We start from the raw sequence: 56,810 nt of genomic DNA, 5'->3' as shown, positions 1-56,810 counted from the left end.
CCGCCGTCACCCATCGTGTTCATCGTCGACGACGATGTGTCGATGCGCGAGGCGCTCACCGATCTTTTCCGCTCCATGAAGTTCGATGCCGAGGCTTTCGACAGCGCCGGCGCCTTTCTTGAAAAAGCCAATCTGAACCGGCCTGGCTGCCTGCTGCTTGATGTGCGGCTTCCGGGCATAAGCGGCCTGGATTTCCAGATGCAGCTGGAACGCGTCGGCAACCGGATGCCGATCATTTTCATGACCGGCTTCGGCGATATTCCGATGAGCGTGCGGGCGATGAAGGCGGGCGCCGTGGATTTTCTGACCAAGCCCTTCAAGGAACAGGACATTCTCGACGCCGTCGCGGCCGCGATGGAGCGGGATGCGTCACGACGCCGCGAAAGCGCCCAGAACGACGCCGTGACCTCCCTTGCCGAACAGCTGACGCCAAGAGAACGCGAGGTCATGGGCGCGGTTGTCCGCGGCCTGATGAACAAGCAGATCGCCTACGAGCTCGGCATAAGCGAGGTCACCGTGAAGCTGCATCGGGGCAACGTCATGCGCAAGATGGAGGCGAGATCCCTCGCCGATCTCGTGCGCAAAGCGGAGCTGATCGGCGAGAAGCTGCGGCCACCTGTATCTTAGTATGGTATCTTTGATAGCGGCATGGGCGCATAGAAGAAGAAAGAAAAACAGAAAAGGTCGCTTTCATTGCCCCCCGTTCCCGTCATTGCTGTCGTCGACGACGATCCCGCCATTCGCGAAGCCATGGATGATCTGATCATATCCTTTGGTTACGAATGCCGCCTGTTTGCTTCTGCCGAAGAATTCCTGGAATCGAAGCAGCAGGCGGGCATCGACTGCATCGTCGTGGACGTGAAAATGCCCGGTCTTTCCGGCATCGAGTTGCAGAGCGAGCTGAACCGGCGCGGCGACCATCCGCCCATGATCTTCGTCACCTCCTATCAGGATGAGCGCACCCGGAACGCGGCTTTGAACGGCGGCGCATTGGCCTTTCTCGGCAAGCCAGTCAATATCGTCAGTCTGATCGGATGCCTGCAATCCGTGCTCAACGCGCAATCCTGACGACAATCTTTCCCGAGTGAAATCCATCGCTATTTCATGCTCCGACGCGTGCGTCCGGGCATGCGTTGTCGTTGGGCGAGCGCCATTTCCTGGATTGTTTCGCCGCCAAGACGTTCCGCTATACGAACTAGACCTCTGTATAGATGCCGGCCCCGCCTCTCCGCCGTAACCTTTGCTCCAGTCAAGCGCCTCCCTTCCGGACGCTCCCGACGACACCACCACCCATTTCAGGAGCAGGGCATGACCTCCATCAGCAAGAATGCCGACGCGCAAAGACGGCGTCACCTCAAAGTCGCAGCAATGTTGGTTCTGGGTGCGGTCGCCTTGTTCGGAGGAAATGTACTCCTGATCAGGGATAGCGAGCCGGCGCTCGCGGCCTCCGAAGACGTCGCATCAGCCAGCGCCTTCCGCATCCTCACACCGCAGACGATCGACAGGCCTTACGGACATTCCGCGCCTGTCGCGTCTGCCGGCGATGCAACCGAAGGCAAAGAGACTGTAGCGGCCACCGACGACACATCCTGCGTCGCCATGCGCGCCGCCCGAAAAACGGACCTGCACGACACACTGGATCCAAAAGCCTTCTGTCAGCTCCAACACCGCCTCTTCAATGCCGAGCTGATCGACCGCATCGCCTTGCTCCAACTCGCATCACAGACCCACACAATCGACACCTCGTCCCAACTCGCTATGAACAAGGAGTTCTGAAATGGAAACGTTGACCAGACGCGCAGTCCTCGCAATCGGCGCCGTCGGCGGCACCGCCCTTGCCGCCAGCGCGGCCGGAGCAGCATCTTTCGGCAATCCCGATCAGCCCGCCGAGGGAGCAATTAATGCCAATGCCGCCGGCCTCAGCGATCCCGGCCCGAAGAACCCTGCGATCAACAACCAGTTTCCGTCTTTCCAGAGCCCACCGGCGACCGATGTCGGCGACATGCAGCTTTTCTGGGGTTCGTTCAACAACGCCGCCAAACGTATCCAGAATGGCGGCTGGGCACGTCAGGTGACCAAGTCGGACTTCGCGATTTCGGATGCCGTGTCCGGCGTCAACATGCGGCTCGGACCGGGCGGCATTCGTGAGATGCACTGGCACCGCGCCGCAGAATGGGCGATCATGACCAATGGCCATTGCCGCATCACCGTGCTCGATACGCAGGGCCGCGCTTATGTGCAGGATGTGGAGGCCGGTGATCTCTGGTATTTTCCGGCCGGTTACCCCCATTCGCTGCAGGGACTTGGTCCCGACGGTTGCGAATTCGTCATCGTGTTCGACGAAGGCGACCAGTCCGAATATGGCACCCTGCTTCTCACCGACTGGTTGGCGCATACCTCTCCCGAGCTGCTGGCCAAGAATTTCGGCATCGCGCCGGACGTGTTCCGGAACATTCCACTGCAGAACCTCTGGATATTCCAGGGCAAGGAGCCGGGACCGCTCTCCCGGGATCAGGAAGCCGTTGCCGGCGCGGGGCTTCCCCCGTTTCCGTTCACCTATAAGCTCGCGGCATCAAAGCCACTGAAGGAAAACGCTGCCGGCGTCATTCGCCTCGCCGACAGCAGCGCCTTTACGGTGTCCAAAACCATCGCCGCCGCCATCGAAACGATCAAGCCCGGCGGGGTGCGCGAAATGCACTGGCACCCCAACGCGGACGAATGGCAATACTGGATCAAGGGTGAAGGCCGGATGACCGTGTTCGACGCGGGTCCACGCAGCCAGACCGCGGATTTCCGTGCTGGCGACATTGGCTACGTGAAGAGGAGCCAGGGCCACATCATCGAAAATACCGGCAAGACCGACCTGCAATTCGTCGCGGTCTTCAAGACCGCCGAATACCAGGAGGTCAGCCTGTCGTCCTGGCTGACCCACACCCCGCCGGCGCTCGTAGCCCAGCACCTCAACGTCAGCATCGAGGATGTGGCGAAGTTTCCCGCAAACCAGCCGGCGATCATGCCGGGCTGAACATCCTGCCCAGCCTTTGACCGGTGTTTCGGCATACCCGATCCGCAGGTCTTCCAAGACAGGACGCAACGCATAACCAGTATCGAAAGTCAGGAACAGCCATGAAACCATTGACGATCCGGATCGCCGGCGGCTCGCTTGCCGGTCTCTTCACGGCGATATTGCTTCAGCAGGACGGGCACGATGTGAAAGTCTACGAACGCTCTGCATCCGGCCTCGCAGGGCGTGGTGCAGGATTGGTGCCGCAGCAGGAATTATTCGAGGTTCTGGGCCAGATCGGCTGCGAAGACGTCTCCCATGTCGGTGTGGTTGCGAAGGAGCGCATCTACCTCGACGCCGGCGGCCACGTCGCCCAGCGCCAGAAGACGCCGCAGATGCAGATTTCATGGGACTATCTCTTCGAGCGCGTATCCTCCCGCCTCCTTGCCGATACCTATCGTCTCGGACACCATATCAACGCGGTTCGGGAAGGCCCTGATGGAGTGACACTATCCTTCACCGACGGCACGGAAGACCGCGCCGATCTGGTGATCGGCGCGGATGGCCTGGGTTCGGTCATCCGCAAGGCGGTTAATCGCCATTCAGAAAACGCCTTTGCGGGTTACGTCGCCTGGCGCGGACTGATCCGGGAAACCAAATTGCCGGCCGATGCATCCCTGCTGCTCGACCGCTTCGCTTTTTATATCGCACCCGGCATTCATGTTTTGGGTTACCTCGTGCCGGGCCCAAAGGGTGAGACACAACAGGGACAGCGCCGTTACAACTGGGTATGGTATCGCCCCACACCGGCTGACGAGCTGCCCCGCACCTTCGCCGGCCGCGACGGCAGGCATTTCGAGCATTCGCTCCCCCGAGGTGAGCTGGCCGAACAGCGCCGCGAGCAACTGCGCAGGGACGCGTTTTCCCTTTTGCCGCCGCAACTGGCTCTTGCGGTGGAAGCCGAGGAAACCCCATCGATCCAGGGCATTTTTGACTATGAGGCTGAACAGATGGTGTCGCCACATATGGCGCTGGTCGGGGATTCCGCCTTTGTGGTTCGCCCTCACACCGCAATGGGCGTTTCCAAGGCCGCGGGCGACGCAATGGCACTGCGCGACGCCCTGCGACAGACGGACGATCTGCCTGCAGCCCTTTCACGATATCAGAAAACCCGCCTGCCGGTGGGCAAGTCAATCGCCGCCTATGGCCGGAGGCTTGCCGAGACCGCGATCTGACGACGGGTCAAAATCAGGTCCGCCCGGCGTCATTGTTGTCCGCGACTTGTGCCTACGGCTAAGCGCAGGGGGTCATCCGGATTTTGCGATCAGCGAGCGAAATCGCTCGCTCATTTCAGGGTTGGCGGGATTATAGACCATCATGTTGAGATCCGAGCGTCCCTCCACCGCAAAGCATGAAAACTCCAGTTCGATTGTTCCCAGAACCGGATGGTGTAGGCGCTTGAGGCCCTCGTGCATGCTTGTGACCTCGTTGTCATCCCACATGGCCTTGAATTCGGAGCTGGCGGCCGAGAGCTCATCGACAAGTTGCTGGATGCCGGCGCCAGCGCCGGCGCGCGCGGCATCTGCCCGGAACGCGCCGACCACGTAGCGGGCGACATTGCGCCAGTCCTCCTGGGCAGTGCGCACCCGTTCATCGGAGAAAATCAGACGCAGAATGTTGCGGTTCTCCCTCGCCAGTTTGCTGTAATCCGTGAGGATGACGGCGGCGGCCCGGTTCCATGCCAGGACGTCCCATGTCGCCGTTCTGATGATCGCGGGGCTGAAGGGCAACGCGTCAAGCACGCCCTGAAGACGGGGCGTTATCGTCTCGGGCTGGCGATAACGCTGCTCGGGCGGATGTCCGAAGGCCAATATATGCAGGTGGTCGCGCTCGGGATCGGTCAGCATCAGTCCTTTGGCGATACGATCCAGCACATCCGCCGAGGGCGAACCGCCGCGACCCTGCTCCAGCCACGTATACCAGGTCGGACTTATGTTGGCACGCTGGGCGACCTCCTCCCGCCGCAGACCCGGTGTGCGGCGGCGGCCGATGGGAAAACCAAACGTTGCAGGATCAAGCCGCAGGCGGCGATCGCGCAGGAAGGTGCTGAGTGCATTCTCCGTCATTACATTTCTCGCCGCAGCCTGTTGAGAATTATACCATGATAAAGTCACTACTTTAACAGGACAATTCTTCATGAGATCACCCTCCCCGTCAACGCGGGAGATTTTGTATGCGTGTTTTTCTGACAGGTGCCACCGGGTTCATCGGCTCCCGGATTCTTCGTGAACTGCTCATCGACGGCCATGAGGTAATCGGCCTCACCCGCTCGGAGGCCGGCGCAAAAGCGCTGCAGGCCGCTGGAGCTTCCGCCCACATCGCAACGCTGGAAGATGCGGCCAGACTCGCCGGGGGTGCAGAGACTGCCGATGCCGTCATCCATACGGCTTTCGACCATGATTTCGCGAATTTCGCCGCCAATTGCGAAAAGGACCGCCGGGTGATCGCGGCGCTCGGTGCCGTATTGGCTGGTTCCGACAGGCCGATGCTCATCACCTCAGGGGTCGGCATGGGTGATCCCGGCAATGGCAAACCCGCCCGGGAGGATGTGTTCGATACGCATCATTTCAATCCGCGCATCGCCTCGGAACTCGCGGGCCAGGAGCAATTGCAGGCGGGCGTCAATCTCGGCGTCGTCCGGCTCCCGCAGGTGCATGACACGGTAAAACAGGGCCTCATCTCGCCCTATATCGAGATGTCGCGCGAAAAAGGCATTGTCGCTTATGTCGAGGACGGCGGCAATCGCTGGTCAGCCGGGCATGTGGACGATGTGGCGAAGCTCTACGTGATGGCGCTCCTTCGGGCCGAGCGGGGTGCTCGCTATAATGCCGTGGCGGAAGAAGGCGTTATGGTGCGCGATATTGCCGGGATAGTTGCCGAGAGGCTTGGGCTGCCGCTCGTTTCCATAGGCAAAGAGGACGCCGCCGGCCATTTCGGCTGGTTTGCCCTGTTCGCCGCCATGGATCTTACGGCCTCCAGCGCGCTCACCCGGGAGAAACTCGGCTGGATACCCACTGGACCGGGCCTGCTCGACGATCTCATAGCCATGGACTACGCGACGATCGAATAACCGGCAGGCAGGCGTCCGCCTCACGCCTGTCGTCAGGATCAGATGCGGCGAAGATGGCAACACGGCAGCACCGGGAAAACCGATGCTGCTTCCAAACATGGTGGATGTTCAGGTGGCAGGCATCACTTGCCCGACGCCCGTCTGCCAAGGCCCAGCAGGTGGTAAAAGGCAATCGCTCCGATTGTTGCCGTGCCGATGCCATCGAGCGTGAAGCCCGCGACATTGAGCTTGAAGTTGCCGGCGCCCAGCACCAGCGCGATACCCACGGTGATGAGGTTGCGCGGCTCGGAAAAATCGACCCTGTTTTCAACCCAGATCCGCCCAGCTGTCGCCGCGATGAGGCCGAAGACCACGACGGAAAGGCCGCCGATGACCGGTCCGGGAATGGTCTGAATGAGCGCACCGAATTTCGGCGAAAAGCCGAGAATGATGGCCACCAGTGCAGCTACGACGAAGACGAGCGTCGAAAAAATGCGGGTTATCGCCATGACACCCATGTTTTCGGCATAGGTCGTCATGCCGGTTCCACCGAAGGCGCCTGAGAACATCGTCGCAATGCCGTCACCGATAAAGGCGCGACCGAGATAACGATCGAGGTTCTGCCCGGTCATCGCGCCTATCGCCTTGATATGCCCGAGATTTTCCGCCACGAGAATGACGACGACCGGAGCAATCAGCGCAATCGCGGAGCCGGCAAATACCGGCGCGGTGAATGTCGGCAGACCGAACCACGATGCGGCCGCAACGCCTGCAAAATCGACCGGTTTGCCGAGACCGAGGCCGTTCGCCACCACGAGATAAGCGATATAGGCAATCGCGCCGCCGAGAAGAATGGGCAAGCGGCGCGCCATGCCGGGCGCATAGACAGCAATCGCGCCGACCGATGTGACAGTCAGGATCGCAATCCAGCGCGACAGCTGGTCGCCGTCGGGATTGCCCGGGCCGGAGCCGGAAGCGCTTGCAATGGCAATGGGTGCGAGGACGAGACCGATTGCCGCTACAATCGCGCCGGTCAGAACCGGCGGCATCAGCTTTTCGATCCAGTCATGGCCGGCGATCATGACGATGACGCCGATCAGCGCATAAAGCACACCGGCGGCGATGATGCCGCCGAGCGCCAGCGCGATATCAGGACTCGCCGCGCCCGCGGCCGCCCCCGTTGCCACGAGCACCGGTCCGATGAACGCAAAGGAAGAGCCAAGATAGCTCGGGACACGTCCCCCAACGGCGATGAAGAAGATCAGTGTCGAGATGCCCGAAAACAGGATAGAGACGTTCGGATCAAACCCCATGATCAATGGTGCAAGAACCGTCGACCCGAACATCGCCACGACATGCTGAAGACCGAGCACCGCGGTCTGCCCCGCAGGCAGACGCTCATCGGGCAGGATGCGCCCTTCGGTTTTCAGTCGCCAGCGCGGAAAATAACCACCGGTATCACTCATGTCGTCCCCCCAGGAAACAGCCGGCACGCGCTTCCCGGATTTTCCGGTTTCAGTTCGTCGCCGTGCAAAAGATTTGCTTTTTATGATTTGCGCCTGCCTCCGGAGATCGAATCGGCAGCCGATGCATCTTTTCTCCGTTAGCGCGATCGGCTGCACCTGTCATCGGCAACGGACCGTTTCCCACTGTTACGCATTCCGGCGCGGAACAATCAGCTCCCGCGCCGGTAAAAAGATACCAGATCGACGGTATTAGCGCGCTTTTTCAAGCGCCGTCAGAATCTCATAGGCCGCCGAAACCCGCTCCTCGTTGGGGTAGTTTTTATTGGCCAGAATGACGATGCCCAATTTCTGCTTTGGTATGAACGCCACATAAGCGCCAAAACCATTGGTGGAGCCGGTCTTGTTGATGAAGACATCCTGGCGCGGCTTCATGGGCGGCGAGATTTCGGAAACCGGAACAGTCTTGAGCAGGGCACCGGAATTCAGCTCTCGCAATGTCTTCAGCGGTGCGGGATGGGCATATTGCTCCCAGACCATGTCCTGCGTCATGGCGCCGACGCTGAAATATCCCGTATGGGTGTTGGTGAGCGCCTGCTGGATTTTTCCGTCCAGCTTTTCCAGTCCCATATTCGCATTGACGAAACGGATCATATCCTCCGCTGTCGATTTGACGCCGTAGGCTTCCGAAGAGAGAACGGCGGGTGTCACGCGGACGGGCTCGCCCGTTCGCTTATAGCCCTGCGCGTAATCGGCCATCTTTGCCTCAGGCACCACGGTAAAGGTGTTCTTCAAGCCCAGAGCGGGAAAGAGCGTATCTTTCATGGCGTCATCGAAGCTTTGGCCCATGGCCTTTGCGGTGATGTATCCGAGCATTCCAATGCTGGGATTGGCATAAGTTCTGTGTGTTCCGGGCTTGTATGAGGGTTTCCAGGCCTTGAGATAGGCCAGCAACTGCTGCTCCGACTTGACGTTATCCGGCACCTGCAACGGAAAGCCGCCGGCGGTGTGGGTGCCGAGTTGCATCAGCGTGACATCACCAAAGGGCTTGCCCTTCATGGAGGGAAGATAATTTTCCACCTTGCCCGAGAGCGAAAGCCGGCCATTCATTTCGGCATAGGTGCTGAGGGTGACCGTGAAAGTCTTGGAGATGGAGCCGAGTTCGAAAAGCGTCTGCGCCGTCACCGGCTGGCCCGAGCTTTTGGACATGACGCCATAGGTGAAGATGTGGCTTTCGCCATCGACACTGATACCAACGGCAAGGCCCGGAATGCCGTTTTTCTCCATGACCGGTTTGATCGCTGCATCCGTTATCGCTTTCAGCTTCGCATCATCGGCGGCGAGCGCCTGCGTGAGCAGGCCCGTCGAAAGCAAAGTGGCCAGTGCGATATGTCTGCGATTAAGTTTCATCTTTCGCGTTCTCCAAAACCTAGGGTGGATTTTCAGCCCGTGGGCCGTTCCCAGCGAAAGACGTTTAACCGGCCTACATTGCACGAACAAATCATGATATCTCGGAGAAGACACAAGAAAATCTAGGTCTCGAATGGTTCGGCAATTTCTTCCACTGAACGGCTTACGGGCTTTTGAGGCATCGGCGCGGCACCTGAGCTTCACCCGCGCGGCCATCGAATTATGTGTGACGCAGGCGGCTGTGAGCCAGCAGGTGAAAGGACTGGAAAAGCGGCTTGGCGTTTCGCTTTTTCAGCGGCTTCCGCGCGGCCTGAAGATTACCGCCGAAGGCGAGGCCCTGCTGCCGACGGTGACGAGTTCCTTCGACCAGATGGCGACGACGCTCGACCGGATCGAGGCCGGTCAGGTGCGCGAACTGCTGTTTCTGGGTGTTGTGGGAACCTTTGCCGTGGGCTGGCTGCTGCCCCGGCTGAAGGCGTTTCAGAAGCAGCATCCCTTCATCGATGTCAGGGTTTCCACCAATAATAACCGGGTGGATATGGCGGCTGAAGGGCTGGATTTCGCCATTCGTTTCGGCCAGGGTTCCTGGCATGGCACGGATGCCTTTCGGTTATTCGAGGCGCCTCTCTCCCCGCTCTGCACGCCGAAACTGGCAGAGACGCTGAAAACGCCCGCTGATCTGATGGAAGCGACGCTGCTGCGCAGCTACAGGGCCGATGAATGGAGCAACTGGTTTGCCGCGGCCGGCGTGACGCCCGCCGCGCAGGTGAATGCCGGCATTGTTTTCGATACGTCTCTGGGCATGATGGAGGCCGCCCTGCAGGGGCTGGGCGTGGCGCTGGCGCCGCCATCGATGTTTTCGCGGCATCTCGCCTCCGGCGCGATCATCCAGCCTTTTCCGGTTACCATTTCGCTCGGAAGCTATTGGCTGACCCGGCTGCAATCGAAACCGCCGACACCCGCCATGCAGGCCTTTTCCGACTGGATGTTCAATAGCATAGGCGCTGCGGAATAAGGCCTATGCCAGGGCGAGCAGAACGCCGCCGGCCGCGCAGAGGACCACCACGGCCCATGGCGGGGTTTTCCAGATCGTCAACAGGATGAAGCCAGTGAGCGCCAGGGTGAAATCCTTCGGGGTGAAGATGGCGCTTGTCCAGACCGGATCATAAAGCGCTGCGCCCAGAATGCCGACGACAGCGGCATTTGCGCCGCGCATGGCAGCCTGCGCCAAAAGGTGCTTGCGGAACCCTTCCCAGAAGGGCAGCGCGCCGACGAGTAGCAACATGCCGGGCAGGAAGATCGCGACAAGGGCGATAGCCGCACCTGCAACGCCGTTGGGCTGTGGCCCTGCCACCGCACCGAGATAGGCGGCGAAGGTGAAGAGCGGGCCGGGCACGGCCTGGGTTGCGCCATATCCGGCGATGAAGGCATCTTCCGTAACCCAGCCCGTGGCGACGACTTCCGATTGCAGCAGCGGGAGCACCACGTGCCCGCCACCGAAAACCAACGCGCCGGCGCGATAAAAGGCATCGAACAAGGAGAGGCCCTGTGACGCCGCGACCGCCGCAAGCAGCGGCAGGAGGCCAAGAAGCAGGGCAAAGGTGGCGAGCGCAATGTATCCCGCACTTTTTGGCACCCGGAAGGCGAGATGGGTGGCCTGCCGCGCGGCATCGGCGCGACAGAAGGCAAGCCCGGCGAGCGCGCCGACGGCAAGCGCCAGGATCTGCCCGAAGGCGCCGGCGACAAACACGACGCAGACGATGCCGGCAAGCGCGATGCTGGCCCGCTCACGATCCGGCGCAAGACTTTTTGCCATGCCCCAGACCGCCTGCGCCACGACGGCGACGGCGACGATTTTCAGCCCATGCAGGAGGCCGGTGCCGACTGGTCCTTCGATGGAGGCGGCGACCATGGCGAAGAAAAAGAGGAGAATGGCGGATGGCAGGGTAAAAGCCGTCCAGGCCGCCAGCGCACCGAGCGGGCCTGCCCGCAGCAGCCCGAGCGCAAACCCCACCTGGCTGGAGGCCGGGCCAGGAAGAAACTGGCACAGCGCCACAAGATCGGCATAACCGGCCTCGTCGATCCATTTGCGCCGCACGACCAGCTCATCGCGAAAATAACCGAGATGGGCAATGGGGCCGCCGAAGGAGGTGACGCCGAGCTTCAGGAAGGCCGCGAAGACCTCGCCGGGCGTGCCGTGTCTCTGGCCCTGCACTTCGGCCTCCATGCTTCGCGTTGACGATTTCACCAAAGAACTCCCTGCGTGCAACGGCTAGTCGTCAACACATATCAGCCTCAAGACGGTTTCGGTATCAGATACCATTATGACAGGCATATGAAGGGACTGACGGCGTTGACGCCGGAACGTTGCGATAACGTTCCGGCGTCGTTTGGCGATTATCCGGCGAAGGGCCTATCGCTCGGTGGGCAACAATGCGGTGAAGTGCGAAATCCAGCCATTTTCATCGGTGCCGCCGGAAAAGCCCGTCGCATCCCAGATGATGTGATGCCGGTTGCTGCCGTTGTGGATCGTCACCGCGGCGGCGATGGGGGTTGGGGATCGCCATGAGAAGTTTTGGTTGGCGCCCGGCGCGAGGTGGCTGAGGGATTCAAGCTGGACATCGTCGAGGAACAGGACAGTGCTCATCTGGGTCTCATAGAGATATTCCCATCGCGCCTGCGCCAGCCCATTCGCGGCGGCAACGAGAAGGCTGCTCTGCCCCATGGGATCGGCCAGGGCCGCAAGACGCCAGGCGGCGAAGATACTGGCGATATCCCCGCCGCTGAGCCCGAGACTTGAGAGGAACTTGATGGTTTGATCATTGCCGAAAGCATTATAGCCTGCTTCACCGAAGGGCCGGATATGCTTGACGACGAAATTGCCAAGAAGTGGCATGTGTATCTCCTTTTGGACATGGACCACCTGTTCCCGGACGTTGGCGTGCAGGATAGCATGGTGGGATCTGTGGTTGATTGGGCGCCGGATAAATCCGGCAATCGATGGAAATGCGGCCGGTGTTCGGTCTATCGGCTTAGCCGAAGGTGATGGAGACGCGGGCCGGCATGGCCAAAAACGCCTGCAGGCCGAGCCGCGTTCTGGCACCGCCCTGCCCGGCCGGCCATGGATCGAGGATATGAAGTTCCAGATCCTTGCCATTCACGGTGTAGCCATAGACGAGGTAATAGTGGTACTCCGTTCCGATCACGAAGACGCGGTTGTTATCGATCTCGTGTCTGACGATATCGGCCGTCAGGCCATTGACGAAGTGGCCGCCGGTCGTTTCGTGATCGAAGGCGTTCCACTGGCTGGAAACCAGCTGGACGATATTGCTGTTCTGATTGGCGCCGGCCTGTTCATTGATGCCGCCGGTTTGATCCAGAACCTCCGCCAGTTCCCAGCGCTCTCGAACCGCGGGATCGACGGTGGCGAGTGCTGCGGTGTTGCGCCTTGCAATGACGTATTGCGTCGCCGCGGGAAGTCCATAATAGGCCCGCACCATCTGTTCGACGGCGGCAAAGCACCAGGCGGGGGTTAGCTGGGGCACCAGGGCGGGAGGGTTGTTGACTGTTGGCATGGTCTTCTCCTTGTTGAAAATGACGGGGTACGGGTTACAGCCGGGTGCCCGTCGTTGATTACATCTGCCGGGTGTTGAGGTCTGGGTGGTGTTGGCCGTCCTGCCGGCATCTGCGCCGGCAGGACATTGCCCATGATCCCATGCCCGAGGGGACGTGTTCGGCCGGGATCATGGAGACGCTTCCTGTCGGGCCGGGACAGGAGCGGCAGGCTCTTAAGGGATCAGGCGGTTTTGCTGAGGTCCTGACGATAGGCCTGCAACGACGCGATTTTTGCGTCCGCGGCAGCCTCACGTTCGGCGACGATGGCCGAGAGCTTCTCCGCGACACCCGCCAGATAGGCCGGCAGATTGGCACTGTCGATATATCCACCCTGCAACTTGTTGAGCTTCGACCATCCTTCGGCAAAGCTGCGGTTGAAGCGGTCGGAGACGATCACCACCGCGTGCCACTGGGCGGTTTGCCTGACGAAGAACTCGTCGACGGAGCGGATGAGCTGCGCGAAGCGGTTCTTTCGCAGCGTCTCCTGCCCGGCGACATTTTCGATGCCGGTGATCTGACGCTGGGCATCATCTGCAACCGCCTGCATGAAATCGGCGAAGCCTTTGAAAAAGAAGGCGATTTCTTCAACGATTTCCTTCATGCGTTTCAGCGCCGAAATGCTGACGTTGAGCGATTGCACCGCAAGCTTGATCTTGTCATCCTCGGCCTGCTTTCCCTTCAGCAAGGCGTTGATCCTGATGAGCTCGGCCGCCTGGGTACGGCGTTCCTTCTCATAGGCCTCCGCCTTGTCGATCATCTGCATCTGGATTTCGCGCAGGCTGGCCGCCTGTTGCTGCTGCTCTTCGGAGAGCTTGCCCAGCCCCTTGTCCAAAGCATCGAGCGAAGCCTGCAGGCTGGAAATAACCGTTTGCTGAGCGGCGATCTTTTCTTCCTGCGCCTTGAGTTCCGCGGCACGTGCTGCCAGACGCTTGTCGAGTTCGGCAAGCTCGATGGCCTTGCTCGATTTGGGGTCCGCGCTCTCCGCGTCCTGCGCAAGCTTCGCCTTGGCGTCCTCGAGCGACTTGACATCCCCCTTCAGAGCGTCGCGTTTTTCCTCGCTCTTGCGAAGCTCGGCTTTCTTTTCGGAAAGCTCGCTCTGCTTGGCGGCCGCATCGGCCTTGCTTCCGCCGCCTGACGGGGTGCGGGAGCCGCCGCCCTGCCCCTGCCCGTCTGCATCGTGCCCGGCCTTGGACTGTCCCGAAAGCGCGCCGCCAACCGACGAGGCCAGCATGGAGGCAGGACCGCCCGCCACCATGGCGATGGCGGGAATTGCGCTTGAAATCATCTGCGCGCCGACGCGGACGATCAACATGACAAAAGCACGCTGCTCGGCCGTATTGGCCCGCTGCTCATATTCCCGGGCCTTCTTTTCGAATGCCGCAACCTGTTCCTTGAGATCGTTGACAAGCGATTCAAGCTGTTCCCGCCGTGCGTCCGCCTCGCGGATTTCCCGTTCCATCACCGCTTTATCGGCGAGGCGTTTGCTCAAGGCCGTTTCGCTCATATCCGTGGTTTGCGCCGTGTCCCTGATGATGGCGTCATAGGTCGCAGCAAGGGCAAGAAGCTCGTCTCGAACGCTGAGAGCCCTATCCCGGATATTCGTTGCGAGCTTTATCAGATCGTTGGAGACAAATGCCTTGATTCCGGCCTGATCGTTTTCTTCCCTGACATCGAGCCAGTCCGGGAAAAGATCGCCGATGGACAGGCCGATGCGGGTGGCCGCCTCCATCGCGTTCTTCATGACTATTTCGCTTTTCTGCTGCGACGTGATCAGCCTGTTCATGATTGCGCTGATGCGGACGCGAATATCGCCGTTTTCCTGCGGCGTGGTGTTATAGGCGATGTAAAGCAGATCGATCGCATTGTCGGTGTCGCGCTTGGCGCGCTCGACATCATAGGTCCCCTGGATCTTATCGACATAAGACCGGACAAGCGCCGTATCCGACTTGGGAAGGCTGAAATTCGGTTGCGAAACGATAGCGTCGACGCCGGCGTCGATTGCGCTGTTGATCTGGGCGGTCCGGCTTTCGAAAGTCACGACATTATTCATTTTCATGCTCCTGTTGATGGGTGGTTACGGAGAGTCATTTTTTTTGGGGGGGGTGATCGTTCACGATCCGCACTGCTTCTTCGCGTCGTCCGGCAGTCCGGCCTCGGTGGAGGAAATGAACTGCGGCACGTCTTTGGTCAGGCCGTCGATCTCGGCGGACAGCCGCGTAACCTGACGTATTTTCGCGTCGTCAGGATTGACCTCGCTCGCTTCCTTCAGAGCGCTGGTGAAGTTGCCGACCTGAATGTTGAAGTCCTGAACCTTGACGTTGATGGTGGAGATCGCCGCTTTGAGCTTGGTGATCTGCTCCTCCAGAGTTTTCACCGCCTTCTGGTTTTCCGCGTGGCTCTGCTGTGCCGCCGCAAGCTGGCGGCGATTGTTTTCGAGCTGGTTGCGAACGCCTTCAAGAGCCGCCCGGGCATTGTCCAGCCGTGGCTGCGCGGTCCGGTATTCCCGCTCCGCATCATTCATCCAGCCCAGCGCCTTCACCGCGGCGTCACCGGCCTGGCAAATTCCCGGCAGGAAGAAGAGGACGCCGCTGCATATTTTTACTCGCTTGGCCTGCTCGTCCCTTTCCTTCCGGGCTTTTTCGAAGGTGGCCTGGCGCGCCTTAACGTTCTCGTTTTCGGACTGAACCAGCTCCTCATAGCCCTTCACGCTGGTTTCGGACTGCACCACCTGCCGCTCCAGCTCGATCTGCAGGTACATGGCCTCCCCCAGCGCCTTCTCGCGGTCGGCGCTGAGCTGCTGTTGCGCCGTCAGATGGTCCATCAGGCACACGGATCGGCGGCCGAGCAGCTCGCGGCTCGCTTCCGCCTGTTCCAGTTTCGACTTGAAAGCCGCCGTCTGCTCGACGGTGAGGGTGGCCGCGTTCGCAATGGCCGGCTGGCCCATGGACGGGATATCGAATTGCATTGCGAAGGCCGCAAGGCCGGCAAAAACAACGTGTTTAAGTTGCATCATTTTAACCTCCTCTGGAGAATTGGGGATGAATAAAAGGCATGACGGGCTCCATGCGCCGCCCGGCATCGCTGCCGACCGTGCCGGAGACATGGCAGTAACATTCGGATATCAGGCGCTTTCGGACGCATCGTCTGCAACGTCGTCAAGACCTAAAAAGCAACCATCAAAGATTGCATTCCGGGAAAATGGACGAAAGATTCCACATCCGATGCTTCATTAAATTATGCAATAAAAACAGCATATAACGCTATTGTCAGCGTTACTCCCGCAAACCGTTTCAAAAGGGAACACATTTTTACGCGCCCCTTAACATTCAATTTATGAGAGTATTTTTTAATACCGCTCAACAGGGCCTCGGGGGAGTGCAACAAAATGCACGCATCTTACGGAGGGGAACCTTCCGGCTGTCACGACTGCCCTGCACGGCCGTTGTCAGCGAACAGAACTCACGTTTTCGAATTCGCCATAAAGTAGCGATGCGCAAAAAACCACGGGAGAAAGGTATCCGGAAAAGCAGGCGCCCCAGCTTCAAAGACGCACCCGAGGAGGGACTTCGCCCGGCCTCGGCCGGACATGCTTCGAGAGAGGCTGGACCTACTTGCGAACCGAATCCTGAACGACGATGCCTTCGGTGATGCTGTCACCTATCTTTGCACCCACCTATCGAACGCCTTCAAACAGGAGCAGCGCCTCGTCCGTGCGCTCGGAGACTTCGGCGCATTCGCCACCGTCATGTGCGCCGTGGGTATCGCATCGGTCCATGGCGGGCAATTTACGCTGGCGGCGGTTCAGGCAGTCGTCGTTCCACCCGGCTGGGCATCCAGCCGCAGGACACGCGCCTTGATCGACTGGCTGGAACTGGAAAATACCGCGCAGCGTCACCCGCCCGGCGGCGATAACCGTGAGCGGCCATGGTCGCTAAATGGCTGGATTATTTCGGCAATCGAGAGGCTTGCCAGCACCTATTGCGTCGCGGCCTCGCCATGGCAAACCCTCCCGGCAACGGAGACGCCTGCGGAGGAAGCCATCGGAACGGGCGCGCTGATCGACGGTGTGAGCTGGTTTCTGCGGCACGCGCAGGATTTGCCTTTTCTCTCAGAGGGAATGCGGATGTTCCTTGGGCATGCGCCTGGTTTCCTGATCCTGTTGGACCTGCTGTCCGCCGCGAAGACAGACGCGTGCGATGCGACGGGTTGCGTGTTCTCCCGCAAGGCGACGGCGCGCGCCTATGGGGTCAGTCGCGCTCATGTCACGGCCATACTCGCCAAGGCCGAGCGTTTGAACATCTTGCAAAGAAACGGATCCAGAATAGTTCTGAGCGATCTTGCATTGCAGAACGTCCAGCGCGATCTGGCCTATCAGCTCGCCTTCGTCGTTTTATGGGCGGAAGCGGTGAGAACGTCTCCGCTGTCTGCCGATGCCCCGGAGAGCCTGTCCGGCCGGAATGGCTCCAGCAATCCGCGATAGGGCTTGGCAAGCGGCGTGGCATAGGCGCCGCGCTTGGCGGTGGACAACCCCATGGACACCAGCGATTCCGCCTGCTTGACGGCCGCCGCGACGCCATCGACAACCGGCACGCCGAACTCATCGCGCAGTTCGGCGGCAAGATCCGCCATACCGGCGCAACCGAGCACGATCGCCTCCGCCCTGTCCTCTTTCAGGGCCAGTGAGATTTCCGCGCGCAGCCTTTCACGAGCGTTCGAGGCGGGATCTTCCAGCGACAGCACCGGAATATCGGCGGCGCGCACATTGCAGCGGGCGGACATGCCATAACGATGGACGAGATGTTCCAGCGGCAGCCGCGAGCGTTCCATCGTCGTGACGATGGTGAATTTCTGGGCGATGAAGGCGGTGGCGGAGACCGCCGCCTCGCAGATGCCGATAACGGGAATATCGGCGAGAGTCCGGGCGGCATCGAGCCCGGTATCGTCGAAACAGGCGATGATCGCCGCGTCGGCTCCAAGCGCCGGCGCCTTTGCCAGCTCCAGCAGCAGGCCGGGAACGGCGAAAACCTCGTCGTAATAACCTTCGATGGAGACGGGGCCCATGGACGAGGTAACGGCCATTATGTCCGTATCGCGGCCAGCTATTCGCGTCGCGGCGTCGGCGATGGTCGCGGTCATGGATTGCGTTGTGTTGGGATTGATGACGAGAATGCGCATTTTACGTTTCTTTATCCGCGTGAATGGCGGCGATTGAGCGTGACGATCAGGCCGAGCGTGGCCGCGATCACCAGGAAGGAAAACAGGGTTGTAACAGCACCGAGCGCATAAAGCACCGGCGTCGTGACATTGGTGGTCATGCCGTAGATTTCCAGCGGCAGCGTGTTGTAGGTGCCTGACGTCATCAATGTGCGGGCGAACTCGTCATAAGAAAGCGTGAAGCCGAACAGGCCGACGCCGATCAGGCTCGGCGCGATCATCGGCAGCACCACATGGGCGAAGGTCTGCCAGGAGGATGCGCCGAGATCGCGGGCCGCTTCCTCATAGGACGGCGAAAAGCGGTTGAAGACGGCCAGCATGATGAGCACGCCGAAAGGCAGCGTCCAGGTGAGATGCGCGCCGAAGGCCGATGTATACCATGACGGCTCCAGCCCGAGCTGCTGGAACAGAACTCCGATGCCGAGCGAAATGATGATCGACGGCACCACGAGGCTTGCGACCGACAGATAGAACAACGGCGTCGCCCCGATGAATTTGCGCCGGAAGGCAAGGCCCGCCAGCAGCGAGACAAGCACGGTAACGGCCATGACCATCAGCCCGAGACCGAAGGAACGGCGGAAAGAGCCGCCGAAATCGCCGACGGCCTGCTGTTCGAAGAGATTGCCGAACCAGTGCAGCGAAACGCCGTTCAGCGGGAAAGTCAGCCCGCCATTGGGCCCCTGAAAGGCGAGGATGAGGATGGCCGACAGCGGGCCGTAAAGAAACAGCACGAAGAGGGCGAAAAAGAAGGCGAGGACATAGAATTCGCGGCCGCGTTTTTCCTGATGCATGGGATCAAAGCTCCTTGCGGATATCGACGATGCGCAGGATGCCCGCGACCATCAGAAGAACGAGGATGAGCAGGATGACGGCGTTCGCAGCGGCGGCCGGATATTGCAGCAGCGACATCTGGTTCTTCATCATCAGCGCCACCGAGGCGCTCTGACCGCCGGACATCACCTGAACGGTGGAGAAATCGGCCATGACCAGCGTGACGACGAAGATGCTACCAATCGCCATGCCGGGTTTGGCAAGTGGAATGATGACGTTGGTGAGCGTCTGCCAGCCCGTCGCGCCGGCGTCACGCGCAGCCTCGATCAGCGATTTATCGATACGCATCAGCGTGTTGAAGATCGGCGTGACCATGAACAGCGTATAAAGATGCACCATGGCCAGCACCACGGCGAAATCCGAATAAAGCAGCCATTCGATCGGTTCGGGAATGATGCCGGTACCGACCAGGGCGCTGTTGACGAGGCCATTTCGCCCAAGCACCGGAATCCAGGAAATCATGCGGATGATGTTCGACGTCAGGAAGGGCACGGTGCAGACGAGAAACAGCACCATCTGCATGGTGGTGGTGCGGATGTGGAAGGCAAGAAAATAGGCGAGCCAGAAACCACAGAACAAGGTGATGGCCCAGACCATGACAGCATATTTCAGGGTGTTGAGATAGGTCTGCCAGGTGACCCACGAGCCGAGCGTTTCCAGATAGTTGAACGTCACGAAATCCGGATACATCTGGGCGAAATCGTAATCCCAGAAGCTGACGACGGCGATCATGAGGATCGGCAGAGCCAGGAAAAAGCCGAGGATCAGCAAAAGCGGAGCGGCCTGAACATAGGACACGAACTTTTGCGGCAGCGCGAAGCTGCGGGGCGGCCTGTTCTTTTTATCGCTGACGCCGATGAGTCTGACCGTCACCATATCCGAGCCTTTCCCTGAATTTGCGTATGCACCGACGCCATGCCGCCAGCGATCTTGTTGACAAGTCCTCCACACTCCCGACGTCATCTCGGGCTTGACCCGAGGATCTAACCACGTCCGATGTGGCGGTTCGTTAGATCCTCGGGTCAAGCCCGAGGATGACGAATGAGAGGTGGGATGCCTGTCGCTGCAATTGACCGGCGGCGCGCTTGCCGCCGGTGTCGTCCTAAAGGCATCAGGCCGCGATGAATTCGTTCCAGCGGCGGACCATGTACCGGTCCTCGTCCATGACGGAGTTCCAGCACGCGACCTTGCCCATGCGTTCCTCGAAGGAGCCGCCATCGCGCACGGCGCCGGCCTTTTCCATGACCTTGCCGTCGGGCGCGATGATATCACCCTGCGCCGGCTTGCCTTCGACCCAGTAACCCCACTCGTCGGCGCTCATGTGTTCCTTGGCCGTTTCCATGGCGGCGGAATAATAACCCTGACGGTTGAGGTAAGCGCCGACCCAGCCGGAAGTGTACCAGTTGATATATTCATAGGCCGCATCGAGTTTCGCGCCCGAGAGGTGCTTCGCAAGCCCGAGACCGCCGCCCCAGGAGCGATAGCCTTCCTTCAGCGGCTGGTATTTGCAGGCGATGCCCTTGGAACGGACCGCGGCGACTGCGGGCGACCACATGGACTGGATGATGACTTCGCCCGACGCCATGAGGTTGACGCTTTCGTCGAAGCTCTTCCAGAAGGCGCGGAACTGGCCGTCCTTCTTCGCCTTGATGAGGAAGTCGATGGTCTTGTCGATCTCCTCCTTGGTCATGTTGCCCTTGTCGGCATATTTGATGTTGCCCATGGCTTCCATGATCATCGCCGCATCCATGATGCCGATGGAGGGAATGTTGAGGATCGAGGTCTTGCCCTTGAACTTCGGGTCCATGATATCGGCCCAGCTGGAGATATCGCGGCCGACGAGATCGGGGCGGATGCCGAGCGTATCGGCGTTGTAGATGGTCGGAACCATGGTGAAATAATCGGTCTCGCCCTTGGCGAACTTCTTGTCGCCGGGCTTTTCGACGAAACCGACGGTGTGCGGGGCCGTGCCCTGCGCCACGACGCTGTCCGGCTTCAGCTTGCCGTTTTTGAACAGCGGCACGATCTTGTCGTAATATTTCAGCTTCTTGATTTCCATCGGCTGGATAACGCCGGCCGGATAGACCTTCTTCAGGATCCAGTATTCGATATCGGCGATATCGTAGGAATTCGGCTGGGTGACGGCGCGCTGGGCGGCGGCATCCGAATCCGTCGCCGTCATTTCAAGCGTGATGCCGAGATCGGCCTTGCACTTTTCGGCAATGGCGTTGAGGTTCGACACACCCGTGCCGAACTGGCGGATGGTGATGGGGTTCTGCGCCCAGATGGTCGGGAAGCCGGTGATGAGGCCGGAGCCGATCGCCGCACCCGTGGCGGCAGCGCCCGCCTTCAGGAGGCCGCGGCGGGACAGGCCCTTTTTGCTGTTGGTGGTATCGGTCATTTCAAAGTTCTCCTCTGGTTATTTTTGGGGTCACTTCTCTACCCGGCCGAGCACGATGGCATCGGCCGCATTCCATGAAAGCGGTAGGGCGTCGCCGGTCCTGACCGGGTTTTCGAAGAAGGCGGCATCGCTGAGGATGACGTTGAAATCCTCGATGCCCGCGCCGGTTACGGCGATCTTCACGCTTGCGCCGCGATATTCGACATTCGAGACGATGCCGGTGAAACCGAGGCCCGGCTGCTGCGCCTCCCCGACGCGGACGCGGTCGGTGCGCACGGCGATATCGATCGCGCCGTCATCCGGGGCGACGCCGCTTGCCGTGAAAGTGCCGCCGCCCGCCACTTCGAGCGTGACGAGATCATCCGTTTTTTCCCGGTAACGCCCGGAAATGACATTGTGGTCGCCCATGAAGCGGGCAACGAAGGCAGTGGCGGGACGCTCGAACACCTCGCGCGGGGTGGCCGCCTGTTCGATGCGGCCGTCATTCATGACGACGATGATATCGGCCAGCGCCATGGCCTCTTCCTGGCTGTGGGTGACGTGAACGAAGGTGATGCCGAGCGAGGTCTGAAGCTTCTTCAGCTCGGCGCGCATGCGGATCTTGAGAAACGGATCGAGCGCCGAAAGCGGCTCGTCCAGCAGCAGCGCCTCGGGATCGGTAATCAGCGCACGCGCCAGCGCCACGCGCTGTTGCTGGCCGCCGGAAAGCTGGGCCGGCCGGCGGCTGGCATAGGGTTCGAGCTGCATCAGCCGCAGCATTTCGAGCGCCTTCGCCCGGCGGGTTTCCTTGTCCACGCCCTTCATCTTGAGGCTGAAAGCGACATTGTCGACGAGATCGAGATGCGGAAACAGCGCATAGGACTGGAACATCATCGCCGTGCCGCGCCGGGCGGGCGGCAGATCGGTGACGACTGTATTGCCGAGCCGGACATCGCCGCTGGAGATGCTTTCGTGGCCGGCAATCATCCGCAATGTCGAGGTCTTGCCGCAGCCCGACGGGCCAAGCAGGCAGCAATAGCTCCCGGCGGGAATCTTGAGGCTTATCGCATGCACGGCAGTAGTGTTGCCGTAAATCTTGGATACGGACGCGATGTCGATTGCTGCGGCTTTGCTCATAAACACTCTCCTGCGACGTCTTTGTCATGCAGGAGGCGTGCCAATCGGCTTAGCCATTGATGTAAAATGATATTTTTTTGCGCTTCGGAGACCCGTGCGCGGACCTGCCCAATTTTACAGCGATTGTTCTCGATTCATTGCAGAAATTGTATGCAATCTGAAAGCCCAAAATGCCCCGCGCTTCACCCGGCCCTGAACCGGTCGAAAGCGGTGAGATATTTGACCGTCGGATCGGCGTCCCAGCGGTAGATTTCGGTCCGCAGGAAATGCAGCTCCTCTTCGAGCTTTTCCTCCGGCAGCTCCACCCACCAGGATTTCGGCCGGCCATCGGAGCCGTCCGACCAGCGATAGCCGCGCTTTTTCAGATGATCCTTCATGTCGAACGGGCTGTTTTCCGCGTAGAGGCGCACCCTTGAGCGCCGGCTCGCGTCATGGAGTTCGGCAAAGGGCGTGCTGCTCTGGCCGGGGCGCGTCTGCTCCAGCACTTCCAGCAGCGCGAAACAATCGTCCACCGCGCGATGGCCATCATGGAAATAGCCGGATTGGCCGATCAGATAACCGAGCTTGTTGCCCTCGAAACCACGCGTGCGCCAGTCTATTTCCGAAACGGAGCAGGCCCATGCCTTGTCGCGGAAGATCGGCGAGAAGGCCTCGCAAAAGGGACGGTCGAAACCGGCATTGTGGGCGATGATCAGATCGGCATGGGCAACGAGGGAGGTCAGCCGGTCCATGTCTATCGACTGTCCCGCGACCATCTCATCGGTGATCCCGGTCAGGCGGGTGATTTCTTCGGGAATGGCGATACCTGGCTGCCGCAACCCGCCATAAATGCCGGTGACATCGCCGATTGTGCCGTTATCGTCGAATGTGAAGGTGATGACGCCGATTTCGATGATCTCATCGGTGCGATGGTCGAGACCCGTCGTTTCCGTATCGAGGATCACACCCTGACGGGCAAATTCCGGCCTTGGCCGATCGACGACCGCGCGCGGTTGCAGCCGGCGCAGGACACGATAATTGCCGGTGGATTGAAGATATGCGGCAAGGGCCTCATCGTCCGTACCGGTCTTTTGGGCCGTTTCGCGACCACCCGCTTTTCGCCCTCGTTCACCCTGCGGAAGCCGCGCTGCCGCGGGTGCGAAAAAATCCAACTGGGAGGTCATTATGCGCCTGTCCGCCTTGCCCGGAAATCAAGATTGAGTATTCCAGCATATGCGCACAGGCTCACAGTAACAACAGCGGTCGCTCTCATCCACAGAAACGGCATATCTCACGGGGTACAGTTAAGGGTTGCGGCTTCAATTTACGATGGTAAAAAAAGCGCACCGTTCCCGTGTTCAGGAGAGAAGAAGAATGCCGCTTCCATCGCCTTCCAACCCGAAAACGCTCGCTGATCAGAGCCGGCTGAAGCTGTTTCCGCTGCAGAGCGGGCCGCATTTCGCCAATGCAGGCCTCACCAACGGGGCGAGCGGCATTGTCTTTACGGGCTATACGCGCGATGCGAGCCTCGACAATGAAGCATTCTCCTGCTGCGGCAGCTACACCCTGCGCAATTCCGTCCACGCCGCGATTGCCGGCACGACCAGCGACAATTGCACGGTCTTTGCCCTGAAGAGCATCATCAACCAGCGCCCGTGCCTGGCGGTCGGGAAGTTCGACCCGGATGGCAAGCCGCTGGCATTGTCGAAGTCGGAATTCGAAGAGGTCACCAAACCCCTGTTCCAGTTCGCGGACAAGGTATCGCCGATTCTCGGCAGCGAGCCGGCGCCGGGCATCCAGATCCGCAGCGGCGACGCCTCCTATAATTATCAGGTGGACGCACGCAGCGGCCGCTTCCGCTTCACCTATAAGGACGCCATGAACGGCGGTCGTTTCGGACCTTCGGCCGACGGCAATTTTTCCCTGGAACATGACGGCCATCGGCTCGCCAGAATAAGCGCCGGCGGCAGCTATAGCAGTTCGGACAATTCGATTGCCGCCTCGGCCTATCGCGACATCGAATCCCGCGGCTTCGAAACGACAGTGCGCAGCGGCCAGGCTTCCGCCATGTTTGGAAGAACCTACACGGAAAACGCCATTACCCGCAAAATCGGCGTCGGTTACGGCGACACCTCGTTCCGGCGCGAGGATACGCCGGGAGGAACGATCAAGGAAACCCTTGGGCACAAGCTGGACAAGGTCACGCTTGAAGTCTCCCGCACGCGTGACCGGGCGAAGGGCACCGAATATATGCTGACCATCAAAATGGAGCTTTGAGGCTCCGGCAACCGGATCGAGCGCGACAGCAGTTCGTCAGGAAGCCTGCCTGTCGAGAAGGTTTTCGCAATTGGCCGGATTGCCGATGATCTCGCTCGTCCTGATGATGGAGCCGGCATCCGCGGTTATCTTGATGATGCAGTCGCGGCGATGTTCCTTGATCTTCATGCCCTCGGTTTCCGAGACCTGCGCCTGCCCGTCGACGGTTTTGACTTCGCGCCTGTTGCTGAGGCCGGCATAGGGCTCCCTATCGACTTTCAGCCAGTAGGATTCGGTTTCGCCGTTTTCGATGATGACCTTGTTCGGGCGGCCGAGTCGGGCTATTGCGGCCTCACGCGGTTGCCCCACGAAACCTGCGACAGTGCGGGAAACCTCCGTCTCGCCGGCGCTGGTGCACGCCGCAACGACGACCAGCACAGCCGCCAGACATCCTCTTTCAAGCCATCTCATTTCCAGATCATTCCCTACAAAACGTCGCTGGCCCCGGTTGTCGGCCAGCGTCCGGGGGCAAATCTAGGCACGATCATTTTGCACGGAAAGATGGAACGGCCGCAAAGCCGATCAACTTCTTATGATCAGCCCTGTCGCGGGGAGACGATTTACCGGTCCGGCGCGCTCCGTTTTTACCTGTTGCGGAACACGGTGCAGGGAACGCCCGCCCGTCGGATATCGCCACAAAGCGCATTGGCCTCGGCTCTGGTCTCCCGGCCGATGCGGGCGGCATAACGCGGCCGCGAACCGAAATTTCCGCCCCGCTGGCGCACGATCAAAGCCCGCTCGGCATTCAGCGGCTCCGAAAGCTGCAGGATCGCCCGGGTGAAAAGCCGGTTCGCCACGGACGGATTATAATGCGCCGCAAGCTGCACGCCCCATGGCGCCCAGTCGGCCGATGCAATGAGAACGGGATCGTTCATGGTGCGGGTGTCGGCGAGACGCACGCAGGCATCGAGGAAGGAACGGTTGTCATCCAGCGCCGGCGCCGCCTTTTCTGGCGGATTGTCCTTCCATGTCTCCACCGGATAACCGGTGATCGCAAACACATAATCGCGGGTTTCGGTGGGCAGGCGGCCGTTGGCGATGAAGTTCCGCAAGCCCGCCTCCCCCGCATTGTAAGCTGCGGCGGCAAGGCCGAAATTGCCGAACTGCACGTTCAATTCGGAGAGATATCGGGAAGACGCCTCAAGCGCGGCGATGATGTTGAAACTGTCTTCGAGACCGCGCAACCGGGCCGTTCCCGGCATGAACTGGGCGATGCCCTCCGCCCCCTTCGGACTGACCGCATTGGGCCGGAACAGGCTTTCCCGCCAGATCAGCCGGGCGAAATAATCCGGCGGAACGGCATGGCGGGCGGCGAGCACCTCAATGGCATGGCAAAGATCATTATTGTAACTGCCTGCATTGATGCACAGGTCCGGCGCGACATCATGGCTATAGGCGCAGGCGGCTTTTTTCCCGGCGGGCTCTTCGGCTTGCGCCGCGCCGAAGGCTGCGGTCAGCAGACACAGGGCAAGAGCCATGCGGCTTGTCGATATCCCTGCCAAGCGAAAGCCCCCGAAAACTCCAGACACGATGTGCCGATTATCGGCCAATCCGGAAGATATGCCCAGCTTTCCGGCTTGTCATCACGTATCGAACATCGAATGGACTGGCGTGATCGGATGGGGCGCGGACGGCGGGCAACCCCTTTCAAGTCAATAATGGAGGGTCAACTTTTCTCTCGACGTCATCCTCGGCCCTGTGCCGAGGATCTGATCATGTCGAATAAAATCAATACGTTGCAGATCCTCGGGACAAGCCCGAGGATGACGTTGGCGTGATTGGCTCGGCTTGCTGAGGCCTCACCCTAAAAGTCCTGCCACTCCTCAAGCTTGACGGCAACCGCGGCGGAACCGCGCGCCGCAAGCGGGCGGGGTGCGCTGCGATGCGAGCTCACCGGCGCGGATTGCTGCTCGAAGCCGCCGCGCGCAGAGGCGGAGGATCGGGCCATGTCCTCGAACCGGAATTGCCCGAGAAGTTCGAACAGGGCCGCCGCTTCCCGCGCAAGGCTGTGGCTTGCGGCGGTCTGTTCCTCCACCATGGCGGCGTTCTGCTGGGTGCCCTGATCGACGGTGTTGACCGCCTGATTGATTTCCGCGAGCGCCGTGGACTGTTCGCGCGCGGCATCGACAATCGCCACGACATTGGTGTTGATATCCCGCACCTGCTCGGCGATTTCCTGCAGGGCCGAACCCGCCCGGGTGACGAGGCCAACGCCGTTTTCCACCTGCGCGCCGGAGGCATTGATCAGGCTCTTGATTTCCTTGGCGGCCGTTGCGGAACGCTGCGCGAGTTCGCGAACCTCCTGCGCAACCACGGCAAAACCTTTGCCCGCCTCACCCGCGCGCGCGGCTTCCACGCCTGCATTCAATGCCAGAAGATTGGTCTGGAAGGCGATTTCGTCGATCACGCCGATAATGTTGGAAATCTCGCGTGATGATTTTTCGATCTGGTCCATGGCGCCGATCGCATCGCGCACCACCTGGCCCGAATGTTCCGCATGGTCACGGGCACGGGCGACGATCTTGCCGGCCTCTTCGGCGCGGAGGCTCGAATCGTTGACGGCGGTGGTGATTTCTTCGAGCGCGGCTGCCGTTTCCTCGATGGAGGCGGCCTGCTGCTCCGTGCGTCTGGCGAGATCGTCGGCAGCGGACCTGATCTCGTTGGAGCCGGAAGAAATGGCGCCGGCATTTTCAGACACCAGCGTCATGGCCCTTTTCAGCTTTTCCGAAGCCGCGTTGAAATCCGTGCGCAATCTTTCAAGCGAGGGGATGAAGGGTTTGTCGATGCTCTGGGCAAGATCGCCCTCGGCCAGATCGGTGAGACATTGCGCCAGCTTTTCGACGTTTTCGACGCGGCCGGTCACGTCGGTCGCGAATTTGACGACCTTGAACACCTTGCCGTTGAGATCGAAGATCGGGTTATAGGACGCCTGAATGAAGACCTTGCGGCCGCCCTTGCCAAGCCGCATGAACTCATCCGCCACGAGATCGCCGCCGGCCAGCCTTTCCCAGAACTGCTTATATTGCGACGACTGCGTATAGGCCGGTTCGCAGAACATGGAATGGTGCCTGCCCTGCACTTCCGCCAGCGAATAACCGAGCGCGGCCAGAAAATTCTCGTTTGCGGTCAAAACCTCGCCATTCGGGGAGAATTCGATGATGGCCTGCGCCCGTGACAGGGCGTCGATCTTGCCGGCATCTTCCGCCGCCTTCAGCTTGCGGTCGGTAATATCGGTGGCGATCTTGACCACTTTCACCGGCTTGCCGCGACGAAACACCGGATTGTAGGACGCCTCGATCCAGACTTCCCGACCGCCCTTGCCGATGCGCTTATATTGCCGCTGATCGAACTGGCCGGCCGAGAGCTTGGACCAGAAGGCCTTGTAATCCTGCGAGGACACGACCGCCGGCTCCACGAACATGCTGTGGTGCCTGCCGACGATTTCCGATAGCTCATAACCGAGCGCCCGACAGAAATTTTCGTTGGCGTTGAGAATTTTTCCCGAAAGGTCGAATTCAATGATGGCCTGGGATTTGGAAAGCGCGGCGAGAACCGCAAAAGCATTGGCACCACGATCAAGAATACTCACGCGCGTTTCTCCGATGGAAAGGGATGATTCCTATTCAAAATCATTCGTGAATATTATGATTACATTCTTAAATAATATTTAAGGATAAAGTTGATGTTCATCATCTGAAGTTGCAGATACCGTGCAATGTGTTGCCTGCCGGTTTTTTCTCGCCGCCTTTTTTGGGAACGTTCGGCGCATGGTCGCATTTTATACCGAATGGGGAGCCGGCAATGGCCGGCGAATTTCCGCGCCGGCGCGACGACGATTTCAATTTGGGAGGAGCACACAAATGGAAAAGAACACGATCTGTATCTGGTACGACAAGGATGCCGAGGCCGCAGCCAGATTTTATGCCGAAACCTTTCCGGATAGCGCGGTAACCGGCGTTCACCATGCGCCGAGCGACTATCCCTCCGGCAAGAAGGGAGATGTGCTGACGGTGCAGTTCACCGTGGCAGGCGTTTCCTGCATCGGCCTCAATGGCGGGCCGGTCTTCAAGCAGAGCGAGGCTTTCTCGTTCCAGATATCGACCGAAGACCAGGAAGAAACCGACCGTTACTGGAACGCCATCGTCGGCAATGGCGGGCAGGAAAGCGCCTGCGGCTGGTGCAAGGACAAATGGGGCGTTTCCTGGCAGATCACGCCGCGCGTGCTGATGGAAGCCATGGCCGCCGGCGGTGCGGAGGCCAAACGCGCCTTCGAAGCGATGATGGACATGAAGAAAATCGACGTCGCCGCCATCGAGGCTGCACGTCGCGGTTGACTGGCGAAAGCTGTTCAGCAGCAAGTAGCGAGGCAGGCCAAAAACCGGAAGCCACTGATAAATCAGCTTAAATTCCGGTTTTTCGTATTTGTCGCCCATTTTTCGCCGCGCAGAATGGGCTGCGCGGCCAGTCATCATAAAACGTTCAACAAACTGTAAGCCATCCGTCAAAGACGGCTGTTAGCAGAGCCTCCGTGGCTTCGTGCCGGGGACGTGAAGTCCTTGCCGAGCAGGCCATCATTCCAGCAACGGGGCTCAACTCATGAAATCTTCCGCTCTGACTTCCTTCGTGGCCGGCGTCGCCATCGCCGCCGCCTTCGGCGCCACCGCCGCCCAGGCAGAAAAGACCAAGTTCGAATTCTGGTACGGTCTTTCCGGCGATCTCGGCGACCGCGTGCAGGACACCTGCAAGAAGTTCAACGACTCCCAGGCCGAATTCGAGATCGTCTGCACCTCGCAGAACGATTACGAATCCACCCTGCAGAACACCATTGCCGCCTATCGCGCCAAGAAGCAGCCCGCCATCACCCAGATTTATGACGCCGGCACGCTGGACATGATGCTGTCCAAGGCTTTCGTTCCCGCCAAGAAGCTGATGGCCGACAATGGCTACAAGATCGACTGGAACAATTATTTCCCCGGCATCGCCAATTATTACGCCACGGCTTCGGGTGAATTGAACTCCTTCCCCTATAATTCTTCGACCGCGATGTTCTATTACAATGTCGACGCTTTCGAAAAAGCCGGCATCACCTTCAAGCCCGACACATGGGAACAGGTCGAAGAAGCTTCCAGGAAGCTGAAAGCCGCCGGTTTCGAATGCCCGCTCGCCTTTAACTTCGACACATGGATGCTGATGGAGCAGTTCTCCGCCATCCACAACCAGCCAATCGCCACCAAGGCCAACGGTTATCAGGGTCTGGACGCGGAACTTGCGATCAACAAGACCAAGTTCGTCGACCACGTGAAATTCTTCAAGAAGATGCAGGACGAGAAGCTGTTCGTCGTCAAGACCAAGCAGCTCGGCATGGATATCCTGCCGGCCTTCACCTCGCAGACCTGCCAGATGTTCATGACTTCCATCGCCAACCACGGCACCGTCGGCAAGTCCATGCCGGAAGGCGTGAAGTGGGACGTCGCCATGCTGCCGATCTGGAAGGGCACCGAACGCCACAACTCGCTGGTCGGCGGCGCTTCGCTGTGGGTCATGGCCGGTCGTCCGGAAGCCGAATACAAGGGCGCTGCCGCATTCCTGAACTTCATCGCCCAGCCCGACATGGTTGAGTGGTGGTCGACCGTTACCGGTTACATCCCGGTCACCAAGACCGGCTTCGACGCCATGAAGGCCAATGGTTTTTACGACAAGGCCCCCTATAAGGGCCGCGAAAAGGCCATCGAGAGCCTGACCTTTATGCCGCCTTCCGAATATACCCGTGGTATCCGCCTCGGCGGTTTCACGCAGATCCGCAAGGAAGTCGCCACCTCGCTCGAAGCCATCTTCATGCAGAACGCCGATATCCAGGCTGAACTCGACAAGGCCGTCGAGCGCGCTAATACCGGCCTGCGCCGCTTCGAAAAGACCTATGAAGGCGCCAAGCTGAACTAAGCGTTCTTTCATCGCCGTCAAAGGCCTGTCCGGACAGTCGTTCGGGCAGGCCTGCCGAAATCTCGAACTCTGCCGGACTCCAATGGAAAAGCGTACCGTCTTCAAAAGCACATGGCTGCCTGTGCTCTTCGCCCTGCCGCAGTTTCTGCTTATCCTTCTGTTCTTCTATTGGCCGGTTGCGGCGGTGCTGAACTGGGCATTCACCCTGGAGCCGCCCTTCGGCGGCCAGGCGGAATTTGTCGGTTTAGCCAATTTCATCGAAACCTTCGGCGATCCGCTCTATTGGCAGTCGATCCTCACCAGCCTGATCTTTGCGGTCGCCGGGCCGTTTTTCGCGATCCTCATCGGCCTTGTGCTCGCCCTTGCGGTCGATCGCCAGCTTCCCGGCTCCGGCTTTTTCCGGGTGCTTTATATCCTGCCCTATGCGATTGCCGGTCCCGCCGCCGGCATGGCCTTCCGCTTCATCCTGTCGCCGGAACGCGGCATCGCCGCATCGCTGAATGCCTGGTGGCCCGATATCTGGAACCCGGCCAAATATGGCGAGCACGCGCTCATCCTCGTCATCGTCATCTTCATCTGGAAATGGGCGGGCTACACCTTCATCTTCCTGTTCGCCGGCCTGCAATCCGTGCCGCGTTCGCTGACGGAGGCCGCCGCCATGGACGGTTCCGGGCCCATTCGCCGCGCCATCGACATTCAGGTGCCGCTGCTTGCACCCACCCTGTTCTTCCTCACCGTCATCATGATGACCGAGGGTTTCGTCGGCGCCGATACGTTCGGCATCGTCGCCTCCACCACCGAGGGCGGCCCCAACCACGCCACCGAAGTGATGGTCTACCGCATCGTCAGCGAGGCCTTCGAGGGGCTGAACTATTCCGGCGCCTCTGCCCAGAGCCTCGTCCTCATCGGTCTCATCATGGTCTTCACCTTCATCCAGTTCCGCTTCGTCGAGCGGCAAGTCCATTACAAGTGAGGCGGCGATGATCCAGCGCACACCCTATGCCGACGCCCTGACCTATGCGATCATGGTGGCCGGCTTCTTCCTGCTCATCGGCCCCTTCATCGTCGTCATTTCCGGCGCCAGCCAGTCGGTCCAGCAGGTCAACAGCGTCCCCTTCAGCTTCATGCCGCAGGGCGAATTCTTCACCAATGCGCAGGCGGCCTGGCAACGCGCCAATCTTGGCAACGCCCTCCTCAACAGTATCATCATGGCGACGCTGGTGACCGTGGGCAAGGTGGCCCTTTCGGCCTTCACCGCCTTCGCCATCGTGTTCTTCCGCTCACCGCTCAGGCATCTGTTCTTCTGGACGGTGTTCATCACCCTGATGCTGCCGCTCGAAGTGCGCGTGGTGCCGACCTATTCGGTCGCCGCCGATCTTTTCCAGCCGTTCCGCTCCATCCTCGGCCTGTTCGGCATCGAGGTCACCTTGGAATGGAACCTGCTGAACTCCTATGCCGGCCTCACCCTACCGCTGATCGCCACCGCCACCGGCACTTTTCTCTACCGGCAGTTCTTCATGACGATCCCGGACGAGCTGGCGGAGGCCGCGCGCATGGACGGTTCGGGTGCCGCGCGTTTCTTCGTGGACATGCTGCTGCCGCTGTCGCGCACCAACATGCTGGCGCTCACCACCATCATGTTCGTTTACGCCTGGAACCAGTATCTGTGGCCGCTGCTGATGATCACCGATCCGTCCTACAAGACGGTGATGATGTCGCTGCGCGCGCTTCTGCCCGCCGATGACGGCACGCCGGACTGGAACGTCACGCTGGCCGGTTCGCTCATCATCATCCTGCCGCCGCTTCTCGTCGTGGCCTTCCTGCAACGCTGGTTCGTCCGCGGCCTCGTCTCGTCCGACAAGTAACAGCGCGGCTTTCAACAACAAGGTTTCCCATCATGGCTCAGATCGATATCCGTCAGGTCCGCAAATCCTATGGCAAGACGCCCACCCTGCACGGCGTGGACCTCACCTTCGACTCCGGCGAATTCGTCGTCATCCTCGGCCCGTCGGGCTGCGGCAAATCCACGCTTCTGCGCATGATCGCCGGTCTGGAGGACATCACCTCCGGCGAGATCGCCATTGGCGGGCGGGTGGTCAACACGCTGGAACCGCGCGAGCGTGGCTGCGCCATGGTGTTCCAGAACTACGCGCTTTATCCGCATATGTCGGTGGCCGGCAATATCGGCTATGCGCTGAAGGTCGCGGGCGTTCCGAAGGCCGAACGCCAGCGCCGCATCGAGGAGACCGCAAAGATCGTCGGCCTTTCCGATTATCTTGAGCGCAAGCCCGCGGCCCTTTCCGGCGGCCAGCGCCAGCGCGTCGCCATGGCCCGCGCCATCATCCGCGAACCTGCGGTGTTTCTCTTCGACGAGCCGCTCTCCAACCTCGACGCCAAGCTGCGCGTGACCATGCGCGCGGAAATCCGCAAGCTGCACCAGCGCCTCTCCGCCACCTCCATTTTCGTCACCCACGATCAGGTGGAGGCCATGACGCTGGCCGACCGGCTGGTGGTGATGAACAGGGGCAATGTCGAGCAGGTCGGCCATCCGCTGGATATCTATCACCGCCCGGCCAGCACCTTCGTTGCCTCCTTCATCGGCTCGCCTGCCATGAACCTGTTCAACACGAGGGTGGAGGTAGAATCCCCCGCCGTGATGCTGCACGGCACGCCCGTAAAGCTCTTCCCCGAAACCGCGCTGGAACTGCGCGGCCGCGACGTGACCGTCGGCATCCGCCCGGAACAGTGCGTGGTCAGCACGGATGGCGCCGGCGTGCCGGCAGTCGTGGATTTCGTCGAAGAACTTGGCTCGGGCCGCATCGTCCATGCCGATATCGCCGGCGAGACCTTCTCCGCTGCCATCGGTGAGGACCTTTCGGTAAAACCCGGCCAGCGCATCCACCTCGATCTCCCCGCCGCCCACCTTCATTTCTTCGATCCGGCCACGGGAAAACGGATCGAAACCGAGGGCGCCGTCGAAACCACCCGCATCGGCAACGAGAAACTGCTGGCGGTTTAGGCCCGCGTAAGATGCCTCCGGTGCGGTTTCGGATATAGTCCACCCGCACCGGCTCCGGAAGCATGGTGTCGAATGACTGATCAAGTCGGATAAATCACATCAGAAAACCTATTTAATATATTGAATATTATATATTTCTTTATGGAAATTTGACAGCGAAAGCATCCACCGTCAACTGTGTTGCCGCGGCCACTGCGCCGTTGCACTTCAAAGATGGCCGAGCGGCTACCGCCACGGGATCATCGCCAGATGCAGAATTTCAGCAAAAATCTTTCGGTTCCGAAATCATAATCGGAATAGTCTTTGCCGCGCCAATCCCCCGGCGGGGATATCGTCGCGACGAGCAAAGGCCTGCCTGCGGCTGAGCCCTCCGCAACGCGCCGCGCAAGCCAGAACATCGACGAAAGTGAAGCCCAATGGCAAATGATCGCAAACTGCATCTCGGCGCCTTCATGCGGCCCGTCAGTCTCCACACGGGCGCATGGCGTTATCCGGGCGCCTTCCCGGATGCGAATTTCAATTTCGCCCATCTGGCGCGCTTCGCGCAACAGCTCGAGGCCGCGAAGTTCGATGCATTCTTCATGGCCGATCATCTGGCGGTGCTGAACATGCCCACCGAGGCGCTGCGCCGCAGCCACACCGTCACCTCCTTCGAGCCCTTCACCCTGCTTTCGGCGCTCGCCGCCGTCACCTCCCGCATCGGGCTGGTCGCCACCGCCTCCACCACCTTCGATGAGCCATATCACGTCGCCCGGCGTTTCGCCTCGCTCGATCACCTCAGCAACGGTCGCGCCGGCTGGAACATCGTCACCACGTCAAATCCCGACGCGGCCCGGAACTTCGGCCGCGAGGAACAGCCGGATCATGCCGAGCGCTATGGCCGCGCGCGGGAATTTTACGATGTCGTCACCGGTCTCTGGGATTCCTTTTCCGACGACGCTTTTATCCGGCATGTCGATAGCGGGCTGTTCTTCGATCCCGAAAAGATGCATGTGCTGGACCACAAGGGACCTGAATTTTCCGTGCGCGGGCCGCTCAATATCGCGCGTCCAGTGCAGGGTTGGCCCGTCATCGTGCAGGCCGGAGCTTCCGAGCCGGGACGCCAGCTTGCCGCCGAGACGGCAGAGGTGGTTTTTGCCGCAACACCCACGCTTGCGGCGGGCAAGGCTTTTTATAAGGACGTCAAGGACAGGACCGTCGCCGCTGGCCGTTCACGCGACGGAATTGTCATCCTGCCGGGCGCTTTCGTTCTCGTCGGCGACAGCGTCGAAGAGGCGAAGGCCAAACGCGCCCGGCTCGACAGTCTCGTCCATTATGACAGCGCAATCGCCTCGCTTTCGATTGCGCTCGGCCACGATGTTTCCGGCTTCGATCCTGATAGCCCCCTACCTGATATTCCGGAAACCAACGCCAGCAAATCCAGCCGTGAAAGGGTGATCGAGCTTGCCCGAAGCGAGGGCCTGACGGTGCGCCAGCTTGCCCAGCGGCTGGGCGGTTATGCGGGTCTTGCCTTCGTCGGTACGCCAAAGACCATCGCCGACGAGATGGAGCAATGGCTCCATGAAGAGGGTTCGGACGGTTTCAATGTCACCTTCCCTTTCCTGCCTGCCGGCCTCGACGACTTCACGACGAAGGTAGTGCCGGAACTGCAAAGGCGCGGGCTGTTCCGCAGGGACTATGAGGGGCCGACATTGCGCGACCATCTTGGCCTGCAACGACCAGCCAATCGTTTTTTCACCTGAATAAAGCGCCGTCGCGCCGATTGCGCTCCCGGTAGGGAGATTTTTCGCGCCACAGCTCTCCAGTCTCAAGAACGAGGTACTGACCGCCCTGCACAATGCCCACTCACCCCTTCACACCCGACGAAATCATGATCGCCTCCGTCACGCGCCGCTGGAAGATGACATAGGCGATGATGACCGGCAGGGCCGCCAGCATGGCGACGGCCATCAGCCGCGCATAGGCGACGCCGAAAGCGTCGTTGACCTGGGTGATCCCGACCGGGATCGTCATCATGTTTTCGGAAGTGACCACGAGGAAAGGCCAGAAGAAGGCGTTCCATACCGTAATGAAGGTCACGATCGCCATGGCGGTCGTGATGCCCCAGTTGAGCGGCAGATAGACCCGGAACAGGATCGTGTATTCACCGCCGCCATCCAGCACCACCGCTTCGCGCATCTCCTTCGGCACGCTGTCGAAAAACTGCTTGTAGACGATGATGACGATGGGCGTGATCAACTGCGGCAGGATGATGCCCGCCCAGGTGTTGATGAGGTTGAGGTTCTTCATCAGTATGAACTGGGTGACGACCAGTGTTTGCGCCGGCACCATGAAGCTCGCCAGCACGATGCCATAAAGCAGCCGCCTGCCCGGAAAGCGTATCTGCGACAGCGCATAGGCGCAGAGCATGGAAATGAACAGCACCGAGATCGTGACGATGACGGCGACGCCGATGGAGTTCACATACCAGGTCATCAGCCGGGTATTGAATATCGCATTGAAATAAGCGCCGAGGCGAAACTCGTCCGGCAAAAGCGACATGTTGCCGGCAACGTTCTCATCGGCGCGAAGCGAGGTGACGAAGCTCCAGTAGAGCGGAAAAATCCAGACGAGGGCAGCCGAAAAAGTCAGCAGCGTCAGAACGAGGTTCTCGAATTTTCTCATCGGGCTCATGAATTCCTCCGGATGCGCAGCAGCTGGAACTGGAAAACGGAAACGATGACGATCAGCAGGAAAAGCACCGTCGCGACGGCAGACGCATAACCGCCATTGTTCATCTGGAAGGCCTCGCGATAGACCTTGAGAAGCAGAACGAAGCTGGAATTGAACGGCCCGCCGCCGCTTAAGAGATAGATCTGGTCGAATATCTTCAGTTGCAGGATCAGTTGCAGCGTCAGCACCAGCGCCGTCACCGGCCACAGAAGCGGCCAGGTGACGCGCCGGAAGCGCTGCCAGGTCGTCGCGCCATCCAGAGCCGCCGCCTCATAAAGCTCGGCCGGTATATTCCGCAACCCGGCGATGAAGAGCAGCACATTGAAGCCGTTCGTCCACCAGATGGTGACGACGGCGACCATCGGCATGACCCAGTAGGGGTTCTTGAAAACGGCGACGGGTTTGCCCGCCAGCAGCGATATGACCGGCTGGAGAATGCCGAACTGCAAATCGAGCATCCACGCCCAGATTTCGGTGACGACCGAAACCGGCAGCACATAGGGCAGGAAAAACAGGCTCATCGCAATCGTCTGCTTCACGCCCGAGAGGCGGCTGATGGCGAGAGCGATCATCAGGGCGATGACGGTCGTGGGCACGACGGTCAGAAGCACGAAATAGCCGTTGTTCTTGAGCGAGGTGACGAACAGGCGGTCGCCCAGCAGTTTCGCGTAATTCTCCAGGCCGACCCAGTTTCCCTCACCGATCAGCGGCGCATCGGTGAAGCTCATGCGCACCATCTCTATCAGCGGATAAAGAAAGAAGGTGGTGAAGACCAGAACGAACGGCGTCACCATCGACAGCGCGATCAGCGATTTCTTGCGCCGGTTTTCAATCATTGCCATGGAACGTCTCCGGAAGCTTGCGCATTGCAGCCTGCCCTGCGGCCTCAAACCGGAGGGCAGGCTGTCGATTACCTGAGCTTGCCCTGCAGCTCATCCTTGATCTGCTCCACGGCGTCGGTGCTGCTCATGAAGCCCTGAATGGCAGGGGCGATGACGTTGAGAGCGGCGTCGTAGGCGGGCGAAGCGACCCCGGTTATGGTGGTCTTCGGATCGAACACCGCCGCGTCCGCCAGCGAGGCATAGGTGGCATTCGGCTGCATCGCCTTGTATTCGCTGCTTTCGGTGATGGACTTGTAAGCGGGAATATGCCCGGCATCGGCCCAGCTGATGGCGTGTTTTTCCATCCAGCCGATCACCTTCATTACCGCAGCGCGTTTTTCGCCGGAGACCGTTTTATCGCCTTCATTCGGAATGGCGAAAGCATGGGAATCCGCCCAGGTGGCGCGCTTGCCCATCAGGGGCGGCACTTCCACCGCACTCCATTTGAAGCCGAGCTTGCCGTTCTTTTCCAGATCCTTGTAGGTCGGAACTTCCCAGACGCCGTTCAGCTGGAACGCGGATTTGCCGGCGGAAAACAGCGCCACCGAGGCTTCATATTCCGCCTGTTCCGGGGCCCAGCCGTTTTCCCGCCATCTGGACATGGTCTCGATGGCCTTTGCCGCCTTTTCGGCATTGTCGCCGGCGAGAACCTCCTTTTCAGTGACGAGTTCGCCGCCCTGTTGCGACAGCAGCGTATAAAAGACGCGCCACACCCCGCCTTCGCCACCCGATTGATAGGTGATCGGCGTCTGAACGCCATTGTCCTTCGCCCAGGCCAGCGCCTTCTCGAAATCCTCGATCGTCTTGATGCCGGTCAGCTTGCCCTCGGCGTCGAGATAGGGCGAGCCTTTGAGAAGATCGGCGTTGTAATAAAGGACAAGCGCGTGGATATCGAAGGGCACGGCGTAGAGTTTGCCGTTCTGGGTGGCCGCATCCACGGGTGCGCTGAAGAAGTCTCCAGCCTTCAGCCCCGCATCCTCGAGATCCTTTTCGGTGATTTCGCTCAGCACTTTTTCTTCAAGGCCGAGCGGCGCGCGTGACAGGTGATAGGTCATGATATCCGGCCCCTCACCCACCGCGGAGGCCGTGCGCACCTTGGTATAAAAGGGCACGCCCCATTCGAGCGTCGTTCCCTTGATCTGGATGTCGGGGTGTTCCTTGTTGAAGGCATCGATCAATGCCTTCATGCGCACGCCGTCACCGCCCGACAGAAAGTCCCACCAGACGATATCCTGCTTCGCGAGAGCCGGCAGGGCGCTGAGACCCAGAGCCGCACCAACAAGCAATGTCTTGATCAGTCGCATCGTTCACTCCTCCCGTTTGATAGAACATCCCGTTGTGGGATGGTTTGCTGTTTCGAAAGACGCCTCCTCGCGCCTATCGCAACCGTCTGCCGTCATCGTCGAAGACAAGGACATGGTCGGGCGAGGCGGTAAGCGATACCGACCGGCCATCCAGCCTTTCCCGCGTGCCCTGCCGCTGCACGATGATTTCTTTCCCGGCTCCGGTGCGGGTATAGAGGTAGGAAAGATCGCCAAGCTCTTCCGCGACCTCGACGACGACCGGCAGGGCGCCCTGTTCCGTAATCGTCAGATGCTCCGGCCGAATTCCGATCTCGACCCGTTGGCCGGGGGAAACGGACTGGGCAAGCCGGGCCCTGAAATGCCCTGCCCCGCCCTCGGGCGCGAGCGTCACGATGCCATCCGCCTGGGAGACGATATCGGCCCGCAGGAAGTTCATCGCCGGCGATCCGATAAAACCGGCCACGAAGCGGTTGTCCGGATCGTCATAAAGGGTGAGCGGCGCCCCCGCCTGCTGCACGATGCCGCCCTTCAGCACGAAAATCCTGTCCGCAAGCGTCATGGCTTCCACCTGGTCATGCGTGACATAGATCATCGTCGCGCCCAGCTTGCGATGAAGCCGGGTCAGTTCCAGCCTCATCTGCACCCGCAGTTCGGCGTCCAGATTGGACAGCGGCTCATCGAACAGGAAGACCTTCGGCTGCCGCACGATGGCGCGGCCGATGGCCACGCGCTGCCTCTGGCCGCCGGAAAGCTGCGAGGGCCGTTTGTGCAGATGCTCCTCAAGCTGGAGGATGCGCGCGGCCTCGCCCACCCTCTCCGTCACTTCCGCCTTCGGTCGGCGGGCAAGACGCAGGCTGAACGCCATGTTCTCGAACACCGTCAGATGCGGATAGAGCGCATAGTTCTGGAACACCATCGCAACCCCGCGATCCGCCGGTTCGACCGCGGTGACATCACGCTCATCGATGGCGATGCGCCCGCCGCTGGTTTCCTCAAGGCCGGCGATCATGCGCAACAGGGTGGATTTTCCGCAGCCGGAAGGCCCCACGAAGACCGCGAAGCTGCCGGCTGGAATTTCCATCGAAACATCCCGGATCGCCGCGAAGGATCCGAAGGACTTGGCGACATTGTTGAGACGGACACCCATGGCCGCCTCACTGAACCTTCAGCCGCAGCACATGATAGGACAGCGCCGGCACCGAACCCTTCAGCGCCCCGTCCTCCACGGCGATGCCGCTGCCCGGCACAGGCACGACGCGATCCGGCTGATCCGGCCCGTTGCCGAGGCGCAGATCATATCCCGCCATGGCAAGATGCAGGCTGAGAGTGGCGGATGAATAGCCGGTGAGGCTGACATCGATATCCGCCGCTTCTGTCAGATGGCGATTGAGCACGAACAGCGTCACGACGCCTTCCGCTTCGTCATAAACACCCGCAACATCCAGATATTTGACGTCGTCGGCCGCGTTGCAATCGTAAGTCGGGCAATCGACGGCGACATTCAGCGCGACGCCACGGCCATAAAGCGAGGCGAACTGATAGGGATAATAGATCGTCTGCCGCCATGCAGGCCCGTTCTTTTCCGCCCGGATGGGGGCGATGACATTGACGAGCTGGGCGATGCAGGCGATGCGCACGCGGTCCGAACGGCGGATGAACTCATTGAGCAGGCCGGCGACAAAAAGCGCATCTTCGAAGTTGTATGTCTCTTCCAGAAGTGCAGGCGCTTCCGGCCAGTCCCAGCTCTTGATGCGTTTGCCGTCTTCTTCGCGGATGTGATACCAGACGTTCCATTCGTCGAAGCAGATGGAAACCTCGTTTTTGGCGCGCTTCTTGGCCTTCACGTAATCGATGACACCGGCAATCGTCTGGATATAGCGCCCGGTTTCCTCGATCTTGCCGAAATAATTCAGCGTGTCGCGGCTGTTATTGCCGAAATATTTGTGCAGCGAGATGTGGTCGACATTCTCATAGCACTCCTCCAGCACCTCGCGCTCCCATTCGGGATAGGTCGGCATGCCGTCATTGGAGCTGCCGCAGACAATCGCCTCAATCGTCGGATCGAAACCCTTGAAGGCCTTGGCGGTTTCATTGGCCAGCCGGCCATATTCCACCGCCGTCTTGTGACCGATCTGCCAGGGACCGTCCATTTCGTTGCCGAGGCACCACATTTTCACGCCGTGGGGCTTTTCCGCGCCGTGGCTGCGGCGCAGATCGCTGAGCGTGGTGCCGCCCGGAAAATTCACATATTCGAGGAAATTGCGGGCATCATCCAGACCACGGGAACCGAGATTGACGGCGAGCATCATCTCGATGCCGGCCATCTGCGCCCAGTCGGCGAATTCGTTGATGCCGATCTGGTTGGTTTCCCTGGAGCGCCATGCGAGATCGAGACGAATGGGGCGCTGGTCGCGCGGCCCAATGCCGTCTTCCCAGCGATAGGCGGAAACGAAGTTGCCGCCGGGATAACGGATGGCCGGAATTTTCAGGTCTTGCACGAATTTCAGAACGTCCCTGCGAAAGCCGTTCGCGTCCGCCTGCGGATGGCCCGGCTCATAGATCCCGCCATAGATGGCACGCCCCATATGTTCGATGAAGGCGGAATAAAGACGATCGTCGATACGCCCAATCCGGAAGTCCCGGTGGACTGAAACCCGCGCTTTCATAAGGCTCTCCTCCCTGCGCATTTATATCTTAAAATATGATATGAACCATATTTGATAATATAGTTGCCGAGGGAATCCGCGCCTGTCAACCGCGAAAATCATACTTTTGAAAATTGGCTGGATCAGCCTGCGGTGCGCAGGCGCAGAACGATGTCCTGATCGTAATTCCCGAAGCCGCGGCCAAAGATATTCAGCCCGCCCGGATGTTTTGCATCGGCCTTGACCTCGATGCGCAGGCGGATGGAACGGTGGCTGGTCAGATCGATATCCGCCAGCGTCACATCCGAAATCCGGGTTCCGTCGACATAGGTTCCCTGCGCGGTGATGCGCCAGGTCTTGAGCATGCCATATTGGGAACCGGAGAGCTTCCACCAGTCCGGCGTAAACGCACCGCGCTTGTCGCCGAAGTCGCCGGGCGAGGTCCAGACGCCGATTTCCCGGCCGTTGACGGATAGCGTAATATCGGACGGCCAGTTGCTGTGCGTTCCCGGCACTTCAGAGCTGACCTCCATCGAAAACTCGATTTCTTCGACTTCCCGGCCTTGAATCTTGGCATTGTTGGGAAATTGATATTCCACGAAGCCGGAGGTCAACCATAGCAGCGCCGCCTTCATGCGGTCCGGATCCATGAATGTATCGGGCACATCGAGAAGGCCGATGATGCCCTCCGGCGAGCAAATGCCGCAGGGCGCGGTTACCGAACTTTGGGTGTAGAGACCGAGCGGCATAGCGACCGCGATGTAATTTGATGCGGCCGGCGCCTCGGGTTTTCGGAAGGAAACAATCAGTTCGTCACAGGTGGCGAAACAGATTTTCTGGTTGCCCTTGCGCGCCTTGCGCGTTTCGGTTCGCAGCAGCCCCGCTTCCTCGAGAACGGCCACGCCGGCGGAAACGGTGGACTGGGGAAGCTCCAGTCTCTGCGCAATTTCGTTGACGTTGAGGCCGCTCGCCTCATGCAGTAACTTCAATATCTGCACGCGGATCAGCGACGCCGCCGCTTTCAGGACATCGAATTCTTTTTCAGCATCAACGAGGAGGAAATTGGGCGCCATATTCTAATCTTCAGATTTATCGATCCAGATCAGAATTTCTGGCTTAAATGCCATGCACTTGTCCAGTGTTGTTTGTCATGCGGACGCCTTTGAAAGGCGTGAAGCGCCATCCACCCCCGTCACTTCACAAAAAAGAGCACCGCCACACGGTCTCGATACCGCGCGGCGGTGCCCGGTTCGTCGTCAGCCGCGCTTGCGCAGGGTCCGCGTGCCGGTGTCGACGAGGTTTTGCGCCGCTTCATCCACGCTGGCGCGGCCGAAGGCGAGCGAATCGGCGATGGGGCGCATCACGCCGCGGTCGAACTCGTTGGCGCCGATCGGCGCGGGTTCCGGATAGGTATCGAGCTTGCCCGACAGGCTTTCGATATAATCAACCGTCTTGCGCTCGGTCTCGTTAAGGCTCGGCAGCAATGCTTCCCGCACGACCTTGGCGGGCGGCACGCCACGCTCGACGCCGAGCACCTTGCCTGCTTCCAGATCGTTGACGAAGAAGTTGATGAATTTCGCCGCCGCTTCCGCATTGGTCGAGGTGGACGAAATGGACCAGATGAGGCCCGGCCGGTAATAATGCCCGGTCGGCTTGCCCGGCCCCTCACCCGGCAGCATGCCGATGGACAGCGTTTGTTTATTCAGCTTCTGATAACCGACAAGCTGGTTGGAATAGGCAAAGCCGATAGCCGAATTGCCGAGCGTCAGGGCGTTGGATTCGATGGTATTGTCGTCACGCGTCTGGATATCGGCGGAAACGCAGAGCTTGTTCTCGCGCAGATCCTCCCAATAGGCGAACCATTCCTTCGCATCTTCCTTGTTGAAGCCGATGGTGCCGTCCTGAAACAGCAGCTTGCCGCGCTGGCGCAGCCAGACATCGAAAACATAATGATAACGCGCGCCATAGGGCACCGCCCAGTAGTTCCGTTTTGCCGGACCGTTCTTCTTGAAATCGCGCGCCAGTTCAGAGAGCGCCTTCCAGGTAATCTGGTCCTGCGGCACGGAAACGCCGGCTTCCTTCAGCGTGTCGGCATCATACATCATGCAGAAGGAATTCAGCCCGAGGCCGACGCCGTAAAGCTTGCCGTCGATGCGGCAGAGATCGACCTCGCTTTTGCCGAAGGTGGAAAGATCGAGCGACTTGCCGACGAACTGGTCCAGCTCCATGCAGGCGCCACGGCCGGAATAATCGGCGATGGTGGAAGGTTCAAGCTGGAAGATATCGGCGACGTTGCGCCCCGCCATCGATGTCGCAAGCTTGGTCCAGTAATCGGAACCGGCGATCATTTCGCCGCTGATCTCCGTCTGCGGGTTAGCCTTCTGGTAAAGGGCGATCACGTCGTTGGTGCGCTTGCTACGGTCGGCCGATCCCCACCATACGCAGCGAAGCCGGGTCTCAGCCGCGGCCGCGCGAAAACCACCCGCCGCCACGCCGAGACCGGTCAGCGCCGCCGTCACCAAAAATCCACGTCTGTCGATAGTTTGCATCTGCTCCTCCCGCGTTTTGCAAATTTTTCACTGACTACTAAAATTCTTGCAAATTTTCCTTGTTTGCAATATTTGCATCATATCAGAATTTTTTGCAAGCGCAGGAGACGATATGAACGATACGCCCGACATCAGCCGCCCGCGCCAGTCGGATATCGCCCAGCGCGCCGGCGTTTCCATCAGCACCGTCTCGCGCGTTCTTGCGGGAGAAAAAGGTATCAGCGCGTCGATCCAGACCAAGGTTCTGGGGGTGGCCGCGGAGCTCGGTTATCCGTTGCGACCGGTCGCGAACCAGACCGGCGGCGTGCCGCTGGAGGGCAAGAAAATCCTCGCACTCATGTCCGCCGAAAGGGCGACCGGCGATATCGGCGCTTTTTATCACGATATTTTCGACATGCTGCGCAGCCTTGCCCAGACCGACGGTTTCGAACTCGACATCCGGCTTTTGCACCAGAAACAGGTGGATGACGCGCTGACCCAGCGGGTCTGCGAGGTGGACGGCCTTCTCGCCATCGGCCTCGATCCCGAGGATGAAATCATCCACCGCATCACGCAGGGTGTGCTGCAACCGGTTCTGGTCAACAGCGCCGATCCTTCGATGATGCTGGATTGCGTCTCCCCTTCCAATTTTTACGGCGGCGCGCTGGCGGCGCGGCGGCTGCTGGAACTCGGCCACCGCAAGGTCGCCTATATCGGCCCGCATCATCGCCACACCATAAGGGAGCGTATGCGGGGTTTCCGCCACACGATCCTCGAGGAAGAGGGAACGACCTATGAGGAGTTTCTGCTTTCGACGGCGGATAGCGGCTTCGGACAGGCGGGCGATGCCGTTCGCCAGCTATTGGCCAAAAACCCCGAACTCACCGGCATTTTCTGCATGAATGACGCGATTGCGCTCGGCGCGCTGGGGGCGGCGCAGGAACTTGGCCTCGCAGTGCCGGACGATCTTTCCATTATCGGCTTCGACGACCTGCCCTTTGCCGAACTCTCCACCCCCCGTCTCAGCACGATCCGCGTCGACCGTCGCGAAATCGCCCGCGAGGCGGTGGAACTGATGCGCCGCCGGCTGACGGAACCCTCCGCCAATGCCCGCCAGGTACAACTTGGCGTGCAGCTGGTGGAAGGGCAGACGGCCGGCAAGGCGAAAAAGACGGGAAAGGCGGCACGCGATGCATGACACCATGAATAAGCCCACCATGGCCAGATTCAATCCGCTGCACGGCAATCCGCTCAAAAGTCGCGCCGATGTCCGACGAGCGCTGGATGACAGTTTTGCGCCGCTTCTTGCCCATTTTTCGCCGGGCGGCGCAAGAGTGACGCTCAGCGGCGCCGCCGCGCATTTCGACCGGGCGGCGGCCGATCTGGAAGGTTTTGCCCGGCCGCTCTGGGGCATCGCACCGCTTGCGCTGAGCGGCGATCATTTCGACCACTGGCCGCTTCTGGCGCGGGGAATAGCCAACGGCACCGACCCTTCCCATCCCGAATATTGGGGCGACGTGCGCCAAAGGGATCAGCGGCTGGTGGAGCTTGCCGCGCTTGGTTTTGCGCTGCGGCTTGCGCCGCAGCACCTGTGGGAACCGCTCTCCGACGCGCAGAAAGACAATGTGCGCCGCTATCTGCTGACGGCGCGCGAGCGCAATTACGCCGACAATAACTGGAAGTTTTTCCGGGTGATGGTCGATATGGCGCTGGATCATCTTGGCATCGATTTCGACCGCAGCCTGACAGAAACATTCCAGAAGGAACTGGATGAATTCTATATCGCCGACGGCTGGTATCGCGATGGCAATTACCGCCGCATCGACCATTACATCGCCTTTGCCATGCATTTTTACGGCCTGATCTACGCGAAACTCAGCAAGCCTGACGATGCCTACGCCGCACGCTACCGGGAACGGGCGCGCCTCTTTGCCGGCGATTTCGCCAGCTGGTTCGATGAGGATGGCGGCACGCTCGCCTTCGGCCGCTCAATGACCTACCGCTTCGCCTGCGGCGGCTTCTGGGCCGGTCTCGCTTTTGCCGATGAGGAGGCGCTGCCCTGGGGCGAGATCAAGGGGCTTTATCTGCAACATCTGCGCTGGTGGGCGAAAAACCCGATTGCCGACCGCGACGGCGTGCTTTCCATTGGCTACGCCTATCCGCAGCTCACCATGTCGGAAAGCTATAATTCAGCGGGCTCGCCCTATTGGGCCTTCAAGGCCTTCCTGCCGCTCGCCCTGCCGGAAAGCCATCCCTTCTGGCAGGCAGAGGAAAAGCAGCCCGAAACATCCGCAAAACCAAAGCCACTCATTCATCCCGGCATGGTGATGATGCGGACCAGCGGCAACATCACGGCGCTTTGCAGCGGGCAGGAAAACCTCTCCATGCGCGGCGGACCGGAGAAATATGCCAAATTCGCCTATTCCTCCCGTTACGGTTTCGGCGTCGAAGTGGATGAGCGCGGTTTCAGGACCAACGGTTTCGACAATATGCTGGCCTTCTCCGAAGATGGCCTGCATTACCGCGTGCGCGAAACCAACGAGAAGGTTCTGCTGGCCGGGGAAAGCCTGCGGGCGACATGGAAGCCGTTCCCGGATGTGGCGGTTGAAACGACGCTGGTTGCGGCTGGCGGCTGGCATATCAGGCTGCACCGGATCACCTCTGCCCGCGCCCTTTCGGTGACGGAAGGCGGCTTCGCGATCAACCGCAACGACGGCGACCGCGATGCCGTGCGCGAAGAGACCGGCCGGGCGACCGCCGATTGCGGCACAGACATATCCGCCATCGTCGATCTCGGTTCGAGCGTTACCCGCCACGGCGTGGCACTGAAGGCGCTGCCCAACACCAATCTCATCAACGCCAAGACCACGGTGCCGCAACTGCGGGGCGAGATTCCGGCGGGCGAAACCCTGCTTGCCTGCGCGGTCTTTGCCGGGGTGACCGGGCCAGAAAGCGAAACAGCGCTGGCGACAGTTCCGGCACTTCCGGATATGGAGGCGCTCGACCGCCTGTTTACGGAACGGGGCGTTCCGGTCAGCAGCATGGCGGCAACGGGAGAGCCGCAATGACGAGCCCGCTTCCGCGTCTCAGTCTTGCCATGGACCCGGAGCGAACCCAGCATGTGCTGACACCGCAGGCGCTCGAAAGGCTGTCACAGAGCGTCGATATTCTCGACACGGGGCGGATCTGCGATTTCCACGCCGCTTCCGTGAAGGAGCAGCTGGCGAGGACGGATATTCTTCTGACCGGCTGGGGCTGTCCGGATATCGGCGCGCGGGAGCTGGCGCTGATGCCGCGCCTCAGGCTGATTTCCCATGCCGCCGGCACGGTCAAATATTTCCTGTCGCAAGCGGTGTTCGATCGTGGCGTTACCGTGTGCAGCGCGGCGGAGGCGAATGCACAGCCGGTCGCCGAATTTTCTCTGGCGATGATCCTGCTCGCCGGCAAGCGCACCTTCCGCTTCCGACGCCTTTATCTGGAGCATCGCGACCGCGCCCCTGTCGAGCTGTTACAGGCGCAGGCCATCGGCAATCTCGGCCTGACGGTCGGCATCGTCGGCGCATCGCGCATCGGACGTCGCGTCATCAATCTGTTGCAGCCCTTCGATCTCAACCTCATCCTTTTCGATCCGCTTCTAAGCGCTGCGGAGGCGGAAAAGCTCGGCGTGCAGCTTGTGTCGCTCGAGGAGCTGATGGCGGTGAGCGATGTCATTTCGCTGCATGCACCCTCCCTGCCGCAGACGCGGCATATGATCGGTGCGGCAGCGCTTGCCCGCATGAAGGACGGCGCGACCCTGATCAATACGGCGCGCGGCGCACTGGTGGATGAAAACGCGCTTCTGGCCGAACTGAAAACCGGACGCATCGAAGCCGTCATCGACGTGACCGACCCGGAAGTGCCGCCGCCGGATTCACCCTTTTACAGCCTGCCGAACGTGTTCCTGACACCGCATATCGCCGGCGCCACCGGGCTTGAACGCGCAAGGCTCGGCGACATGGCGATTGCCGAAATCGAACGCTTCTGCCGCGCGGCACCCTTGCAACAGCAGGTGCGGCCGGAACATCTGGAACTGATCGCATGAGATTTTTCGAGCCGGGCCTCTGCTCCGTCACCTTCCGCTCCCTGTCGCCACAAGCCGTCATCGAGCTTGCCGCCGCAAACGGCATCAGGTCCATCGAATGGGGCGCGGATATCCATGTACCGCCCGGCGATCTCGAAAATGCAAGGGATGTTGCGGCGCGGACGGCGGAAGCCGGCCTCTCCGTCTCCTCCTACGGCTCCTATATCTTTGCGCCGGATTTTGCGCCGGAAGATGTGACCGCCGTGCTCGAAACCGCAAAGGCCCTCGGCACCGGCCATATCCGCATCTGGCCCGGCAGCCGCAGACGCCCATCTGCCGATTACTCCCCCGGAGAACGCCGCGCGGCAACGGAAGCGCTGGCGACAATCGCCCGCCGGGCGCACGACCATGGCATCACAATCGGCCTCGAATATCACCCCAACTCCCTGACGGACACCCTGCCCTCGGCCCTGCAACTCATGCAGGATTTGCCGATGCCCAACCTGTTTTTCTACTGGCAACCCGCCCCCGGCCTGCCCCTGGAAGACGCACTCGCGGAAATATCCGCACTCGGCCCACGCATCTGCCATCTCCACGTCTTCGCCTGGCTCGCCGACACCAGCCGCCTGCCGCTTCACGAACACGTGGATTATTGGCGGGCGTGCGTAAATGCATTGCCGGAGAGCGAATGGACGAAACCGGCCTATGCGATGCTGGAATTCGTCAGGGGCGATGACATCGGCCAGTTTGGGGAAGATGCGGCGACGCTAAGCAAGATACTCGCTGGCCACAGAGCGGCAGATTAGCGCACGATCAAAACCTCGCGCGCGACGTCATTCTCGACCCTGTGCCGGGGATCTAATCATGTTGAACAAAATCAACACGTTGCAGATCCTCGGGACAAGCACGAGGATGACGAACGCAAGCTTTGCGGACTTCGTTAGCAGCCCTATGGTAAGACAGCTCACCCACTCGTTCTCATATCCGCCGCCCATCCGCCCCGAACAGATGCGTCTTCGAAAGATCGAACGCAAAGGGAATGGTCTCGCCGATGCGGATATGGCGCTGGCCGTCCAGCAGCACGGTGGCGGGCTGGCCGTCGGGGGTCGCGGTGTAGACCACCGTTGAGCCGCCGAGATGTTCGACGAGCTGGATGGAGGCCTCACCCAGCGAGGCCGATTGCGCCTGCGGGTTCACATGTTCCGGGCGCACGCCGAAGGTGAGCGGTTCGTCCTGTTGCGCGGCGACCGGTTTTTCCAGCACGATGCGCTGGCCGGCCACTTCGATGGTGCGGTTGGAACTGTCGCCTGAAGCCACTTTCGCGGAGAGGAAATTCATCTTCGGCGAGCCGATGAAACCGGCGACGAACTGGTTGGAGGGGTTGTTGTAGAGATCGAGCGGGCGGCCGACCTGCATGATGCGGCCGTCGCGCAGCACGACGATCTTGTCGGCCATGGTCATGGCTTCCACCTGGTCGTGCGTCACATAGATCATGGTGCTGCCGAGCGTCTGGTGCAGCTTGGCGATTTCGACGCGCATCTGCACGCGCAGTTCCGCATCGAGGTTGGACAAGGGCTCGTCGAACAGGAAGATTTTCGGTTCGCGCACGATAGCGCGGCCGATGGCGACGCGCTGGCGCTGGCCGCCCGAAAGCGCCTTCGGCTTGCGCTGCAAAAGCGGGCCGATCTGCAGGATATCGGCGGCCTTCTGCACCCGCGCCTGGACTTCCGGTTTTTTGTAGCCTGCCGTTTCCAGACCGAAGGCAAGGTTCTTGTAGACGCTCATATGCGGATAAAGCGCATACGACTGGAAGACCATGGCGATGCCGCGCTTGGAGGCGGCGGTTTCGTTGACCCTTTCGCCATCGATACGCAGATCGCCTTCGGAGATTTCCTCAAGCCCCGCGATCATGCGCAGAAGCGTGGATTTTCCGCAGCCCGAGGGGCCGACGAAAACGGTGAACTCGCCCGGCTCGATCTTGAGATCGATGCCGTGAACGACCGGAAAAGCGCCGAACCGCTTGACGATTTTTTCGAGCGTAATGCTGCTTGCCATGCTTTTTCTCCCGACTGTCGCGCCGCATGCAGGGCGGCAGCGACAGTGTTGATTGTCTTAAAATGCGTTCCCGATGCGGGTTCTGTTCAGCGTTTCATTCCGGTAGTGGCGATGCCTTCGATCAGCAGCCGTTGGAAGAACAGGAAGAACAGGAAGACCGGCACCAACGACAGGTTGGACATGGCGAAAAGCGAGGTCCAGTCCGAGCTGCCGGTGGAATCCACGAAGGATCTGAGGCCGAGCTGCACGGTGTAGGTGTTGATGTCGTTCAGATAAATCAGCGGACCGAAGAAGTCGTCCCAGGTCCAGATGAAGGAAAAGATCGCGGCCGTCGCCAGAACCGGCAGCGACAGGGGCAACATGATCTTCCAGTAGATGCGGAAGGGCGAGCAGCCATCCATAACAGCCGCCTCGTCCAGTTCACGCGGGATACCGCGAAAGAACTGCACCATCAGGAAGATGAAGAAGGCGTCCGTCGCCAGATACTTCGGCACGATCAGCGGCAGCGAGGTGTTCACCCAGCCCATTTCCAGAAACAGGATATATTGCGGGATGAGCACGACGTGATAGGGCAGCATGAGCGTGCCGAGCATTAGCGCGAACCAGAAATTGCGCCCTCCGAAGCGAAGCCGGGCAAAAGCGAAGGCGGCGAGCGAGCAGCCGACCACGTTGCCTATGGTGGCGAGCACCGAGATGAAGAAGGAGTTCCAGAAGAACTGCCCGAAGCTCACCTGCAGCCCGGTCCAGCCGCGAATATATCCGCCGACATCCACCGCCGAGGGAATGAGCGAGGAAGAGCCGAACAGCTCGTCCTGCGGCCGGAAGGAACCCGAGATCATCCACAGGATCGGATAGAGCATCGCGAAGGATGCGATGATCAGCGCCGTGTGGAGCATCACCGATTTCAGCGGCGAACGTTGCGGGCCCTGGCCCGGCCGGGGGGCGGTAACAGCATCAGTCATCGTAGTGCACCCAGTATTTCGCGCTGAGGAACGAGAAGGCCGTGAACAGCGAGATGATGATCACCAAAATCCAGGCAAGCGCCGAGGCGTAACCCATGCGGAAGAAACCGAAGGCTTCCTGATAGAGGTAGAGCGTGTAGAACAGCGTCGAGTTGATCGGCCCGCCGGTGCCTTCGGAAATGATGAAGGCGGGCGTGAAGGCCTTGAAAGCGTCGATGGTCTGGATCACCGCGTTGAAGAAGATAACCGGCGTCAAAAGCGGCAGGGTAATGCGGAAGAACTGCCGCACCTTGCTTGCACCGTCGATTTCGGCGGCCTCATACATGTCCTGCGGGATTTGTCTCAGACCCGCGAGGAAGATGATCATCGGCGAACCGAACTGCCAGACGGACAGGATGACCAGCGTGTAGATCGAATAATCCGGATTGGAAATCCAGCTCGGCCCTTCGTAACCGAAGGCCTGCCAGAGGACCATGTTGACGAGACCGTCAGAGGCGAAAAGCTGACGCCAGAGCACGGCAATCGCGACGCTCGAACCGAGCAGCGACGGCAGGTAGAAGATCGCACGATAAAGCGTCAGCCCCTTGATGCCGCGGTTGAAGGCGAGCGCGACGAGCAGCGCGAAGATCAGCTTCAGCGGCACCGACAGCAGCACATAGGTAAAGGTTACCTGCATGGCTGCGGCGAATTTCGGATCGGCCGTGGCGATGCGCACATAGTTTGCCGCCCCCACCCAGTCCGGCGACTGCAACAGGTCGTAATTCGTGAAAGACAGGTAAAGCGACGCAAGCGCGGGACCGAGGGTGAGGCCGAAAAAGCCAATCAGCCAAGGCAGCAGAAACAGGTAGGCGTGAATGTTGCGGTCGAAAATCCGCTTCACGCCGCCCCGTTTCGGGAGAGCCGCGCCACGGCTCTCCCCCACAAGAGTTTCAGATCGAAAGGCCATAAACCATCACTTCCGTTTGATAACGGTTTCGGATTCCTTGACGAGGCGGTCACCGCCCTCTTCTGGCGTGATCTTGCCGAAGCCGATTTCCTCCGCCGTGCGTTTGAGGACGAAGGCGAATTCGCCCGCGCCCGGAGGCGGCGCCGGCGGCAGATCGCCGACGCCGGGGGTAATCTCGGCAATATAGTCCACCATCGTCTTGCTCACCTCGTCGAGCTTGCTGCTCAACTGGCTACGCATGGATTCCGAAGCCGGAACGCCGCGCTCGACGCCGAGAATATCGATGCCCTGCGGTTCAGCCACAAGGAAGTTGATGAAACCGACGGCCTGCTCGATGCCGGCGCTGCCATTTGCGACGCTGATGAGCATGGAGGGTTTCAGATAATGGCCGGAAGGGCCATCCTTGGTGCTCTTCGGATAGGAGCTTATGGCAAGCCTGGACTTGTTGAGCTTCTGATAACCGACGAACTGGTTGGAATGGGCGAATGCCGTTGCCGCCTTGCCCGTCGTCAAAGGGTTCGTTTCGATGTTAAGCTGGTCGAGCGCCTGCACATCGGCCGGCACACAGGCGCCGCTCTTGCGCAAATCCGCCCACAAAGTGAACCACTTGGTCGCATCGGCAGGATCGAAGCCGATGCCGCCATCCTGCGTGTAAAGCGACTTGCCGTTCTGGCGCAGCCAGTTTTCGAAGCTCGGCTCCACGCCGCTGGCGTCGGCCGTGGCGTAATAGCCGGGCTTCGGCTTGTTCTTGCTGAGCTTGGCGGCATTTTCGGCAAACTCCTCCCAGGTCTGGCCGATCGCCGGCGGCGTCGCACCGGATTTTTCCCAGGCCGCCTTGTCGAAGAAGACGGCGCTGGAATTGACGCCGAGATTGATGCCGTAAAGCTTGCCATCGACCCGGCCGGAATCGATGTTCATCTTGCCGAAATCCTCGATCTTCAGGCCCTTGCCGATATATTCATCGAGGGGTGCCAACGCGCCGCGACGGCCATATTCGAAGATGTAACGATAATCCATCTGAATCAGGTCAGGCGCGTTGCGGCCCGCCACCTGCGTGGCAAGGCGCGGCCAATAATCACTCCAGCCTGCGAATTCACCGGCAATATCGAGATCCGGCTTGACCTGCTTATAGGCTGCTATCGCCTTGTTGGTGCGGTCGGCGCGTTCCTGCGACCCCCACCACAACATGCGAAGGCGCGCGGCCTGGGCCTGCGCTGAACCACCTCCCAGTGTTGCGAGCGACAGGGCCGCAAGCCCCGCTGAAAGCACACCTCTCCTCTGAAGCATCACGGGCATTGGCAACTCCTCCCTATTGACTGCCAATTGATGATGAACGTAAACGACACTTGCCGTTTTATAACTAATTGGTTACATGGGAACACTGATCGCAAACATTGTCAAGCGGGTGCTGAAATGGAAGAAACGACAAAAAACCAGCCGTCCGATCCTGCTCCCGATGCGGCCATGGAGAAAACGCCGTCACCCAAGCGCAAACGCGCGACGACACAGGTGCGAAACCCGGAAAGAACGCGCGCCGCCATTCTCGAAGCCGCCCGCCGCGAGGTGGCCGCCAAGGGGCTGGCAGGGGCGCGAATCGATGTCGTCGCCCGGCGCGCCGGCACCAACAAGCGGATGATCTACCATTATTTCGGCGACAAGGATGCGCTTTATCTCGCCGTTCTGGAAGACGCGTACCGCCATATCCGCCATACCGAGAGACGGCTTGACCTGGCCCGCAAGGCCCCTTCGGAGGGCTTGCGGGAGCTTGCGCTATTCACCTGGCACTACTTCCTCGACCATCCCGAATTCCTGAGCATTCTCGCCACGGAAAACCTCAATAAAGCCCGCTATCTCAGGCAATCTCCGGCAATTACGGCGATGCATTCGAATTTCATTTCAGAGCTGGAAGACGTGCTGCGGCGCGGCAGCGACGCGGGCGAATTTCGTGACGGTCTCGATCCGATCGACGTCTATCTGACCATCGCTTCGCTCGGCGCCTTTTATCTTTCCAACCGGTTCACGCTGTCGACGATCTTCCAGCGCGACCTGACAGACCCCGCCGAGCTGGAACGCTGGGGCCAGCATATCGTCGACACCCTGCTTGCTGCAGTGCGGCCGGTCTGAGCCGGCCGAACTGAATTCCTCTTTAACAACAGCGACGACGCGCCATTCGCATCCGCGAAGCGCGTCGTTTTCTTTTGCGGCGCGGTGGAAACGCGAAAACCCAACCGTCGTCAGGTCACGAATTTTTCCTGTCAAAAACACCTTGACAGATCGCATCCTTCACGACCACAAATAACCAAATGGTTACAAATTGCCATGTTTGACGGAAGCGGCTTTCGGGAAGAAGCCGCCTTGGGAGGAAATTCATGAAACGTATCGGCGTCATCATGCACGGCATCACCGGCCGCATGGGTTACAACCAGCATCTCGTGCGCTCCGTTCTCGCCATTCGCGATCAGGGCGGCGTGGTTTTGAAGAACGGCGAAAGGGTCATGCTTGACCCCATTCTGGTCGGCCGCAACGGCGCAAAGATCGAGGCAATCGCCAAAAAGCACAATGTCGCGCGCTGGACGACCGATATCGATGCGGCGCTGGCGAACCCCGACGATACGCTGTTCTTCGATGCCGGCACGACGCAGATGCGAGGCAGCCTTTTGGAGAAAGCCATCAAGGCGGGCAAGAACGTTTATTGCGAAAAACCGATTTCCGACACGATGGAAGAGGCGCTGGCGATTGCGCGGCTCGCCGAAAGCGCCGGCATCAAACACGGCGTGGTGCAGGACAAGCTGTTCCTGCCCGGCCTTCGCAAGCTGGCGATGCTGCGCGACAGCGGCTTTTTCGGCAAAATCCTCTCGGTGCGCGGCGAGTTCGGTTACTGGGTTTTCGAAGGCGACTGGCAGCCGGCGCAGCGCCCTTCGTGGAATTACCGCCTGAAGGATGGCGGCGGCATCATTCTCGATATGCTGTGCCACTGGCGTTATGTACTCGACAACCTGTTCGGGCCGGTGAAATCCGTCAGCTGCCTCGGCGCGACCCATATTCCGGAACGTTTCGATGAGCAGGGCAAAGCCTATAAGGCGGATGCTGACGATGCCGCTTATGCCACCTTTGAGCTGGAAGGCGGCGTGATCGCCCACATCAACTCCTCATGGGCGGTGCGGGTGCGCCGCGACGACCTCGTGACCTTCCAGGTCGACGGCACGCATGGTTCGGCGGTGGCGGGCCTGACAAAATGCTTTACCCAGCACCGCACCAACACGCCGAAGCCGGTGTGGAACCCCGACCAGCCGCAGACCATCGATTTCTACAAGACCTGGCAGGAGGTGCCGGACAATGTCGTCTATGACAACGGCTTCAAGGCGCAGTGGGAAATGTTCGTGCGCCACCTCGTCGACAACGATCCGTGGCCCTATGGCCTCATGGAAGGCGTGAAAGGCGTGCAGCTAGCCGAGCTTGGACTGAAATCCTGGAAGGAACGCCGCTGGCTCGACGTTCCCGCTATTTCGTAAGGAGGCGATGGTGAGCGAACTCAAGCTTCCGAAGGATGACCGCAGCATTGAGGTCTACAGACTATCAGGCACACCGGTCGCGGTTGAGAAACGAAGTGCGGCGGATTTCAACCGCGTCGCCTTCGCGGCCGCCCATGTGGTGGCCGATCCCCTTGCCGATAACGACCCATGGCTGACGCCCGCCATCGACTGGGACGCCACTTTACGTTTCCGTCACCGCCTGTGGGATCTCGGCCTCGGCGTCGCCGAGGCGATGGATACGGCGCAGCGCGGCATGGGGCTCGCGTGGCCGCAGGCGCAGGAACTGATTTCCCGTTCGCTGAAGGAGGCGGCCAGCCGCAAGGATGCGCTGATTGCCTGCGGCGTCGGAACAGATCATTTGAATGGCGGCGGCTACGACCTAAACCAGATTGTCGACTCTTACCTGGAACAGCTTGATTTTGTTCAGGGAGAAGGCGGACGCGTAATCCTGATGGCGAGCCGTGCTCTGGCCGCTGCCGCCCGCTCGCCGGATGATTATCTCAAGGCTTATGCCAGGGTTTTATCCCATGCCGACCAGAAAGTGGTGATCCACTGGCTGGGCGAAATGTTCGACCCGGCGCTTGAGGGTTATTGGGGGGCTGGCGACCATATGGCGGCGATGGAAACCTGCCTTACCATGATCGAGGAGAATGCCGACAAGATTGATGGCATCAAGATTTCGCTTCTCTCCAAGGAAAAGGAAATCGTCATGCGCCGCCGCCTGCCCGCAGGCGTGCGCATGTATACCGGTGACGATTTCAACTATGCCGAACTGATCGCCGGTGACGAGAAGGGCCATTCGGATGCGCTGCTCGGCATTTTCGACGCCATAGCGCCTACGGCTTCGAAAGCGCTGGCCTGCCTGAAGCGCGGGGCGGACAACGAGTTCTTCGATATTCTGGAGCCGACGGTGGCGCTGTCGCGCCATATCTTCAAGGCCCCGACCCGCTTCTACAAGACCGGCGTGGTGTTCCTCGCCTATCTCAACGGGTTGCAGGACCACTTCACCATGGTCGGCGGGCAGGAAAGCACCCGCTCCACGCAGCATTTCGCTGAGCTTTTCCGGCTGGCGGACAGGGCCAATGTGCTCGCCGAGCCGGATCTGGCGACGCAGCGCATGAAGGCGTTTCTGGCCGTCCGTGGCATCGGGTGAAGCAAAACAAGGGGAGATACCGAGATGAGCCTTGAAGGCCTTTCCATCAATTTCGCCACCGTGCGTCAGGGCGGAGACTTCGGCGCAATCGTCGATGCCTGCCTCGCGCACGGCATAACCGCCATCTCGCCCTGGCGTGAGCAGGTGCATGGCTTTGGCCTTGCTGAAGCCGCCCGCATTGTCGAGCATAACGGCCTGCGCCTCAGCGGCCATTGCCGGGGCGGCTTTTTCCCCGCGCCCAATGCCGAAGGGCGCCGCCTCGCCATCGAGGACAATAAACGCGCCGTCGATGAGGCTGCCGCCATGAAGGCCGATTGCCTTGTGCTGGTGGTGGGCGGCCTGCCCGCCGGCTCACGCGACCTGAAAGGCGCACGGCAGATGGTGGAGGACGGCATGGCCGAGCTTCTTCCCTATGCGCGGGCCGCCGGCGTGCCGCTCGCCATCGAGCCGCTGCACCCCTTTTATGCCGCCGACCGCGCCTGCTTCAACACGCTGAAACAATCGCTCGATCTCTGCGACAGGCTCGGGTCTGGAACCGGTGTCGCCATCGATGTCTACCACGTCTGGTGGGATCCGGAACTGGAAGAACAGGTGGCGCGCGCCGGCAGGAACGG

General features: G+C 60.2%; 51 protein-coding genes (2 of these 51 only partly in view). 23 read left to right on the top strand and 28 right to left on the bottom strand.

Annotated features, from left to right (window positions below; all coding sequences use genetic code 11):
- The 5 genes from ACQZ40_RS11990 to ACQZ40_RS11970 all read left to right on the top strand — a co-directional run.
- Positions 1–627 carry the 3' portion of a response regulator transcription factor gene (locus ACQZ40_RS11990; protein WP_065656038.1) on the top strand. Its footprint begins 30 nt before the window's first position, so 627 of the gene's 657 nt are visible here — the last part of the coding sequence; its start codon lies beyond the left edge, outside the window; its stop codon occupies positions 625–627.
- Positions 628–693: 66 nt separating this feature from the next.
- Positions 694–1,068 (top strand): response regulator transcription factor, encoded by a 375-nt coding sequence (locus ACQZ40_RS11985; RefSeq protein WP_065656039.1) that lies wholly within the window; start codon positions 694–696, stop codon positions 1,066–1,068.
- Between the two features lie 240 nt (positions 1,069–1,308).
- Entirely contained in the window at positions 1,309–1,776 is a 468-nt protein-coding gene (locus ACQZ40_RS11980; RefSeq protein ID WP_448748019.1) for a hypothetical protein, read from the top strand.
- 1 nt (position 1,777) lies between these two features.
- Entirely contained in the window at positions 1,778–3,025 is a 1,248-nt protein-coding gene (locus tag ACQZ40_RS11975; RefSeq protein ID WP_078053579.1) for an oxalate decarboxylase family bicupin, read from the top strand.
- Between the two features lie 101 nt (positions 3,026–3,126).
- Entirely contained in the window at positions 3,127–4,239 is a 1,113-nt protein-coding gene (locus ACQZ40_RS11970) for an FAD binding domain-containing protein (protein ID WP_065656042.1), read from the top strand.
- Between the two features lie 72 nt (positions 4,240–4,311).
- Here ACQZ40_RS11970 and ACQZ40_RS11965 read toward each other — a convergent pair whose 3' ends face one another.
- Positions 4,312–5,130 carry a helix-turn-helix transcriptional regulator gene (locus tag ACQZ40_RS11965; RefSeq protein WP_078053581.1) on the bottom strand — a complete coding sequence of 273 codons (819 nt, stop codon included), beginning with the start codon at positions 5,128–5,130 and terminating at the stop codon, positions 4,312–4,314.
- A 107-nt stretch (positions 5,131–5,237) separates the two neighbouring features.
- Here ACQZ40_RS11965 and ACQZ40_RS11960 point away from each other — a divergent pair, with 107 nt between their 5' ends.
- Positions 5,238–6,134, top strand: coding sequence for an SDR family oxidoreductase (locus ACQZ40_RS11960; RefSeq protein WP_448748018.1), 897 nt, complete (start codon positions 5,238–5,240; stop codon positions 6,132–6,134).
- Between the two features lie 122 nt (positions 6,135–6,256).
- Here ACQZ40_RS11960 and ACQZ40_RS11955 read toward each other — a convergent pair whose 3' ends face one another.
- Both ACQZ40_RS11955 and ampC read right to left on the bottom strand, forming a co-directional pair.
- Positions 6,257–7,579 carry a solute carrier family 23 protein gene (locus ACQZ40_RS11955; protein WP_448748017.1) on the bottom strand — a complete coding sequence of 441 codons (1,323 nt, stop codon included), beginning with the start codon at positions 7,577–7,579 and terminating at the stop codon, positions 6,257–6,259.
- 249 nt (positions 7,580–7,828) lie between these two features.
- Positions 7,829–8,986, bottom strand: a complete 1,158-nt coding sequence (gene ampC / locus ACQZ40_RS11950) for a class C beta-lactamase (protein WP_448748016.1) — start codon at positions 8,984–8,986, stop codon at positions 7,829–7,831.
- A gap of 133 nt (positions 8,987–9,119) precedes the next feature.
- Between ampC and gcvA the strand changes: the two genes are divergently transcribed.
- A complete protein-coding gene (gene gcvA, locus ACQZ40_RS11945) occupies positions 9,120–10,001 on the top strand; it encodes a transcriptional regulator GcvA (RefSeq protein WP_149743737.1) in 882 nt (293 codons plus the stop codon).
- Between the two features lie 3 nt (positions 10,002–10,004).
- Here the strand turns inward: gcvA and chrA are convergent, their stop codons facing one another.
- From chrA to ACQZ40_RS11920, 5 genes are all read right to left on the bottom strand, one after another.
- Positions 10,005–11,213 carry a chromate efflux transporter gene (gene chrA / locus ACQZ40_RS11940; protein ID WP_448748025.1) on the bottom strand — a complete coding sequence of 403 codons (1,209 nt, stop codon included), beginning with the start codon at positions 11,211–11,213 and terminating at the stop codon, positions 10,005–10,007.
- 186 nt (positions 11,214–11,399) lie between these two features.
- Positions 11,400–11,882 (bottom strand): hypothetical protein, encoded by a 483-nt coding sequence (locus ACQZ40_RS11935; protein ID WP_448748015.1) that lies wholly within the window; start codon positions 11,880–11,882, stop codon positions 11,400–11,402.
- A gap of 136 nt (positions 11,883–12,018) precedes the next feature.
- Positions 12,019–12,561 (bottom strand): hypothetical protein, encoded by a 543-nt coding sequence (locus ACQZ40_RS11930; RefSeq protein ID WP_448748014.1) that lies wholly within the window; start codon positions 12,559–12,561, stop codon positions 12,019–12,021.
- 221 nt (positions 12,562–12,782) lie between these two features.
- Positions 12,783–14,651, bottom strand: coding sequence for a tyrosyl-tRNA deacylase (locus tag ACQZ40_RS11925; protein ID WP_448748013.1), 1,869 nt, complete (start codon positions 14,649–14,651; stop codon positions 12,783–12,785).
- A gap of 60 nt (positions 14,652–14,711) precedes the next feature.
- Positions 14,712–15,614, bottom strand: a complete 903-nt coding sequence (locus tag ACQZ40_RS11920; protein WP_448748012.1) for a hypothetical protein — start codon at positions 15,612–15,614, stop codon at positions 14,712–14,714.
- Positions 15,615–16,187: 573 nt separating this feature from the next.
- On the opposite strand from ACQZ40_RS11920, the gene ACQZ40_RS11915 reads away from it, so the two are divergent.
- Positions 16,188–17,081: a hypothetical protein gene (locus tag ACQZ40_RS11915; RefSeq protein ID WP_448748011.1), complete on the top strand. Its 894-nt coding sequence runs from the start codon at positions 16,188–16,190 to the stop codon at positions 17,079–17,081.
- On the opposite strand, the gene ACQZ40_RS11910 is transcribed toward ACQZ40_RS11915, so the two are convergent.
- The 6 genes from ACQZ40_RS11910 to ACQZ40_RS11885 all read right to left on the bottom strand — a co-directional run bounded on the left by ACQZ40_RS11910 (position 16,973) and on the right by ACQZ40_RS11885 (position 23,326).
- Complete coding sequence (locus ACQZ40_RS11910; RefSeq protein WP_448748010.1) at positions 16,973–17,776, bottom strand: aspartate/glutamate racemase family protein; 804 nt, start codon at positions 17,774–17,776, stop codon at positions 16,973–16,975. The genes ACQZ40_RS11915 and ACQZ40_RS11910 overlap by 109 nt on opposite strands.
- A gap of 11 nt (positions 17,777–17,787) precedes the next feature.
- A complete protein-coding gene (locus ACQZ40_RS11905; protein ID WP_149743730.1) occupies positions 17,788–18,606 on the bottom strand; it encodes an ABC transporter permease in 819 nt (272 codons plus the stop codon).
- Between the two features lie 4 nt (positions 18,607–18,610).
- Positions 18,611–19,522: an ABC transporter permease gene (locus ACQZ40_RS11900; RefSeq protein ID WP_448748009.1), complete on the bottom strand. Its 912-nt coding sequence runs from the start codon at positions 19,520–19,522 to the stop codon at positions 18,611–18,613.
- A gap of 235 nt (positions 19,523–19,757) precedes the next feature.
- The gene (locus ACQZ40_RS11895) at positions 19,758–21,047 is read right to left on the bottom strand and encodes an ABC transporter substrate-binding protein (RefSeq protein WP_004432888.1); all 1,290 of its coding nucleotides are present in this window, start codon (positions 21,045–21,047) and stop codon (positions 19,758–19,760) included.
- Between the two features lie 30 nt (positions 21,048–21,077).
- Positions 21,078–22,163 (bottom strand): ABC transporter ATP-binding protein, encoded by a 1,086-nt coding sequence (locus ACQZ40_RS11890; protein ID WP_448748008.1) that lies wholly within the window; start codon positions 22,161–22,163, stop codon positions 21,078–21,080.
- A 182-nt stretch (positions 22,164–22,345) separates the two neighbouring features.
- On the bottom strand, positions 22,346–23,326 hold the full coding sequence (locus ACQZ40_RS11885) for a 3'-5' exonuclease (protein WP_125146354.1): 981 nt from the start codon (positions 23,324–23,326) through the stop codon (positions 22,346–22,348).
- A gap of 190 nt (positions 23,327–23,516) precedes the next feature.
- On the opposite strand from ACQZ40_RS11885, the gene ACQZ40_RS11880 reads away from it, so the two are divergent.
- Positions 23,517–24,419 (top strand): hypothetical protein, encoded by a 903-nt coding sequence (locus ACQZ40_RS11880; protein WP_059758740.1) that lies wholly within the window; start codon positions 23,517–23,519, stop codon positions 24,417–24,419.
- Positions 24,420–24,455: 36 nt separating this feature from the next.
- Here ACQZ40_RS11880 and ACQZ40_RS11875 read toward each other — a convergent pair whose 3' ends face one another.
- The 3 genes from ACQZ40_RS11875 to ACQZ40_RS11865 all read right to left on the bottom strand — a co-directional run bounded on the left by ACQZ40_RS11875 (position 24,456) and on the right by ACQZ40_RS11865 (position 28,047).
- Positions 24,456–24,869 carry a hypothetical protein gene (locus ACQZ40_RS11875; protein WP_448748007.1) on the bottom strand — a complete coding sequence of 138 codons (414 nt, stop codon included), beginning with the start codon at positions 24,867–24,869 and terminating at the stop codon, positions 24,456–24,458.
- 173 nt (positions 24,870–25,042) lie between these two features.
- Positions 25,043–25,936 carry a transglycosylase SLT domain-containing protein gene (locus tag ACQZ40_RS11870; protein ID WP_220319232.1) on the bottom strand — a complete coding sequence of 298 codons (894 nt, stop codon included), beginning with the start codon at positions 25,934–25,936 and terminating at the stop codon, positions 25,043–25,045.
- Between the two features lie 326 nt (positions 25,937–26,262).
- Positions 26,263–28,047 (bottom strand): methyl-accepting chemotaxis protein, encoded by a 1,785-nt coding sequence (locus tag ACQZ40_RS11865; protein ID WP_448748006.1) that lies wholly within the window; start codon positions 28,045–28,047, stop codon positions 26,263–26,265.
- Positions 28,048–28,318: 271 nt separating this feature from the next.
- Between ACQZ40_RS11865 and ACQZ40_RS11860 the strand changes: the two genes are divergently transcribed.
- The 6 genes from ACQZ40_RS11860 to ACQZ40_RS11835 all read left to right on the top strand — a co-directional run bounded on the left by ACQZ40_RS11860 (position 28,319) and on the right by ACQZ40_RS11835 (position 35,159).
- Positions 28,319–28,792, top strand: coding sequence for a VOC family protein (locus ACQZ40_RS11860; RefSeq protein WP_174039801.1), 474 nt, complete (start codon positions 28,319–28,321; stop codon positions 28,790–28,792).
- Positions 28,793–29,054: 262 nt separating this feature from the next.
- On the top strand, positions 29,055–30,398 hold the full coding sequence (locus ACQZ40_RS11855; RefSeq protein WP_448748005.1) for an extracellular solute-binding protein: 1,344 nt from the start codon (positions 29,055–29,057) through the stop codon (positions 30,396–30,398).
- Positions 30,399–30,480: 82 nt separating this feature from the next.
- Complete coding sequence (locus ACQZ40_RS11850) at positions 30,481–31,371, top strand: carbohydrate ABC transporter permease (RefSeq protein ID WP_065656065.1); 891 nt, start codon at positions 30,481–30,483, stop codon at positions 31,369–31,371.
- Between the two features lie 7 nt (positions 31,372–31,378).
- On the top strand, positions 31,379–32,263 hold the full coding sequence (locus tag ACQZ40_RS11845) for an ABC transporter permease subunit (protein ID WP_448748004.1): 885 nt from the start codon (positions 31,379–31,381) through the stop codon (positions 32,261–32,263).
- A gap of 32 nt (positions 32,264–32,295) precedes the next feature.
- Positions 32,296–33,417, top strand: a complete 1,122-nt coding sequence (locus ACQZ40_RS11840; protein ID WP_125146359.1) for a sn-glycerol-3-phosphate import ATP-binding protein UgpC — start codon at positions 32,296–32,298, stop codon at positions 33,415–33,417.
- Positions 33,418–33,833: 416 nt separating this feature from the next.
- Positions 33,834–35,159: an LLM class flavin-dependent oxidoreductase gene (locus ACQZ40_RS11835; RefSeq protein WP_174039803.1), complete on the top strand. Its 1,326-nt coding sequence runs from the start codon at positions 33,834–33,836 to the stop codon at positions 35,157–35,159.
- 103 nt (positions 35,160–35,262) lie between these two features.
- On the opposite strand, the gene ACQZ40_RS11830 is transcribed toward ACQZ40_RS11835, so the two are convergent.
- From ACQZ40_RS11830 to ACQZ40_RS11800, 7 genes are all read right to left on the bottom strand, one after another.
- Complete coding sequence (locus ACQZ40_RS11830; RefSeq protein ID WP_065656069.1) at positions 35,263–36,090, bottom strand: carbohydrate ABC transporter permease; 828 nt, start codon at positions 36,088–36,090, stop codon at positions 35,263–35,265.
- The gene (locus ACQZ40_RS11825) at positions 36,087–36,971 is read right to left on the bottom strand and encodes a carbohydrate ABC transporter permease (RefSeq protein ID WP_174045045.1); all 885 of its coding nucleotides are present in this window, start codon (positions 36,969–36,971) and stop codon (positions 36,087–36,089) included. The genes ACQZ40_RS11830 and ACQZ40_RS11825 overlap by 4 nt, the downstream gene beginning before the upstream one ends.
- A 68-nt stretch (positions 36,972–37,039) precedes the next feature.
- A complete protein-coding gene (locus ACQZ40_RS11820) occupies positions 37,040–38,314 on the bottom strand; it encodes an extracellular solute-binding protein (RefSeq protein ID WP_174045048.1) in 1,275 nt (424 codons plus the stop codon).
- Positions 38,315–38,387: 73 nt separating this feature from the next.
- Positions 38,388–39,461 (bottom strand): ABC transporter ATP-binding protein, encoded by a 1,074-nt coding sequence (locus ACQZ40_RS11815; protein ID WP_448748003.1) that lies wholly within the window; start codon positions 39,459–39,461, stop codon positions 38,388–38,390.
- A 7-nt stretch (positions 39,462–39,468) separates the two neighbouring features.
- Positions 39,469–40,980 carry an arabinosylfuranosidase ArfA gene (arfA, locus tag ACQZ40_RS11810; protein WP_448748002.1) on the bottom strand — a complete coding sequence of 504 codons (1,512 nt, stop codon included), beginning with the start codon at positions 40,978–40,980 and terminating at the stop codon, positions 39,469–39,471.
- A 122-nt stretch (positions 40,981–41,102) separates the two neighbouring features.
- On the bottom strand, positions 41,103–42,032 hold the full coding sequence (locus ACQZ40_RS11805) for an ArsR/SmtB family transcription factor (RefSeq protein WP_065656073.1): 930 nt from the start codon (positions 42,030–42,032) through the stop codon (positions 41,103–41,105).
- A 183-nt stretch (positions 42,033–42,215) separates the two neighbouring features.
- Positions 42,216–43,508: an ABC transporter substrate-binding protein gene (locus tag ACQZ40_RS11800; protein ID WP_448748001.1), complete on the bottom strand. Its 1,293-nt coding sequence runs from the start codon at positions 43,506–43,508 to the stop codon at positions 42,216–42,218.
- Positions 43,509–43,620: 112 nt separating this feature from the next.
- Here ACQZ40_RS11800 and ACQZ40_RS11795 point away from each other — a divergent pair, with 112 nt between their 5' ends.
- From ACQZ40_RS11795 to ACQZ40_RS11780, 4 genes are read left to right on the top strand one after another with little or no spacing between them, the layout of a single operon-like run.
- Positions 43,621–44,685 carry a LacI family DNA-binding transcriptional regulator gene (locus ACQZ40_RS11795; protein ID WP_065656075.1) on the top strand — a complete coding sequence of 355 codons (1,065 nt, stop codon included), beginning with the start codon at positions 43,621–43,623 and terminating at the stop codon, positions 44,683–44,685.
- Positions 44,678–46,555 carry a DUF2264 domain-containing protein gene (locus tag ACQZ40_RS11790; RefSeq protein WP_448748000.1) on the top strand — a complete coding sequence of 626 codons (1,878 nt, stop codon included), beginning with the start codon at positions 44,678–44,680 and terminating at the stop codon, positions 46,553–46,555. The genes ACQZ40_RS11795 and ACQZ40_RS11790 overlap by 8 nt, the downstream gene beginning before the upstream one ends.
- The gene (locus ACQZ40_RS11785) at positions 46,552–47,568 is read left to right on the top strand and encodes a hydroxyacid dehydrogenase (protein WP_080857162.1); all 1,017 of its coding nucleotides are present in this window, start codon (positions 46,552–46,554) and stop codon (positions 47,566–47,568) included. Before ACQZ40_RS11790 ends, ACQZ40_RS11785 begins: the two co-directional genes overlap by 4 nt.
- On the top strand, positions 47,565–48,353 hold the full coding sequence (locus tag ACQZ40_RS11780) for a sugar phosphate isomerase/epimerase family protein (RefSeq protein WP_080857163.1): 789 nt from the start codon (positions 47,565–47,567) through the stop codon (positions 48,351–48,353). Before ACQZ40_RS11785 ends, ACQZ40_RS11780 begins: the two co-directional genes overlap by 4 nt.
- 172 nt (positions 48,354–48,525) lie before the next feature.
- Here the strand turns inward: ACQZ40_RS11780 and ACQZ40_RS11775 are convergent, their stop codons facing one another.
- The 4 genes from ACQZ40_RS11775 to ACQZ40_RS11760 form a co-directional block, all read right to left on the bottom strand.
- On the bottom strand, positions 48,526–49,602 hold the full coding sequence (locus ACQZ40_RS11775) for an ABC transporter ATP-binding protein (protein ID WP_448747999.1): 1,077 nt from the start codon (positions 49,600–49,602) through the stop codon (positions 48,526–48,528).
- A gap of 86 nt (positions 49,603–49,688) precedes the next feature.
- A complete protein-coding gene (locus tag ACQZ40_RS11770; RefSeq protein WP_020809242.1) occupies positions 49,689–50,564 on the bottom strand; it encodes a carbohydrate ABC transporter permease in 876 nt (291 codons plus the stop codon).
- Entirely contained in the window at positions 50,557–51,510 is a 954-nt protein-coding gene (locus tag ACQZ40_RS11765) for a carbohydrate ABC transporter permease (protein ID WP_185740859.1), read from the bottom strand. The genes ACQZ40_RS11770 and ACQZ40_RS11765 overlap by 8 nt, the downstream gene beginning before the upstream one ends.
- 6 nt (positions 51,511–51,516) lie before the next feature.
- Positions 51,517–52,806, bottom strand: a complete 1,290-nt coding sequence (locus tag ACQZ40_RS11760; protein ID WP_448747998.1) for an ABC transporter substrate-binding protein — start codon at positions 52,804–52,806, stop codon at positions 51,517–51,519.
- A gap of 117 nt (positions 52,807–52,923) precedes the next feature.
- On the opposite strand from ACQZ40_RS11760, the gene ACQZ40_RS11755 reads away from it, so the two are divergent.
- The 4 genes from ACQZ40_RS11755 to ACQZ40_RS11740 all read left to right on the top strand — a co-directional run.
- Complete coding sequence (locus ACQZ40_RS11755; RefSeq protein ID WP_080857166.1) at positions 52,924–53,634, top strand: TetR/AcrR family transcriptional regulator; 711 nt, start codon at positions 52,924–52,926, stop codon at positions 53,632–53,634.
- A gap of 245 nt (positions 53,635–53,879) precedes the next feature.
- A complete protein-coding gene (locus tag ACQZ40_RS11750) occupies positions 53,880–55,022 on the top strand; it encodes a Gfo/Idh/MocA family protein (RefSeq protein WP_448747997.1) in 1,143 nt (380 codons plus the stop codon).
- A 10-nt stretch (positions 55,023–55,032) separates the two neighbouring features.
- A complete protein-coding gene (locus ACQZ40_RS11745; RefSeq protein ID WP_448747996.1) occupies positions 55,033–56,196 on the top strand; it encodes a dihydrodipicolinate synthase family protein in 1,164 nt (387 codons plus the stop codon).
- Between the two features lie 24 nt (positions 56,197–56,220).
- Positions 56,221–56,810 carry the 5' portion of a sugar phosphate isomerase/epimerase family protein gene (locus tag ACQZ40_RS11740; RefSeq protein WP_448747995.1) on the top strand. 232 nt of this gene lie beyond the right edge of the window, so the window shows 590 of its 822 coding nt (coding positions 1–590); the start codon lies at positions 56,221–56,223; its stop codon lies beyond the right edge, outside the window.

The sequence above is a fragment of the Agrobacterium sp. 16-172Ci genome, from assembly GCF_053522725.1.
Note: the sequence above shows the minus strand (reverse complement) of the source record. Positions and strands in the feature narration are given on the sequence as shown.

Excerpts from the sequence above, each read along its gene's own strand:
- ACQZ40_RS11980 (WP_448748019.1), top strand. The coding sequence starts at position 1,309 with ATGACCTCCATCAGCAAGAATGCCGACGCGCAAAGACGGCGTCACCTC.
- ACQZ40_RS11975 (WP_078053579.1), top strand. The coding sequence starts at position 1,778 with ATGGAAACGTTGACCAGACGCGCAGTCCTCGCAATCGGCGCCGTCGGC.
- ACQZ40_RS11970 (WP_065656042.1), top strand. The coding sequence starts at position 3,127 with ATGAAACCATTGACGATCCGGATCGCCGGCGGCTCGCTTGCCGGTCTC.
- ACQZ40_RS11965 (WP_078053581.1), bottom strand. The coding sequence starts at position 5,130 with ATGACGGAGAATGCACTCAGCACCTTCCTGCGCGATCGCCGCCTGCGG.
- ACQZ40_RS11960 (WP_448748018.1), top strand. The coding sequence starts at position 5,238 with ATGCGTGTTTTTCTGACAGGTGCCACCGGGTTCATCGGCTCCCGGATT.
- ACQZ40_RS11955 (WP_448748017.1), bottom strand. The coding sequence starts at position 7,579 with ATGAGTGATACCGGTGGTTATTTTCCGCGCTGGCGACTGAAAACCGAA.
- ampC (WP_448748016.1), bottom strand. The coding sequence starts at position 8,986 with ATGAAACTTAATCGCAGACATATCGCACTGGCCACTTTGCTTTCGACG.
- gcvA (WP_149743737.1), top strand. The coding sequence starts at position 9,120 with ATGGTTCGGCAATTTCTTCCACTGAACGGCTTACGGGCTTTTGAGGCA.
- chrA (WP_448748025.1), bottom strand. The coding sequence starts at position 11,213 with ATGGAGGCCGAAGTGCAGGGCCAGAGACACGGCACGCCCGGCGAGGTC.
- ACQZ40_RS11935 (WP_448748015.1), bottom strand. The coding sequence starts at position 11,882 with ATGCCACTTCTTGGCAATTTCGTCGTCAAGCATATCCGGCCCTTCGGT.
- ACQZ40_RS11930 (WP_448748014.1), bottom strand. The coding sequence starts at position 12,561 with ATGCCAACAGTCAACAACCCTCCCGCCCTGGTGCCCCAGCTAACCCCC.
- ACQZ40_RS11925 (WP_448748013.1), bottom strand. The coding sequence starts at position 14,651 with ATGAATAATGTCGTGACTTTCGAAAGCCGGACCGCCCAGATCAACAGC.
- ACQZ40_RS11920 (WP_448748012.1), bottom strand. The coding sequence starts at position 15,614 with ATGATGCAACTTAAACACGTTGTTTTTGCCGGCCTTGCGGCCTTCGCA.
- ACQZ40_RS11915 (WP_448748011.1), top strand. The coding sequence starts at position 16,188 with ATGCTTCGAGAGAGGCTGGACCTACTTGCGAACCGAATCCTGAACGAC.
- ACQZ40_RS11910 (WP_448748010.1), bottom strand. The coding sequence starts at position 17,776 with ATGCGCATTCTCGTCATCAATCCCAACACAACGCAATCCATGACCGCG.
- ACQZ40_RS11905 (WP_149743730.1), bottom strand. The coding sequence starts at position 18,606 with ATGCATCAGGAAAAACGCGGCCGCGAATTCTATGTCCTCGCCTTCTTT.
- ACQZ40_RS11900 (WP_448748009.1), bottom strand. The coding sequence starts at position 19,522 with ATGGTGACGGTCAGACTCATCGGCGTCAGCGATAAAAAGAACAGGCCG.
- ACQZ40_RS11895 (WP_004432888.1), bottom strand. The coding sequence starts at position 21,047 with ATGACCGATACCACCAACAGCAAAAAGGGCCTGTCCCGCCGCGGCCTC.
- ACQZ40_RS11890 (WP_448748008.1), bottom strand. The coding sequence starts at position 22,163 with ATGAGCAAAGCCGCAGCAATCGACATCGCGTCCGTATCCAAGATTTAC.
- ACQZ40_RS11885 (WP_125146354.1), bottom strand. The coding sequence starts at position 23,326 with ATGACCTCCCAGTTGGATTTTTTCGCACCCGCGGCAGCGCGGCTTCCG.
- ACQZ40_RS11880 (WP_059758740.1), top strand. The coding sequence starts at position 23,517 with ATGCCGCTTCCATCGCCTTCCAACCCGAAAACGCTCGCTGATCAGAGC.
- ACQZ40_RS11875 (WP_448748007.1), bottom strand. The coding sequence starts at position 24,869 with ATGAGATGGCTTGAAAGAGGATGTCTGGCGGCTGTGCTGGTCGTCGTT.
- ACQZ40_RS11870 (WP_220319232.1), bottom strand. The coding sequence starts at position 25,936 with ATGGCTCTTGCCCTGTGTCTGCTGACCGCAGCCTTCGGCGCGGCGCAA.
- ACQZ40_RS11860 (WP_174039801.1), top strand. The coding sequence starts at position 28,319 with ATGGAAAAGAACACGATCTGTATCTGGTACGACAAGGATGCCGAGGCC.
- ACQZ40_RS11855 (WP_448748005.1), top strand. The coding sequence starts at position 29,055 with ATGAAATCTTCCGCTCTGACTTCCTTCGTGGCCGGCGTCGCCATCGCC.
- ACQZ40_RS11850 (WP_065656065.1), top strand. The coding sequence starts at position 30,481 with ATGGAAAAGCGTACCGTCTTCAAAAGCACATGGCTGCCTGTGCTCTTC.
- ACQZ40_RS11845 (WP_448748004.1), top strand. The coding sequence starts at position 31,379 with ATGATCCAGCGCACACCCTATGCCGACGCCCTGACCTATGCGATCATG.
- ACQZ40_RS11840 (WP_125146359.1), top strand. The coding sequence starts at position 32,296 with ATGGCTCAGATCGATATCCGTCAGGTCCGCAAATCCTATGGCAAGACG.
- ACQZ40_RS11835 (WP_174039803.1), top strand. The coding sequence starts at position 33,834 with ATGGCAAATGATCGCAAACTGCATCTCGGCGCCTTCATGCGGCCCGTC.
- ACQZ40_RS11830 (WP_065656069.1), bottom strand. The coding sequence starts at position 36,090 with ATGAGCCCGATGAGAAAATTCGAGAACCTCGTTCTGACGCTGCTGACT.
- ACQZ40_RS11825 (WP_174045045.1), bottom strand. The coding sequence starts at position 36,971 with ATGGCAATGATTGAAAACCGGCGCAAGAAATCGCTGATCGCGCTGTCG.
- ACQZ40_RS11820 (WP_174045048.1), bottom strand. The coding sequence starts at position 38,314 with ATGCGACTGATCAAGACATTGCTTGTTGGTGCGGCTCTGGGTCTCAGC.
- ACQZ40_RS11815 (WP_448748003.1), bottom strand. The coding sequence starts at position 39,461 with ATGGGTGTCCGTCTCAACAATGTCGCCAAGTCCTTCGGATCCTTCGCG.
- arfA (WP_448748002.1), bottom strand. The coding sequence starts at position 40,980 with ATGAAAGCGCGGGTTTCAGTCCACCGGGACTTCCGGATTGGGCGTATC.
- ACQZ40_RS11805 (WP_065656073.1), bottom strand. The coding sequence starts at position 42,032 with ATGGCGCCCAATTTCCTCCTCGTTGATGCTGAAAAAGAATTCGATGTC.
- ACQZ40_RS11800 (WP_448748001.1), bottom strand. The coding sequence starts at position 43,508 with ATGCAAACTATCGACAGACGTGGATTTTTGGTGACGGCGGCGCTGACC.
- ACQZ40_RS11795 (WP_065656075.1), top strand. The coding sequence starts at position 43,621 with ATGAACGATACGCCCGACATCAGCCGCCCGCGCCAGTCGGATATCGCC.
- ACQZ40_RS11790 (WP_448748000.1), top strand. The coding sequence starts at position 44,678 with ATGCATGACACCATGAATAAGCCCACCATGGCCAGATTCAATCCGCTG.
- ACQZ40_RS11785 (WP_080857162.1), top strand. The coding sequence starts at position 46,552 with ATGACGAGCCCGCTTCCGCGTCTCAGTCTTGCCATGGACCCGGAGCGA.
- ACQZ40_RS11780 (WP_080857163.1), top strand. The coding sequence starts at position 47,565 with ATGAGATTTTTCGAGCCGGGCCTCTGCTCCGTCACCTTCCGCTCCCTG.
- ACQZ40_RS11775 (WP_448747999.1), bottom strand. The coding sequence starts at position 49,602 with ATGGCAAGCAGCATTACGCTCGAAAAAATCGTCAAGCGGTTCGGCGCT.
- ACQZ40_RS11770 (WP_020809242.1), bottom strand. The coding sequence starts at position 50,564 with ATGACTGATGCTGTTACCGCCCCCCGGCCGGGCCAGGGCCCGCAACGT.
- ACQZ40_RS11765 (WP_185740859.1), bottom strand. The coding sequence starts at position 51,510 with ATGGCCTTTCGATCTGAAACTCTTGTGGGGGAGAGCCGTGGCGCGGCT.
- ACQZ40_RS11760 (WP_448747998.1), bottom strand. The coding sequence starts at position 52,806 with ATGCCCGTGATGCTTCAGAGGAGAGGTGTGCTTTCAGCGGGGCTTGCG.
- ACQZ40_RS11755 (WP_080857166.1), top strand. The coding sequence starts at position 52,924 with ATGGAAGAAACGACAAAAAACCAGCCGTCCGATCCTGCTCCCGATGCG.
- ACQZ40_RS11750 (WP_448747997.1), top strand. The coding sequence starts at position 53,880 with ATGAAACGTATCGGCGTCATCATGCACGGCATCACCGGCCGCATGGGT.